Origin of the sequence: Proteiniphilum sp. UBA5384, from assembly GCF_002410825.1 — a bacterium.
Lineage (GTDB): Bacteria > Bacteroidota > Bacteroidia > Bacteroidales > Dysgonomonadaceae > Proteiniphilum.
Genome location: NZ_DHOS01000052.1, coordinates 179,840 through 237,510, shown reverse-complemented (window position 1 = coordinate 237,510; position 57,671 = coordinate 179,840). Strand labels below are relative to the sequence as shown.

Here is a 57,671-nt window from a genome sequence, read left to right as displayed (position 1 = left end):
CGCCCCAGCAAGCGGCGACAAACCCGACTTCTTCCGGATCAAAGAGGTGGAAAGTGTACTTTCGCTCAAAGCCGAGACTCATAACTTTCCCACTACCGTAGAACCATTCAATGGAGCGTCTACCGGTACGGGTGGCGAAATTCGTGACCGGTTAGCCGGGGGGAAAGGTTCGCTTCCGGTGGCAGGAACAGCCATTTATATGACCTCCTACCCACGACTCGAAGAGGGTCGCGCATGGGAACAAACGATGTCTCCACGCCCATGGCTCTACCAGACGCCTGAGCAGATACTTATCAAAGCTTCCAACGGAGCATCCGACTTCGGGAATAAATTCGGACAGCCGTTAATCTGCGGATCGGTACTCACCCTGGAGCATGCCGAAAACGACAAGAAGTTCGGTTACGATAAGGTGATCATGCTTGCCGGCGGTGTCGGTTATGCCAATAAGCGCGATGCAAAAAAAGGCGAACCGGAAAGCGGTGAAAAGGTGATAGTACTCGGCGGTGATAATTATCGCATCGGCATGGGTGGTGGTGCCGTTTCGTCGGTCAATACAGGCGAATATTCCGCCGGCATTGAACTCAATGCCGTGCAACGAGCCAATCCCGAGATGCAAAAACGTGTGGCCAACGTGATCCGCTCACTGGCTGAATCCGATGAAAACCCCATTGTCTCCATCCATGACCATGGTGCGGGCGGCCATTTGAATTGCCTGTCAGAACTGGTGGAACAGACAGGAGGTGTTATCGAAATGGACAAACTGCCTGTGGGAGATGAAACGCTCTCCGCTAGGGAAATTATAGGAAATGAAAGCCAGGAACGGATGGGTTTGCTGGTAGAACAAAAAGATATAGACCGCATAGAGCGTATCGCCTCCCGTGAACGGTCACCCATGTATGTGGTAGGTGAAACCACAGGGGATATGAAATTCACCTTCCGCCGAACGGACGGCTCCTGCCCCATTGACATGGAATTGGAGGATTTCTTCGGAAAGCCACCCGTCACCATCATGGAAGACAGCACCATCACCGAAGCATACAGTGCGCCCGAATACGACCAAGAATCACTCAACACCTATATAGAAAATGTACTCAAATTAGAAAGCGTCGCCTGCAAGGATTGGCTTACCAACAAAGTAGACCGCTCCGTGACCGGAAAAATCGCCCGCCAACAATGTCAGGGAGAGATACAACTACCGCTGAGCGACTGTGGTGCCATCGCACTCGACTATAATGGTTATGCTGGTATGGCAACCTCATTGGGGCATGCACCCCAAGTAGCCATGATAGACCCTGCCGCCGGTTCTGTAATGGCAGTGGCCGAAGCACTTACCAATATTGTTTTCGCACCGCTCTCCGACGGATTACCCTCCGTCTCGCTCAGTGCCAACTGGATGTGGCCATGCCGTAATTCCGGAGAGGATGCCCGGCTCTATAAAGCCGTGGAAGCCTGTTCCGACTTCGCATGTGATCTGGGTATCAACATCCCTACCGGAAAAGACTCGCTCTCGATGACACAAAAGTATGGCGACGATAAAGTATATTCTCCGGGAACGGTCATTATCTCCGCTGCTGCCGAAGTAAAAAATATCCGCAAAATTGTATCTCCTGTCCTGGCATATATAAGAGGTACTTACGTTTACTATATTGATTTTTCATTCGACACTTTCAAGTTGGGAGGATCGGCATTTGCACAGACGATGAGTAAAATAGGAAACGAAGCGCCAACCGTGACCGATGCCGAGTATTTCAAAAACGCATTCGCCGCTGTACAGGAGTTAGTGAATCGCGGATTGATTCTTGCCGGTCATGATATCTCGGCGGGGGGGATGATCACCGCCATGCTCGAGATGTGTTTTGCCAATCCGCAAGGGGGACTGGAAGCACGCTTCGACAAGATCCGTCATGCAGATCTTATAAAAATACTCTTCTCCGAGAATCCGGGAGTAATCATACAGGTGAAACACCACCATCTGGTAGAAAAAATCCTGCAGGATTACGGCGTAGGAGCGGCAATCATAGCCCGCCCGATAGAAGAGCGAAAATTGATAATCATCAAAGACTCTTTCCACAAAGAATTCGATATCAATCACCTGCGGGATATCTGGTACAAGACCTCCTACCTGCTCGACCGTAAGCAGAGCGGGGAAACCTGTGCTACACAACGTTTCGAAAATTATAAAAACCAGCCCCTCCACTTTGGGTTCCACCCTTCCTTTACAGGAAAAATGGAAGACTTGGGATTGATCCCCCGGCGACAAGAAAGATCAGGTCTTACCGCTGCCATTATCCGGGAGAAAGGCACCAATGGAGAACGGGAGATGGCCTATACGCTTTGGCTGGCCGGCTTCGAAGTAAAAGATGTTCATATGACCGACCTTACCTCCGGTCGTGAGACATTGGAAGATGTACAGTTTGCCGTCTTCTGTGGAGGCTTTTCCAACTCCGATGTGTTGGGTTCCGCCAAGGGATGGGCCGGAGGTTTCCGATATAACGAAAAAGCAAAAACGGCACTGAATAATTTTTTCGCCCGCGAAGACACACTGAGCCTTGGCATTTGTAACGGGTGCCAGCTGCTGATGGAGTTAGGATTGATCTATCCCGAGATGGGCGATAACCACCCCAAGATGCAACACAATCTGTCTCAAAAATTTGAATCCACTTTTGTAAGTTTAGAGATCCCCGGAAACAATTCGGTAATGCTCAAGTCGCTCGAAGGCACAAAACTCGGCGTTTGGGTAGCCCATGGGGAAGGCCGTTTCCGGTTGCCCGAACCCGAATCAGCTTATCACATCGCAGCGAAATACCTCTACGACGAATACCCCGGTAACCCCAACGGTTCCGACTATGCCACGGCAGCCGTCTGCTCCCGTGATGGACGCCATCTGGCGATGATGCCGCACCCCGAACGATCCATCTTCCCCTGGCAAAACGCATGGTATCCTCACGCTTACCGCAAGCATGAGGTAACCCCGTGGATGGAAGCGTTCGCCAATGCAAGGGAGTGGATAAAAGAAAATGTTCAAAAGAAATAAAACGGATACATAGAATCAGGAAAGGAGACGAAAAATCAATGGATCCAATTTTCACCTATAAGATGAAGGTGCGTGACTATGAGTGTGACACGCAGGGACATGTAAACAATGCTAATTATCAGCATTATTTCGAGGTAACACGACATGAGTTCCTGGAAAAAGTAGGACTCAATTTTCATGAATTGCATTTGCAGGGGATTGATGCGGTAGTCTCACAGGTGGAGATTCGGTATAAAGTCCCTTTGATTGGCATGGATGAGTTCAATTGTACGGTACATCGTATCGAAAGAGTAGGCGTGAAATATATTTTCCATCAGAAGATCATTCGCCTATCAGACAATACAGTGTGCGCCAAGGCAAAGATCGAGGTGGTGAATCTGGTGAACGGCAAATTGTCGCAACCTGAAATATTTGATGAAGCGTTCGCGGAATATATTTAAAGGGACTGGGAGACTAAGTGTTTTTTGTTTTAGTTAGTAATTGGTAATTTCAGAGCCATGCGCACGAATAAAGACCTATACCGGATAGCGCTCACACAGATCAAAGGCGTGGGAGTGATGCACGCCCGCACTTTGATGCAGGTGATAGGCGACGAGGAGGCGATCTTCAAAGAGGATGTCCGCAAGCTGGAAGCCATTCCCCGCATCTCAAGACGGTTGATCAATGAGATTCGTGATCCGGAAGTACTGAAAAAAGCAGAAAAAGAGTTGGCATTCGTGGAGAACAATAAACTAAGGCTCTTCTTCTTTACCGACGACGATTATCCCCAACGGCTTACCCAGTGTATTGACGCACCCCTGTTGCTCTATGCCAGAGGCAATGCCGATTTCAACCACCAAAAGACCATCAGTGTGGTGGGCACACGCAACTCCACCCGATATGGTGAAGATTTTTGTAAGGAGTTCATCGAAGAGCTATCACGCAGGATCCCCGACGTACAGGTCATCAGCGGACTGGCGTATGGTATCGACATCTGTGCCCACCGGGCAGCATTGAAGCACCACCTCTCCACTGTGGCCGTACTGGCACACGGTCTGGACCGCATCTATCCCCAGATACACCGGCAGACAGCTGTGGAGATGTTGCAACAAGGAGCGCTACTTACCGAATTTTCCAGCGGGACCAATCCTGACAAGCACAATTTCGTGAAGCGCAACCGTATCGTCGCCGGCATGGCGGATGCGGTCGTAGTGATTGAATCGGCTGAGAAGGGAGGATCACTTACTACCGCCGACATTGCCAACTCTTACTACAGGGAGGTTTTCGCTATACCGGGCCGTATCCGCGATAAAATGTCGACCGGTTGCAACAGGTTGATATCGGACAACAAAGCCATTCTCTTTCAAAGCATCAACGGTTTTATTTCTCACATGGGATGGGAACCCGATAAGAAGCAATCTATCCCGATACAGCAAGACCTCTTCCCCGAACTATCGGAAGAAGAGTCGATACTATTCGAAAAACTCAATGAAAAGGGAGCCATGCATGTGAACACCTTGGCCATCGAACTCAATATTCCGGTATCGGAATTGTTTATGACATTGCTGGAATTGGAAGTAAGAAATATTGTCACATCACTTCCCGGTGGAATGTATCAATTAGTGTGATTTTTTTTATATCTTTGGTTTTGGGTATTTAAGATTCAAAGGTGATATGGGGTGATACGTGTCTCCGGGAAATAGCCTGTCCAACCACACAAATGTGATGTCAATAAGAAAAGGGGTGATACGAAAACCACGCCGAGCAGATATTGGAGTATGGGAACGGCCGGGGTTAATAAACCGGCAATATAATCAAGCACAAAACATTAAATATAGCTAAAAACATGGCAGAAGAAAAAGATAACAAGAACAGTGAAAAATTAAAAGCGCTGCGTGCAGCGATGGACAAGATTGAAAAGACCTACGGCAAAGGCTCTATCATGAAGATGGGTGATGAGAAAGTGGAAGAGGTCCCCGTTATTTCCTCCGGCTCCATCGCACTCAACGTGGCCCTGGGTGTGGGTGGTTATCCGCGTGGACGTGTCATTGAGATTTACGGTCCCGAGTCATCGGGAAAGACCACTCTCGCTATTCATGCCATTGCTGAAGCACAGAAAGCAGGAGGGGTCGCAGCCTTCATAGACGCCGAACATGCATTCGATCGTTTTTATGCCGAGAAGTTGGGTGTGAATACTGACGAATTGCTTATTTCACAACCGAGCAGCGGTGAAGAAGCGCTGGAGATCGCTGAGCAGCTGATCCGCTCTTCTGCGGTAGACATTATTGTTGTAGACTCGGTAGCCGCCCTTACGCCCAAAAAAGAAATCGAAGGAGAGATGGGAGACTCTAACGTGGGGTTACAGGCACGATTAATGTCGCAGGCACTCAGGAAGCTCACCTCCGCCATCAGCAAGACCAATACCACCTGTATTTTCATCAACCAGTTACGTGAAAAAATCGGGGTGATGTTCGGCAATCCGGAAACCACTACGGGAGGAAATGCTCTGAAATTCTATGCCTCAGTAAGATTAGACATCCGCGGCAATGGCACTCCTATCAAGGATGGGGAAGAACAGATCGGGAAACCTACCCGCGTGAGAGTTGTCAAAAACAAGCTAGCCCCTCCATTCCGCAAAGCGGAATTCGATATCATGTATGGGGAAGGAATCTCCCGGACAGGCGAGATTATCGACTTGGGATCCGATCTGGGCATCATCAAGAAGAGTGGTTCATGGTATAGCTATAACGATACCAAACTGGGGCAGGGACGCGATGCGGCCAAAGCCGCCATTAAAGACAATCCCGAATTGGCGGAAGAACTCGAAAAACTCATTTTCGACGCATTAAAGGGAACTAATTGACAGATTTAAAGAGGTATTTCACAGAGTGATTTCACCCTCTTTTTTTGTTTTGATTACCAATGACTAATTATCCATTTACTTTGAATCATTAGTCACCACTTGTCCCGATTCATCGGGAGTGGTATTACCTGTCCCGATTTATCGGGATTATTCACATTGAATCATGCAAGTTTTCAGAAACTTAAAACAGTCCGAAATCGATCTATTGGAGAAGAACGGATGCAGTAGCACAGATTGGGGATTGGTCACTGTAAAAGAAGGCTTCGATCCTCGTTATGTAAATGAAAGCCAATTCTCCGGCAAAGTGGAGCTGGGGATATTTGAAAAGACATTTTTCCTGTCCGGTGGATTGGAAAAGCATACCGGCATTAATCGCGTTGTCATTCATAACTGCACCATCGGCGATAATGTAGTGATCGAGAACGTACAAAATTATATCGCTAATTACACCATTGGCGATAATTGCTTTATTCAAAATGTAGATGTAATCCTGGTGGATGGCATGACTTCATTCGGGAATGGAGTGGAAGTCAACGTACTGAATGAAACCGGCGGACGGGAAGTACATATTAATGATAAACTCTCGGCCCATTTCGCTTATATCTATTCCCTCTATCGACATCGACCGAAACTGATCGGGCAAATGAAAGCAATCATCGACTACTATTGCGAGAAACATGCTTCCGACAGGGGAATTATCGAACATAATTGCAAGATTGTGAATGTTGGTTATATCAAAAACGTGCGAATAGGCTCCTTCTGTAAGATTACCGGTGCAATGAAACTTAAAAACGGGAGTATCAACAGCAATGAATATGATCCGATTTATATCGGACGTAACGTGATTGCCGAAGATTTTATTGTCTGTTCGGGTTCAAAGATCGACGGTGGATCCATTATCTCCCGCTGTTTTATCGGTCAGGCCTGTCATATCGACCACGGTTATTCCGCTTCCGACTCGCTCTTTTTCAGCAATTGCCAGGGCGAGAATGGAGAAGCCTGCGCACTCTTTGCCGGTCCCTATACCGTTACCCATCACAAATCGACATTGCTCATAGCCGGTATGTTTTCCTTTATGAATGCCGGATCGGGATCCAACCAGAGCAATCACATGTATAAACTGGGACCTATCCACCAGGGGATCATTGAACGGGGGGCCAAGACTACCAGCAACTCTTACGTGTTATGGCCTGCGAAAGTAGGACCTTTCTCCCTGATTTTGGGACGCCACTATAAACATGCCGATACCTCCAACCTCCCTTTCTCCTATCTGGTAGAAAAAGACAACGGAACCCATATTGCACCGGGCGTCAATCTGCGTAGCGTGGGCACCATCCGCGATGCCAAGAAATGGCCGGAGAGAGACCGCCGCAAGGATCCTGACCGGCTCGATTGCATCAATTTTAATCTGCTCAGCCCCTACACCATACAAAAAGTATTTGCCGGTATTGAAATCCTCAAGGATCTCCGGGCCGTAGCCGGAGAGACATCTGAATTCTACACCTTCCAAAGCTGCGTCATCTCCAATTCATCACTCCGGAGAGGATTAAAACTCTATGAAATTATCATCCATAAATTTCTGGGGAATTCCATTATCAAACGGTTAGAAAACATCCGATTTAAAAATAACGAAGAGATCCGACAACGGCTCCAACCCAAAGGAGCACCCGGATTAGGCGAATGGGTAGACGTCTCCGGATTGATCGCCCCCAAATCAGAAATCGACGAGTTACTCTGCAAAATAGAAGCGGGGGAGATCACAAAATTGAAAGAGATAAACCATGTATTCCGGAAACTGCACGAAGAGTATTACGAGAACGAATGGACATGGGCATGGGACAAAATCCAGTCGTTTTACGGCATCAAAAGCAATGAAATCACGGCTGTCGATATAATTGCCATCGTAGAAAAATGGAAAGAAGCCGTGATTGGGCTGGACGAGATGATCTACAGCGATGCAAAAAAAGAATTCTCACTCTCCTTCAAAACCGGTTTTGGTGCCGACGGTAATATTCAGGACCGGGCCATAGATTTCGAATACGTACGTGGGGCTTTCGACAAGAACCCTTTTGTGGTTGCCACATTACAGCATATCGAAGAAAAAAAGGCTCTGGGTAACGAATTAATAGAAAGAATAAGAGATATACAATAAAACAGAGAGTTATGACAGACAAGATGGAAAAACTCATCCAACAGTTCAACCCCCAATCCATAAGTATTCCCATTAACAAATGCGAATTGGAGGAAGTCATTGAAGCGCTTATCTCGTTGATGTTTCCTATCTGCGATTGTCCGGAGCCGGTGGATGTTCATGAAGGATTGCGGATAACAACAGGAAAGCTGTACACCAATATCAGTGCACTTACCGGTGAGCAGAAGGCCAATAAGATCATCGAATCTTTTTTAGGGCAACTCCCTTCGCTCCACGAAAGGCTCTATAAAGACGCGAACTGTTACCTTAAATCCGACCCTGCTGCCAAAAGCATAGAAGAGGTAATCCTTACTTATCCCGGGTTTTATGCCTTATGTGTTCATCGCATAGCCCATGAAATGCACCGACTGGGAGTCCCCTTAATCGCCCGTCTCTTTTCAGAATACGCCCACTCCAGGGTAGGCATCGATATCCATCCTGCTGCCCGGATAGGCAAGAACCTGTTTATGGACCACGGAACGGGGATCGTTATCGGTGAGACCACCCTAATAGGCAACAATGTAAAAATATATCAAGGTGTGACGCTCGGCGCTTTATATGTAGAGAAGAAGCTGTCGGATGTGAAACGGCATCCTACAGTGGAAGACAACGTGGTGATATATGCCAATGCCACTATTCTGGGAGGGAAAACGATCGTCGGTCACGATTCTGTGATCGGAGGCGGTGCGTGGCTTACACGAAGCGTAGTCCCCTACTCCCTGGTATCCAATTCGATCGATGTAAAGATCCGTATGGTACGGGATTTTTCCAGTCCGTATGATTTTGTAATTTGATTCACCGCTTCAGGAGATTACCGTGGCTTTATACCGAATCATTACACCTGTATCGGTTCTCCTTTGGTAATCTCTTCCAGTAAAACTACTGCCATTTCCACAGTCTCCACACCGCTGATCACTACCGACCGTTTCTGACCTTTCTCCTGCAGGCGGCAGCGGCGCGCTTGTTTCTGCACAAAATCCAATAACCGGTCGAATACCGGTGAGCTGTAATAAGGTGATTCCGGATCAGAAATCAGGAAAAGGATCATCTGCCCGTTTTTCAGCATCACTTTTTCTATTCCTAACGACTTGGCAATACGGCGAAGCCGTACAATACGGATAAGTTCCCTACCCTGCGTGGGAATTTTACCGAAGCGATCTTCCAGCCGTTTCATGAAATCCATGATTTCCGTCTCCGACTCCATATTGTCCATTTCACGGTAAATTCCTACACGTTCCGCATCATTCGGGATGTAAGTTATCGGGAACATTAGTTCCAGGTCGCTTTCCACCAACACATCATCTACAAAATTGTATGCCTGTGCCTTTTCAGCCTGTTGAGCTTTATGTAATTCAGAGAATTCATCTTTCCTCAACTCCTGTACTGCTTCGGTCAATATCTTCTGATAAGTTTCATATCCCAGGTCGGCAATGAAACCACTTTGTTCAGCTCCCAGCAGATTTCCAGCCCCGCGGATATCCAAATCCTGCATGGCAATATGAAGGCCGCTTCCCAATTCGGCGAAATTCTCTATCGCCTGAAGACGCCTCCGGGAGTCAGTACTCAACGTATAAAAAGGAGGTGCCAGCAAGTAACAGAATGCCTTCCGGTTACTTCGTCCCACCCTGCCCCGCAACTGGTGCAGGTCGCTCAATCCGAAATTCTGGGCATCCATCACAATAATGGTATTTACATTGGGCATATCGATACCCGACTCAATAATAGTAGTAGCAATCAGCACATCCTGTTCATGATTGATAAAATCCTCAATCACACCTTCCAGTTTTTTCGGATCCATCTGTCCATGTCCCACCGCTACACGCACCCCCGGTATTTCCCGCTTGATCAGGGCTTCCAGTTCATAAATATTCTTGATGCGGTTGTTCACGATGAACAATTGCCCGTTCCGGTTCAATTCAAAATTGATGGCATCGCGAATAAGGTCTATATCAAACGTATGCACCTCTGTTTGTATGGGATAACGGTTGGGCGGAGGTGTCCCGATGGTGGAAAGGTCGCGCGATCCCATCAGCGAGAACTGCAATGTGCGGGGGATAGGAGTAGCTGTCATGGTAAGCGTATCCACATTCACTTTCAGCTGCTTGAGCTTTTCTTTGACAGATACACCGAATTTCTGCTCTTCGTCGATGATCAGCAGCCCTAGGTCCTTAAACTCCACATCTTTGCCCACCAGACGGTGCGTACCGATCAGGATATCTATTTTTCCCTCTTTCAATCGGTGCAATATCTCTTTTTGCTCTTTAGCCGAACGTGCACGACTCAAGTAATCGACTTTTACAGGGAAATCAGCCAGCCTGTCGCTGAAAGTATGGTAATGCTGGGTAGCCAGTACAGTAGTGGGAACTAATACTGCCGTTTGTTTCCCGTCGGTCGCCGCTTTGAAGGCAGCCCGGATAGCCACCTCGGTCTTTCCGAAGCCCACATCACCACAGACCAGCCTGTCCATCGGGCGCTCGCTCTGCATATCGTTTTTCACGTCGCGTGTCGCCTTCACCTGGTCCGGCGTATCTTCATACATAAATGACGCTTCCAATTCCGTCTGCAGATAGGTATCTTTCGAGAAAGCGAATCCTTTCTCCTGTTGACGTTGGGCATAAAGTTTTATCAGGTCGCGGGCTATATCCTTAATTTTCTTCTTGGTCCGTTCCTTTACCTTCTCCCACGCTCCTGATCCCAGTTTATTCAACTGTGGTTCTTCACCTTCCTTTCCTTTGTATTTTGATATCTTATGCAATGAATGGATAGAAACAAACACCGCATCGTTATTCTTATAAAGAAGCTTGATCACCTCCTGTACCTTGTCGCCGATACGCAGCCGTACCAATCCGGCAAACCGGCCGATACCATGGTCCATATGCACCACATAGTCACCTTGCTGAAGCTGGTTGATCTCTTTCAAGGTGAGCGCGATTTTGCCCGACCGCGCCTGGTCGGACTTCAGGCTGTACTTATGAAAACGGTCAAATATCTGGTGATCAGTAAAGCAACATATTTTTAGCGTCTCGTCCGAAAAACCCTCGTGCAATGTTTTATTGACCGGTATAAAGGAGATAGAGTCTTCGCGATCTTCAAATATATGGAAAAGCCTTTTCTGTTGCTTTTCGCTGTCACTTAATATATAAATGGTATACCCCTCGTCTGTAAAACGATGCAACGATTCACTCAGCAAATCGAAATTCTTGTGATAAAGAGGCTGCATCGATGTATTGAAAGAAATGACAGCATCAGGAGTATTCAGCATCTTATTGTCAAAACGAATCTGCCGGAACGAGTGGATGCTCTCCATGAAATCTATTTTCGAGAGTAGATCGGCTTTCACAAACTCCTCATCTTTCGGATCGATATGCAGTTCATCTTCGTTGATTGACTCCACCCGGCTGGCAATCCAACGCATATCTTCCGTGCCTATCACCGAGCCGGCAGGAAGAAGGCCGAATAACGAAGCATTTTTAGCGCTATTCCGGCCGAATTCGGGAACAATCCGGATTTCATTGAATTTCTCTTTAGACAATTGCGATTCCAGGTCGAAATTACGAATAGTCTCCACCTCATCCCCGAAAAAATCGATACGATAAGGATATTCACTCGAGAAAGAGAAAACATCGAGGATACTCCCCCGCACCGCATATTGCCCCGGTTCGTACACATAATCCGAAAGCAGGAACCCCTGACTGTCGAGCATTTCGCTTACAAACGCACTGTCGATACGGTCTCCCACAGACACCTTCAATGTATTCACCGCCAGCTGATCACGGGAAACCGTCTTCTCTGTCAATGCATCGGGATAACTCACAATAACCGATGGCTCACTCACACCCTGGAGGCGGCTTAAGACCCCGGCCCTCAACACCTCGTTGGCACGGTCTATCTGGCCGTATTTGGCGGCTCTTTTATAGGCCGACGGAAAAAAGAGTATATCGGTAGATCCCATCATCTGGGTGAGGTCATGGTAAAAATAACCTGCCGTCTCGGCATCATTGAGTATATAAAGGTAGGTCCGAGGTTGTCTGTAGAATAATTCCCCGGCAAACAAAGCACGCGAAGACCCATGCAATCCCGTTACAGATAAGACCTGCATTTCTTTCAGTAACGAGTCTGCCGCCGACAGGTTGGGATGTTTCCCTATCAATTGCCGTAATTGGTCAATGTCTATTGTTTCAACCATTCAGAAGAAAGTTACAAAGATAAGCCATTTTTTTTACTATCTTTGCTTCCTGTAGACAAGAAAATAATCATATATGGAGATAGATGCCAGGCATACACCTGATTACCTCTTTGAGACCAGTTGGGAAGTATGCAACAAAGTAGGCGGTATTTATACCGTCTTATCCACACGGGCCAATATTCTACAGAAAATTTACACAAACCGCATATTTTTCATTGGCCCCGATGTGTGGGGTACACAGGAAAACCCTTGGTTTAAGGAGGATAAGACCCTCTTTTCATCATGGAGTGAATTCGCATCGCACAATCAACATCTTCCTGTCCGTATCGGACGATGGAAAGTACCCGGTGAGCCGATCGTCTTTCTGGTAAAATTCGACGCTTTCTTTGAGAAGCAGAATGATATCTATGCTGAAATGTGGATGGATTGGGGGGTAGATTCGATTGCCGCTTATGGCGACTATCATGAATCGACGATGTTCGCCTACGCTACAGGAATGGTAATAGAAAGTTTTTACCGTTTCCACCACCTGGAAGCAGAAAATGTGATCGTCCATTGCAACGAATGGATGACAGGAGCCACGGCCCTCTACCTGAGAAAGCATGTGCCCAGTATCGCTACCCTCTTTACTACCCATGCCACTTCCATCGGACGATCTATCGCAGGCAATAACCTCCCCTTATACGATCACCTGCAAGAATATAACGGTGACCAGATGGCCCGTCAGCTGAATATGACAGCCAAACACTCCATTGAGAAAAAAGCCGCACAATATGTCGACTGTTTCACTACCGTCAGTGATATCACCGCCGTTGAATGTACACAACTACTGCAGCGGCAACCCGACATAGTAACCCCAAACGGCTTTGAAAAAGATTTTATTCCCCAAGGAGCGGATCATACACACGCACGCAAAAGAGCGAGAAAGGTATTATTTAATGTGGCCGAGAAAATAGTCGGCCATACTATTCACCCTGACGCTTTATTGATTGCTACCAGCGGCAGGTATGAATATAAAAATAAAGGTATCGATATATTTATCGATGCCATGAATCTGCTCCGTAAAATGCCGGAACTGACAAAAGATGTCATCGCATTTATCATGGTACCCGGATGGGTAAAAGGGCCTCGGAAAGATTTCTCCCGGGGATGTCCTTTTATTACTCATGAGCTGGTTGATCCGCAGCATGACATGGTGATGAACCATATCCAACGTTTGGGATTTTGTAACTCCACGGAAGAGCGGGTAAAAATTATTTTTGTTCCTTCCTACCTGAATGGGGACGATGGCATATTCAATCTTCCTTATTATGATCTGCTGATCGGCCTTGATATGACGGTCTTTCCCTCCTATTATGAACCATGGGGTTATACTCCCCATGAGAGCATCGCCTTTTCCGTCCCTACCATCACTACCACATTGGCTGGATTCGGCGTCTGGGCAAAGAAGGAGGGCGACAAAAAAGAAGGAATCAGCGATGGCATTGAAGTAATCTATCGCGACGATAAAAATCATTCCGACGTAACAGGGGAGATAGCTTCTCTTATCTATGAGTTGACATTGCAAAGTAATGAACAAGTAAAGTTATCGAAACAAAGTGCTTCTGCGCTTGCCCACATGGCCGATTGGGCACACTTCATCCATTATTATCAGGAAGCTTATTGCAAAGCATTGCATAACTCATTTATCAGATTATCGCACCCTTATAAACTTAAAACGGAATAAAAGCGTTATACTTGCCATATAAGATGTAGGATTTAAAATATAAGAATATAAAAGTCACAAAATATGATAATTCAGTCAAGTCATTCAAATACCCCTATCTGGAAAGATATTCATGTACATGCAGAATTACCTGACCGGTTACGTCCGCTGGAAGAAATAGCCCACAATCTATGGTGGGTATGGAATGAAGAAGCCAAAGCCATCTTCGAAAAAATGGATCCCCGGGAATGGGAAAACAGCGAAAAGAATCCGGTGGTTATGTTACAAAACCTCCGCTCGGAAGTCACCGAAAACATATTGAAAGATGAGGCACTTATGGCTCATATCGATCACACCTATGATCATTTCAAAAGCTATATGAGTGCTCCCCATAACAACAAACGCCCCAGCATAGCTTACTTCAGCATGGAATATGGCTTATCACATGTATTGAAGATCTATTCGGGGGGGTTGGGTATCCTTGCCGGCGACTACCTGAAAGAGGCGAGCGACAGTAATGTGGATATGACTGCAGTAGGATTTCTTTACCGTTATGGCTATTTCACCCAAACTCTCTCCATCGACGGCCAGCAGATCGCCAATTACGAAGCACAGAATTTCGGAAGCCTTCCCATTACCCAGATAATGAATGAAGACGGTTCTCCCATGATCCTGGAAGTACCGTTTCATGATCGTCCCATCTATTCCAATGTATGGAAAGTAGCAGTAGGACGTATCAATCTCTATCTGATGGATACCGATCTGGAAGAAAATAGCGAGTACGACCGCCCTATCACCCACCAGTTGTATGGCGGTGACTGGGAAAACCGCATGAAACAGGAATATTTGTTGGGAGTCGGAGGTATATTGCTTCTCAAGAAATTGGGTATCTGCAAAGAAGTGTATCACATGAATGAAGGGCATGCTGCTTTCATCAATATCCAACGCCTACACGATTACATAAAAGAAGAAGGCCTTTCATTCCAGCAAGCACTTGAAGTGGTACGCGCATCGTCCCTTTATACAGTGCATACACCGGTACCTGCGGGGCATGATTATTTCGATGAACCACTGATTTCCAAATACATGGCTCCTATGATACAAAGCATCGGAATTCCATGGCAACAGTTTATGGATATGGGACGTGCTAATCCCGGCACCCACGAAAAGTTCTCGATGAGCGTATTCGCTTTGAATACAGCCCAGGAAGCCAACGGTGTAAGTAAGTTACATGGAACAGTTTCACAAAAAATGTTCCAACCCGTATGGAAAGGATATTTCCCTGAAGAACTGCATGTGGGTTATGTGACCAATGGCGTACATCTTCCCAGTTGGGCGACCTCATCGGTAAAAGCACTTTATGAAAAACATTTCGGAGACATGTTTTATGAGGACCAGTCGAATCCCGAAATCTGGAAAAATATTTATAAAGTAAGCGACGATGAGTTATGGAAACTTCGCACCCACCTGAAGAAAAAACTGGTCGACTATATCCGAATAGAGTTTAAAGAAGGATGGCTCAAAAATCAAGCTGACCCTTCGCGGATTATGGGTATGTTGGAAGAAGTAAATCCCAATGCATTATTGATCGGTTTCTCTCGTCGTTTCGCCACCTATAAACGGGCACACCTGTTGTTCACCGATCTCGACCGTCTATCGAAAATCGTGAACAATCCAAAATATCCGGTACAGTTTATCTTTGCAGGGAAAGCGCATCCCGCCGACGGAGGTGGACAGGGACTGATCAAACAAATTGTTGAGATCTCACGCCGACCCGAATTCCTCGGTAAGATTATTTTCCTGGAGAACTACGATATGCGGTTGGCAAAACGACTGGTCTCCGGTGTAGATATATGGTTAAATACCCCTACCCGTGCTCAGGAAGCATCAGGTACCTCCGGAGAGAAAGCCGAAATGAACGGTGTACTCAATCTTTCGGTGCTCGATGGATGGTGGTATGAGGGATACCGGGAAGGTGCCGGTTGGGCGTTGACCGACAAGAGGACCTACGACAATCAGGCTTACCAGGATGAACTGGATGCCACTACGATTTATTCTTTACTCGAAAATGAGATTATACCCCTCTATTACGCCTACAACAGCAATGGTTATTCTCAGGGATGGATACAGTATATCAAGAAATCGATGGCCGAAATTGCCCCCCATTTCACCACCAAACGGATGATGGACGACTATTTCGACCGTTTCTACAATAAACTGGCACAACGTTCCCGCCTGCTTCAGGAGAATCACTACGCAAAAGCCAAAGAGATTGCGAAATGGAAAGAGGATACTGCCTCCCGGTGGGATAGTTTCGAGGTAGTCAGGTTAGAGTTCAATCCCAACCAAAAAGTGGACTTCAACAGTGGTCACAACGAAATTTACGGACAGATTGTGATTGACCGGAAAGATTTGACTTGCGATCTGGGGGTTGAATGTATAGTAGTAGATCATGATACGATGAATAAAGAACCCCAATTCCTGGAGTCTTATGAGTTCGATCTGGTCAAAACTGAAGGCTCCCTGCTCTATTTTGAGTCGCGTAAGGCGTTGAACGATCCCGGCACCCATCAGTATGGGCTGCGGGTATATCCGAAAAACGCCGACCTTCCCCACAGGATGGACTTTGCTTATATGCGGTGGATATAAATATAAGGGAAAAAGCGTCCTCCTCACGAGAGACGCTTTTTCAGTTTCACCGACACACAAAGAAATAGTAATCGAAAAAATGATGAAGATTGTGTCGTCCTTATTATCAAAGGGTAGAGTCAGATAGCATTCGATAATCTGCTTTTATGCGGTGAAATACCAAACCTTTTTGTATAAGCGTTTACCAGATGGGATGCGCTCTTGAAGTCAAACATCCTGGAAATCTCGGTAATGCTGATATCTGAATTAAGCACCAGAGATTGTATCTCTTCCATCTTACGATCTAACATCCACTGATAGGGAGTTTGTCCGAAACATCTCTTGAAATGGCGGGTAAATGTCCTTAAACAGTCATATTTGCAAAGGCTCGCCAACTCATTCATATTTTTCGCCTGTGAGTAATTTCTCAACACACTATCCTCAAACTGTTTTGATTTTGATGTCCGTGGAATCAATTTCACAAGTACGATCTCACTGTCGGGTGAAGGGATGACCCTGCTTTTTAGTCCGTCAGAGAAAGTAAATGTGCATGAAGCCACATCCGTCAACAGAAATTTTTTTACATTATCTCTGGTTATCCTTGCATTAGCGTCCATAAGTTGCTATTTTGAGTGTACCTGTATATACTGCTGAGCCGAGAGTAATACGTATGGTATAATTTCCTGCGCGAAGACCGGAAAGATCAACCATATCAAATCCCATATCATATACTTCAATAAAACTTTGTCTTACTTCTCTCGGTCCGATAATTTCCACCAATGCGCTTCCACGATAGTTTTGTACCGATATTGAAACCGCATTTTGTAAATTGTATGCTTCCACAACCGGTTCCATTGCCGGATTGTCATAGGATTGAGTACTCTCAGATGCGCCACGGGTCGTACCACCTAGACGGCTTAAGTTAATCCTATCAGATAGCTCGCTGGAAAACAATAATGTACTACATACAGCCATTATAAAATACGCCCACATTGTCTTTTTCATATCATTATTTACTTTATTTAATTATTAAATACGCATTGAATTCATGAAAGCCATTGCTTTCCTTAAAAAAAATACTTGCAAAAAATCATTCCTAGGATTGATGATTTTTATTTGAAAATCAGTTATGAATTACAGACACAAAATAACAGAGGAAAGACAAAAAAAACAAGACCTTACCGGTATTTTAACGGCACAATAACCTGTAATCATTTAATTATAAGCGAATTTCTCAAATTACATTTAACGGTCTTCTTACTCATAAAAAAGGGATGTGTCCATATTTTTTATCTGCATTTTTCTCTTGAGCTGCGATTTTCTCACCCGGATACTTTCGAGGTTTGTATTCATAAAAGTGGCAAGTTGCCGGTTGTCGGCATCACAGGCAAGCAGTATTAATAACATTCTTTCCGTTGGATTAAATATCCCCTCCTCATCGTTCAACCGGGTATAAGCATAAAAAGTTTCATTATCGGTAGCAAGCATTTTGGTAATATCTTTTAAATCGGTATCAGTATTTTTTAATATTTGTTCCATATCATGATACACTTTCGGATGGGAAGAAATATACCGCTGTGTCAATGTCTCAAATTCTCCTTGAAGGAAAGACAATCTTCCCGATATATGGCTATAAAGTTGAAGTAACCATTTACGTTTAGCGGCTTCTTCCCTAAGAATTTTAGCCTGTAAATCCTGTTGTTCCATCTTATGTTCAGCCTGTATCAACTTCAATTTAGTGGCTCTCCGGACTTTCAAGGCATACATAGCGATAAAGATCAGCACAATAGCTAATATCAACGCACCAATTACAATCCGCAGGTTCTGCTGTCGTGCCCTGAGGACTTCGTTTTCTGTTTCCGATAAGTCATATTTTTTTTCCAGCTCCACAATATGGGTATCCAATCGGGTACTAATCGACTGTTTGTATAGATCGAAAGCATTTCGCAGGTATTCATTCGACAAGACAAAATTATTTTGCTTCTCTGCAATATTGGCTACATTCTGATAATAAAGATAATTCTGTCTATTCGTTGTATCTTGAATAAATTCTATCGCCTTCTGGGCATATACCATAGCACTATCTAATTGTTCCAGCGCCACAAATCTGTAGGATATACTATAATATACCCTCGATAATTCAATATTCTCTTTTTGCTTAAAGGTAATGCGAAGTAACTCTTTTTCTCTTTCCAAAGCTTTTTCCAATTCACCTGTCACATCATAATAAATAGATTGGGCGTTTAAGATAAAGTAATCTTTTCCGGACAGTCGGTTATAAAAGTTAGAAAGAGTATCCAAATATAATTTACCTTTATCAAATTTCTCTTGCTCCATCTCATTCCAATAAAGAGCCAAGTAGGTATCAAATAAATGGATGGAGTCTTTTTCCTGATGGGCATAATCAAGTGTACGGCGGAAATATTCATCCGCCGAGGTATAGCTACGATTGTTATAATGGATATTTCCTAAAAAATAATTAATCAGGTATCCCAGTGAGGTATCCGGATTATCCATCTCGGATAACAATCTGCCGGCTTCCCTCAAAGGTTCATATACTGTACTATCTTTTATCCCTATCCGGGTACGTATTATACCCTGATACGCCAATGCCCGGATATAGAGATTACTTTTAGGATCATGTATCCGATAATAATCAGTAATGGAGTTAATCAGGGAATCATTGGTAAAATTGACAAAAGTCTTGTCATCAGAGATTACTTTTAATAAACCATAATATGCTCTACCGGATCGATCAAGTTCTTCAGTATCTATCTGCAGAAGACTGTCCACCACCAGCTGAGGCACACTATCAACCATATTATCCCATCGGACTAACCGTTGATATATATATTCGTCTGCCTTGTGATTACAGGAATTATATCCTACAAGACAAAAAACAGACAATGTCAAAATGAAAATTTTCCACATTTATTGTAACTTTCAATATAAAAGGGGTGAGCAAAGATAACAATTTTTTTCTGTAGTGTCCATATTTTACAATACGGGTGGTATTTTCGACCCTTTCGTCCTATTTATGACAAGAGGAAAAAAACACGATTAACCAATATTTTTATCCCAAATTCTTTCAATCGGTAAACAGTTACTATTTTTGTGCCACATCATCGCGACATCTTTTAATATGGCGATCAGTCTCTACAAAATGAACAATAATTGGAAAAAAACCTTTGCGATCATTTGGAGTGGTCAATTCTTCTCCATACTGACGAGCAGCCTTGTCAATTTTGCAGTTATCATCTGGTTCAGCCTTGAAACAGGCTCTGCCGAGATGTTGGCATGGGCGGCTATTGCCGGAATATTACCACAGTCGCTTATCGGTCCTTTTACCGGTGCATTGATTGACCGGTGGAACCGTAAACGGATTATGATGCTTGCCGATTCCTTTATTGCGTTATGCACTTTGACACTGGCAATTCTCTTCTGGCTCGATATGGCAGAGATATGGCATATATTCGGTTTATTGGCATTACGCTCCGTAGGTTCATCATTCCACATGCCGGCAATGCAGGCATCCGTTCCGCTGCTTGCCCCGTCAGACCAATTAACCCGTATTGCAGGGGTAAACCAAATCATTGCCTCAGTCAGCCAAATTGCCGGCCCCGCCCTCGGAGCTATGTTAATAACAGTATGGGACATAGAGTATGTGTTACTGTTCGACGTAGCCGGCGCACTGATCGCCGTTACTTCACTTTTTTTCGTATATATTCCCAATCCCGAAAAGGAAGATGGCGTAGAAAGGAATATTTTGAAGGAAATGAAAGAAGGCGCCATGATTATACTAAGAAACAGAGGGTTAAGCTGGATATTCCTCTATTCGATATTGGTAACCTTTTTTTTGGTACCTATCAGCGTATTATTTCCCTTGATGACTCTGGAATATTTCAATGGCACCGAATTCCAAGCTGGCATTATCGAGGCGATATGGAGTGTAGGCGCCCTCGTGGGGGGTGCAATTATGGGAGCAAAAGTCTATAAAATCAATCGGGTTGCATTGATAAACTGGATGTATCTTGTCTGCGGTCTCACCTTTTTGTTCTCCGGTCTTCTATCGCCCGATGGATTTGTATGGTTTGCCGTACTCACTACCGTCGGAGGTGTCTCCGGTGCAGTATATAATGCTGCATTTACCGGCTTGTTACAAACCAAGATAGATCCCGGTGCACTTGGGAGGGTGTTCTCCATGTTTTTCACCTTCAGCCTTATACCGGCGATGTTGGGATTAGTGGGAATCGGTTTTCTGGCAGACGGATTGGGTCTCACCACATCTTTTGTTCTCTCCGGAGCCTTGATTATCGTAATAGGGATTGCCGCATTCCTTACTCCTCCGGCCATGCGTCTCGACCAGCCAAGAGTTTCCTGAGATATGGGAAGTTGTGTACAATACTCCAAATCTTTCATACTTTTTTTCATCGGACGACATCTTTCATGCAGTAAGTACAATATCCGCTTCTCCGTCTCTATTAGCGGATAATTGTCGATCGTCAATCCTTCAATATAAGGCAATTCCGTATTTTCTTCTTCTTTGTCGCAACTCACACATATAAATAGTACCAATAAGGCTAAAACTGATACTATGAAGAATTTACTCATTCCGTTAATTATTTATTTTTTAACTACACAAAGGTGATCTATATTTTGAAAATGAAATTATAACTTTAAAATCTTTCGAATAATCATATCAGACTATTCCTAACAATGTTCAACACATCAACATACGAAAAAAGGTTGACCCCTCACGTTGAGTCAACCTTTTTTCAATAACCTTATGGTATTCTCTATTTATTGTTTACCCATGTTTTTTGGGTATAGATATAGAATCCATCTCCATAGGCCTCTTTCACATTTGGGTTACCTATTACCCCACTATTGCCGTAAGGCAAACGTTCAGGATAACGGTTCACACCGCTTTGGGTATTCCACGGATTGGTCAATTTTACATACTCTTCTCCCATTGCTTTTAAACGACGCAAATCATTGTATGTTTCCACTTGCTCATCATACGATTGCGCGAGGTATTTCTGTTCAAAAAGCTTTTGAAGCGTGGGAGCACCCAAGGATTCCGCATAGTCGCTTGCACTTGTATTATCTTTGAACAATTCCAATATCTCACTGACAGATGTCCCAACAGCTGTTTGAAATGCGTCAGTCGCATCCTTACCCAAACGTAATTGGACTTCAGCCAAAATAAAATAGAGTTCCGATTTACTGAAGACATGGATTGGTTGTGCACCCAAATCATACCATGCAGGAAAAGCCAAACTACCGTCTGCAACCTTGGCTATATCCTCATCTCCAGGTTCATAAGCTTCTCCAGGGATAACATTTCCCTCTTGATCTTCGTCCTCATAGACATAATAGGGATAGCGCGGGTCACCTGTAGCTTCCATTAAGTTTGCCACGGTCAGCGAAGACGCAGTATAGGCACGACTCCAGATAAAGGCACTCCACGGGTTATCTGTAGTTACACCATTAAATTCATTAATGAGAAAACCTTTAAAACCTAATTTCACCGCCTCCTCTGCATTTTTTTCCACATCTTCCAAGACATCGGGATTCACCGCCAATTGGTGCAACAAATAGCGTGCTTTCAGCGCATAAGCCGTAGCCTTCCATTGATTGATATCCCCACCAAAAGCAATATCCTGCTTTCCTGCATTTTTCAAAGTTCTTCCTTTTTCAAGATTGGATAGAGCTGCGTCAAGAGTCGAAAGAATTCCGGCGTATATATCCTTTTGGGCATCCAACTTAGGCTGGAGATTGGCTTTACCCTGCAATGCCTCGCTATAGGGAATGTCTCCGTGCAAATCTGTCAATATTCCGAAATTGATGGCCTCCAATACCTGTGCCATCCCCAAGATATCGAACTGGCCAATATTGCCAGGCACCTCATCTTCTACTTTTCGAATTATCTCCCTTATATTCAACAAATTGGCATAAGTGCCATTCCATACATTATTAAATGTGGTAGAAGATGCCCATTCACCCGAATTACGCAATTCAGCCCGCATTAATTGGTTGTTACCAATTCCAACCGATTGTTCATTAAGTGATGAAAGATAAAAGGCATAGTCGCCCGAAACGGTAGTGAATCCCGTTGACATGATAGCATCGGTCAATTGAAGATATGCAGGCACCACCTCCGTAGAAGGATGCTGCTTATCCTTATTGAGCCTATCGAATACATCTTCGGTACAAGCCGTTAAACCAAAGAGAGCTATCGACAGTATTAGTAGAATATTTTTCCTCATAATTAAAATCTTTTTTATTGAATTATTTAGAATGTAAAAGTAAGTCCACCACCATAACTGGAAGTATTCGGAATAGAGAAACGCTCGAAATAGCCGCTCATGTTGTTATTTCCTTGCGAAGATTCCGGATCAAAATTCGGCAACTTGGTCCAAAGAAGAATGTTCCGGGCAAAACCATGTACTGAGATATCAAAGGTCCCTATTTTGGGCAACTGATAAGTGAGCGTCAAATCACGCAACTTGAGAAAACTGGTATCATAAATACCGGATTCGGTAACATCATAATATGCCATATAATATGCCTGTTTACTCACTTCAACGTTATTGGGCTTTCCGGTCGTTTCATCAATTCCTTCCGCAACCATCGTTCCTTCGTGATATGGCAGTGATTCTTTGGTAACACCAAAGTAATTCATAGTCATATTCGTACCATGGTACATTTTCCCACCTTTTTGCCAACTCCAAGTAGTGGACAAAGAAAGTCGTTTGAAACGACCACCGAAGGTAAAGCCGGTGATGAAATCAGGCGAGGCTGCACCTAAGTTCTGGCTATCACCGGTTGCCTGAGGTAAACCTTTCAACAAAAGCATATTGCCGGCTTCATCACGTTTAAAGCCATTTCCGTAAATATTCGGATAAGTGAGCCCGGCCTGTGCGCGTATCTGGGGTTCTACAAAACCTCCCAAGAAAATGGACTCAACACCCGGTGCCAATTCAACCACTTCGTTCTTAATTTTGGTAAAATTGATCCCCAAATTCAAATCATAATCTCTTGCTCTCAAAATAGCCACATTGAGAGAAAGCTCATGCGCACGAGTTTTCATTTCACCGGCATTCGTCAACATTTCCTGATAGCCAGTAGCACCATCCACAGGAACAGAAAAAATTTGATCTGTTACATCCTGATAACTGTAGGTATACTCCAATTTGATACGACTATCAAAAAAATGCAGATCGGTACCCAACTCATAGTTTGTCGTATTTTGTGGTTTCAGACTTTCATCATATACTCTATAGAAAGGTGTAAAAGTGGAAACCCCACTCGAGAGGGGATAAGTAACCGGATAATAACCATAGAAACCACTACCATAAGCTGGAGTATAATAATAGTTATTATAATAATTTCCAGCCTGCCCGACCTGTGCGAAAGATGTACGCAACTTACCATAATTCAGCACACTATTGTTCTGCAATGCAGGTAGCTGGGTAAAATCCCATGCCAGCGATACCGATGGATAGAAAAAGCTACGGCTACCTCGCGGCATGGTAGATACATAGTCATTACGCCCCGTTACAGTCAGATATAACTGATTATTCCACGACAAGGAAGCACTTCCAAAGAATCCCACAGTACGTTCCTGACGAGTGTATTCACTGGAAGTATAAGAAGTTGCATTTCCTATATTTTTAAAACCGGGAAAATTGAAATTACTCCCGTAATAATCCCAAACACGCCTTCCTTCATGATTAATTTCATTCCCAACTACAACGTTTAATCCCCACTCTTCATTTTCACCAAATTTCCCGTCGAGATTGGCAGTAAGCAAGTTGTTAAATACATTGTACTGTCTTCCGTAATTTTCGATATCTCCTCCTCCTAATGAATTTGTGGTTCCCATCTCCCTTACATCGGAATAGTCAGAAGTCCAGATATCCAAACCGGCCTGTTCGCGAAAACTCAACGCAAAATTGTCCCAATTCAAATTGGGCTGAAATTCTACATACGCATTCCCGAATGCACGATTGGTATGTTGTGAATATTCATTATGCTCGGCCCACCAATATGGATTTACAAAAGATGTAGAACGAAATAATACCTGATCGGTAATATCCCCCGGAACATGGGTAGGAATCCCTTTCAAGTCATACTCGGCCGGAGCGGAGTAAATCACATTCATAATACCGTCATTCGCTCCCGGTGCTCCGGTGATCTTGCTGGAAGAATAATTCATAGAGAATCCTGTAGTCCATTGGGGATCGATTTTCCAATCCACCAAACCACGTGCGCCCCAACGGTTCATCCCTGTGGATGGGATTATACCTTCCTGATAAGAATTATTGATACCAAAAGAATAATTAATCCCATTGATACTTTGAGATATATTTACATTTGTATTTTCAGTGAACCCGGTACCCAAAAAATCACCCACATTATCATAAGTCTGAGGGGTAGTCCAGCCATCCAGACCAGCTTTAGCACGCGAAGTGTTATAATAATGACCTTCATGTTTACCATATAAATAGGCAGAATTATATAACCTATTACTTTCCTCATCCGGTTTGTTTGAATCTTTTAATCTATACCCCGGCTCAGCATTACCTCCATATTGCCAATCATTAGGTAAGTCTGATATTTTAGGCCCCCAAGACATGGATGCAGATGGGGTATAAGCCGAAATAGCATTCCCCTGTGCATACACGGTTTGCCGTTCGAACTTACGAGAAACTCTCTGGGCGCTCAAGTTCGTGGAGACAGTAACCTGTGGCTTACGCATATTTCCCGATCCTCGTTTGGTAGTAATCACAATTACACCATTGGATGCCCGGATACCATAAAGCGCAGAGGCTGCCTGCCCTTTCAGTACGTTAATCGTTTCAATGTCTTCCGGATTAATATCAATACTACGGTCCGCATAATTCGCACCAGTTACTGATTGCTCGGTATCGAAATCAGCTTTTGTATTGATGGGCATACCATCAACCACATATAAAGGTTGGTTGTTACCATCGAAAGAACGGGCACCGCGAATTACAATTTGCGCAGAAGCTCCCGGTGCACCGGAGGATTGACGCACATCCACACCGGTAAGTTTTCCTTGTATGGCATTCGCCAAAGAAGTTGTCCCGGCTTTACTCAGTTGGTCAGATTTCAAATCCTGGGCAGCATAACCTAATGCCTTACGTTCGCGCCTGATACCCATTGCCGTCACAACAATTTCATCAAGGATCTCGGTATCATCTCTTAAAACAACCCTTACATTTTCCTTTACCTGCACTTCCTGTGTTTGATATCCTACATAGGAAACTACGAGGATGCCGTTGGCAGGAGCAGACAGGTTGAAATTACCATCCCCGTCAGAAACGGTTCCCTGCGATGTACCTTTGATTTGGATGGTAGCCCCAATCACCGGTTCGCCCGTTTCATCCACCACGGTACCACGCACCTGGGTTTGAGCTACAGCAAGCCCTATCCCAATAAAAAATAGGGCTAAAAACATAGTTAGCTTTCTTTTCATAAACTCTACTTTTAAATTAAACACTATATTTATAATATATCTTATATGCCGATAGTCTGAAAGGGGTTTTAACTAATAATAAAAGATTGATTATCAATATAAATACATAAAATAGCCCTTTCTTCCTTACGATTTTTACAACTCTACATCATACATAAATTAACAGTATTATGACTATCCATATGTTTCGCAAATATAAACCATTTATTTCAATTATATAGTTTTTTGCACTTTTTTTTTAAAAAAAATGTCATACTGAAATTGAAACCTCCATTCTAAATACATTTCATTAAGATTACTCTGGAAATCCAACAATACAAAACGCCTTATAATTTAACAATTATAAGCGGAATAACCTTACAATCTATAATGGTGCAAATATACGCCTTCAGAAAACATTATGCAAGAAAAAATAGAGAAAATCTTTATTTTTTATCATTTATCAAGTTTATCAATATAAAAAAGACAAAATAATCAATCTTCCAAGAAAACATAAAAAAAGGTGACCAAAAAATGGCCACCTCAATTGTACTATAATAAAAGAATTTATTTTTCTATTCCCAGTAACTCTACATCGAAGATAAGATTTGAGAAGGGTTTGATAGTACCTCGATCCTGAGCACCATAAGCCAGATTGTAGGGAACATATAATCTCCATTTAGAGCCCACAGGCATCAGTTTAAGAGCTTCCGTCCACCCGGCAATTACCTGAGTCACACCAAATGTAGCAGGTTCACCCCTGTTTACACTACTATCGAAGACCGTACCATTAATCAGTGTGCCATGATAATGCACTTTTACCCGATCGGTATCAGCAGGAACAGCACCGGTGCCTTCACGCAGGATTTCGTACTGTAAGCCGCTGGGAAGCGTCACAACACCCTCCCTCTTGGCATTCTCAGCCATATAAGCTTCTCCGGCAGCAATACTATCAGCATACTGCACTTTGAGGTTTTCTTCCTGACGTACTTGTTCGGCCTCTTGGGCTTCTTCAATTTTTTTCTGAACCAACGCATTAGCATCCGTTGTACTGATAGCCAACTGCTGATTTTTCAGCGTCGAAATCAAACCGGCTAATACCTGATCATTACTTATTTTTTGTGTTGAATCGGTTCCGAAAAGCATCGAATTGAATTGAGGAAGCATCTGTTGAGAAAATTGCACACCAATACTCAAACCATAAGCATACGGCGACTTTTCGTCCAGATTCATTGCCTCCTTTACCCCTTTGAGAAATTCATTGAGACGTGGACCATTTACTTTTTTCATTGAATCGAGTTTTGCAGTCATCTCTTTTTGCAATACTTCTTTCTGAGTAGAATCGGCAGCAGCAATCTTCATCTGATAATCATACTCAATATTGGAGGTACTTTGCAGCACGCCGGTCTGCTCAAGGAATTGGACCAATCCCTGTTCAGCCATACTCACACCATAAGCATAAGAAACACTGTCTACTGAATTCTTCAGGGATGTCTTTGGAGTAGACGCCCCACCACAGGATGCCATCAAGACCGACAAAACAGTCATTACACAAAATGTGCCTAAAATTGTTTTTTTCATTTTTCTCTATGTTAAATTTATTTGTTTAGATCTCATCTTAATTACTCTATCCCCAGCAGTTCTACATCAAAGATAAGTGTAGAGTTGGGCTCTATGGAATTTCCCGCTCCCTGTTCACCATAAGCGAGCTCTGAAGGTATATATAATTTCCATTTGGAGCCGACCGACATCAATTGAAGCGCCTCTACCCACCCCTTGATCACCTGACTCACACCAAAAACGGCCGGCTGGCCCCTCTGCACTGAACTGTCGAAGACCTGACCATTCAATAATGTGCCATGATAGTGGCATCGCACCTTGTCCGTAGCTTTCGGTCTGGCTCCGTTCCCTTCTTGGAGTACCTCATATTGTAATCCGCTGGGAAGCGTAACAACCCCTTCTTTTTTACGGTTCTCTTCCAGAAATGCCATACCTTTTTTCAGATTATTCTCCAGCATCTTATCCTGCATCTGGCTGAAATAACTCTGAATAATCTGATTTGCCTCCTGGGGGCTTATCGAAGGAGCGGTATTGTTCATGATCTCAGTAAAGGCTTTCACAAACGATTCTACATCTATCTGGTCCAATCCCGAATTCATAAGATTTGAAGCCATACTCATTCCCAACGCGTAACTTAGTTTGTCCATCTAACTTTTTTCTTTTTGATTTTAATTCGCAAAAATACGATTTTAATATGAAATAACGTTGATTTTAAGTAGAAAAAAGCTATATTTGAAAGAAAAAGAGATGCATATGAGAAAGAAATTGGCAGTGTTGACTGGAGCAGGAATGAGTGCCGAGAGCGGAATTGCTACTTTTCGCGATTCGGGAGGATTATGGGAACAATATCCGGTGGAACAGGTGGCTACACCCGAAGGGTTTACAGCAAATCCTGAATTAGTATTGAATTTCTACAATATGCGCCGGAGGGAATTAATGAATGCCAAACCCAACGCAGGACATTATGGACTGGCTGCAATGGAAAAAGATTTCGATGTGCACATTATCACCCAAAACATTGATAACCTGCATGAACAGGCCGGCAGCACAAATGTGCTCCACCTTCACGGCGAACTGATGAAAGTGCGTTCCACAGGGGATGATTCACTTGTGTATGATATCGACCCGGCGCATATCGATATACATCCGGGCGATACCTGTGAAAAGGGATTCCAATTACGCCCCCATATCGTGTGGTTTGGCGAAGCGGTACCTATGATTTATGAAGCCGAAAGAATCTGCGCGCAGGCAGATATATTTGTTATCATCGGCACTTCCATGAATGTATACCCGGCCGCCGGACTACTCAATGACATAAGAAAAAATGTGCCGGTATATTTAATCGACCCGAAGGACGTACATACCAACCGCTATAATATTCACCATATCAGGAAAGGAGCTTCTGAAGGAGTGAAAGAATTGAAAGAACTACTGCGCTAACAAATCAATTTAATTTTTCGATAGTCATGCTTTTTTTGTAATTTCGCTTTTGAAATTTCAAATTCAACATTCAAAGATTTAATCTCCAGTGATAATTAATCATTGTGGTTGGTAATTAGTCATTAGTAATTGTAAATAAAAATTCGTGGGAAAAAAGATAGCAGAAACACCAATGATGAAGCAGTATATCGAGATAAAGGCAAAACATCCCGATGCTATTTTATTGTTTCGTGTAGGTGATTTTTATGAGACCTTTTCGGATGACGCCATCGTGGCGGCTGAAATACTGGGAATTACACTCACGCGAAGAGCTAACGGCTCGGCGCAATTTGTGGAGCTCGCCGGGTTTCCACACCATGCGCTGGATACTTACCTGCCGAAACTGGTCCGTGCAGGCAAACGTGTAGCTATATGCGATCAACTGGAAGACCCCAAGACGACCAAGAAACTGGTAAAACGCGGCATTACTGAACTAGTTACTCCCGGCGTATCTATCAATGACAACATACTGAACCATAAAGAAAACAACTTCCTCTGTGCGATGTATATTGAAAAAGGCAACTTGTTCGGCATTTCCTTTCTCGACATCTCAACCGGTGAATTTCTTACGGCTGAAGGGATAAGTGACGATATAGACAAACTTCTCTCCAACTTCTCACCCAAAGAAATACTCATTGAGCGGGGCAACAAAAAAAAATTTGAAGAGATATTCGGTTCTCAATGGTTTATTTTTGAACTCGACGACTGGATTTTCACTGAAACCAGTGCCCGCGACAGGCTCCTCTCCCATTTTCAGACAAAAAACCTGAAAGGATTCGGCGTAGACCAGCTTACACGGGGTATTATCGCCTCAGGAGCTATACTCCATTACCTGGATATCACCCAGCATAAACATATTGCTCATATAACTTCACTATTACGGATCGAGGAAGAGCGTTATGTACGTCTCGACAGATTTACTATCCGCAACTTGGAACTGATTAACCCTCTTAACGAAGGAGGAAAAAGTCTGCTCAATGTACTCGACAAAACCATCTCCCCAATGGGTTCTCGTCTGTTGCGCCGATGGACGGTTTTTCCACTGAGAGAGGCGCAACCGATAGAAGCACGACTCAACGTGGTGGAACATTTCTTCAGGGAGCCCGAATTGAAAACGTTGCTCGAACAACAGCTTTCCCTTATAGGCGACCTGGAACGAATCATTTCCAAGGCAGCCACAGGAAGGATCACCCCCCGGGAAGTAGCCCAACTCAAAATCGCACTCACTGCTGTTGAACCAATCAGAGACGCTTTTCTCCTATGCGACAATCCAAGTATTGCCGAGATGGGCAAACAACTCGATCCATGCCTCGCCATTCGCAATCGTATCGGGAAAGAGATCATAGCCGATCCTCCTGCCCTACAAAATAAAGGTGGATATATCAGGAAAGGGGTGAATGAAGAATTGGACAACTTGCGACAGATTGCTTACTCAGGGAAGGATTACCTGATGCAAATCCAGCAACGCGAAAGTGAAAGAACCGGTATCCCCTCCCTTAAAGTAGCATTTAATAATGTGTTCGGTTATTATATAGAGGTACGCAATGCCCATAAGGACAAGGTACCGGCAGACTGGATACGCAAGCAGACATTAGTCAGTGCCGAAAGATATATCACTGCCGAATTAAAGGAGTACGAAGAGAAAATATTAGGGGCGGAAGAGAAAATAATTGCACTGGAAACCAGCATTTACAATTCCCTGGTGGAGAATCTTCTTGAATTCATCCCTGCCATCCAGACCAATGCCAATATCATTGCACGGATAGATTGCCTTCTCTCTTTCGCTAACGTAGCACGGGAAAATAAATATATCCGACCGGAAATCAATGATTCCGAAGTGATCGACATAAAAAACGGGCGGCATCCGGTAATTGAAAAACAACTTCCTCCCGGCGAACCGTTTATTGCCAACGATATTTATCTGGACAGTGACACCCAACAAATCATCATCATCACCGGTCCCAATATGGCAGGTAAATCGGCCCTCCTCCGACAAATCGCGCTTATCACCCTGATGGCACAGATTGGAAGCTTCGTACCGGCCGACTCGGCGAAAATCGGGCTGGTCGATAAAATCTTCACCAGGGTGGGTGCCTCTGACAATATCTCTCTGGGCGAATCCACGTTTATGGTAGAGATGAACGAAGCAGCCAACATCCTTAATAACTTATCGGGGCGCAGCCTTGTCCTTTTCGATGAATTAGGACGCGGCACAAGTACATACGATGGTATTTCAATTGCATGGGCAATCGTAGAATATATCCACGAAAATCCCAAAGCTCGCGCCAAAACATTGTTTGCAACACATTATCATGAACTGAACGAAATGGAGAAATCGTTCAAACGTATCAGGAATTATAATGTAGCGGTAAAGGAAATCGATAACAAAGTAATTTTCTTGCGTAAATTGGTTCCCGGGGGAAGTGAGCATAGCTTCGGTATTCATGTGGCGAAGATGGCCGGTATTCCCCAAAGCATCACCAATCGGGCGGATGCTATCCTCTCTCAGATGGAATCATCTAACCGGAAAGAGATGATCAAGAAACCTATCCAGGATTTTGTGGAGAAACGAGAAGGATATCAATTGAGCTTCTTTCAGTTGGATGACCCGATCCTCAGCCAGGTACGGGATGAGATTATCAACCTTGATGTAAATAACCTGACTCCTATCGAGGCACTAAACAAATTGAACGAAATCAAGAAAATTGTCAAAGGCAAATAAAACTCACTGCCCTTCCGGACAACAAACGAACCGGAAGTATCCGGAAAATTATCGAAAGAGAGAAATGTATAACGAAAACCAACTCAACGAAACAGCACGCACCGGTCGGATCGAAGTAATCTGTGGTTCGATGTTTTCCGGCAAGACAGAAGAACTGCTGCGCAGGTTACGCCGCGCACAGTTCGCACGCCAAACGGTAGAGATCTTCAAACCCGCTATCGACACCCGCTATTCGGAAGAAGAAGTGGTATCACACGATAAAAATACCATCCTGTCCACCCCGGTGGAACACTCAAGTAACATTTTGCTGCTCTCCTCCGGGGCGGAAGTGATAGGGATTGATGAAGCACAATTCTTCGATATGGGATTAGTGGATGTATGCCAGGGACTGGCCGACCAAGGAGTCAGGGTAATCGTCGCCGGACTCGATATGGATTTCAAACGTATAGCCTTCGGCCCCATGCCGGCATTATGTGCCATTGCCGATGATGTGATAAAAGTACATGCCATCTGCGTCCAGTGCGGTAATCTGGCCAACTACTCACATAGGTTGGTACAGAACGACAAACAGGTGATGCTGGGCGAAATGGAAGAATATCAACCGCTATGCAGGAAATGTTATTTGAAAAAAGGGGGAAGGCTGGAAGGATTACAAACAAAATAGAAGATTATTTGTTATTATTTTTATAAAACCGAATCATATGAAACTAAAAAAACTACTTTTCGCTGCTTTTCTGACGGCAGCATTTGCTTCTACATTGAACGCACAACAGTACAATTCCTCACTCGGCGTGAGATTGGGATACGACAACGGTGTGTCGTTGAAACACTTTTTCGTTCCGGCATCCGCAGGTGAATTTATTGTCGCATTCTCTCCCAATTACTTTCAAGCAACGGCATTGTATGAATACCAGCAACCGGTTCCCAATGCTCCCGGACTGGAATGGTATTTGGGTCTCGGTGGACACCTCGGGGGAATCCATAAACACAAGGATCGCTACGACGGCACCTTCCTGATTGGAGTCGACCTGATTGGCGGTATCGAGTATGCTTTTCCCCAGGCACCCTTTAATATCTCCCTGGACTGGAAGCCGTCGATCAACTTCACGAACGGTTATAACGACTATTGGTATAGCGGGTTTGCACTTAGCTTGCGCTATAAGTTCTGATATAAAAAAACTCCCCTACAACCGCTCTCAACCGAGGGCGGTTTTTTTATCCTGTTACACCAAAAATTCGTACTTTTGCAGTTATGCAAAAAGTAAGAAAAAATAGTGATTCGCCCCTACTCAGCCAGCTGAATGAAGCACAACGGGCAGCCGTAGAATTTTGCGATGGACCATCACTCGTGATCGCCGGTGCCGGTTCAGGAAAGACCAGAGTGCTTACTTATAAGATCGCCTACCTGCTGGAACAGGGGCTTCCCCCTTATTATATCCTCTCCCTCACCTTCACCAACAAAGCGGCCCGTGAGATGAAATCACGAATTGCCGATATTGTGGGTGAGAAAAGGGCACGGCGACTCTGGATGGGTACCTTCCACTCTATCTTTGCACGTATATTACGGAATGAAGCCGAAGCAATCGGCTTTCAGTCCAACTTTACTATTTTCGACTCGTCCGACTCGACCAATCTGGTCAGGCTCATCATCAAAGAGATGGAGCTGGATGACAAACTATACAGGCCGGGAGCGGTGCACGGACAAATATCGAGAGCCAAGAACAGCCTGATCACCCCTGCCATGTACGCTGCCAACGATGAAATCCAACAATACGACCGGATGGCGAGGCGTCCACAGCTCTTCGAAATATACCAACGCTACCAGAGCAGGCTCCGCTCAGCCAACAGCATGGATTTTGACGATCTCCTGATGTACACCAATATCTTGTTCCGTGATCACAAAGAAATACTGGAAAAATACCGGAACCAGTTCCAATATATCTTGGTGGATGAGTATCAGGATACCAACTTCGCACAGCACCTGATAGTAAGACAGCTGGCTGACGCACACCACCGCGTGTGTGTGGTAGGTGATGATGCGCAAAGCATCTATTCCTTCAGGGGTGCCAACATCGACAACATCCTGAAATTCAAATCGAATTTCCCAAATACCCGGATATTCAAATTAGAACAGAATTACCGCTCAACACAGAATATCGTAAATGCGGCCAACAGCCTGATCAAGAAAAATAGCGAACAGATATTCAAAGATGTGTTCTCCGAGAATGAAGAAGGAGATAAGATCGAGATCAAAAGCGCCTTTTCTGATTTTGAAGAGGGATTGATCGTCGCCAATAAAATTACACGGATACGGCTCGAGAACCATGTCAACTACAGTGACTTTGCCATACTTTACCGCACCAATGCACAATCGCGCACCTTTGAAGAAGCGTTGAGAAAAAATAATATCCCTTACAGGATATATGGAGGATTATCATTCTACCAACGTAAAGAGATCAAGGATATTATCAGTTACTTCCGCCTCATCGTCAACCCGAGTGACGAAGAAGCGTTCCGCCGTATTATCAACTATCCTGTCCGTGGAATCGGAAACGTAACACTCTCCAAAATCACTTCAGCTGCCCAACGATATAACGTAAGCTTGTGGCAGATAATAACCTCGCCACTGGAATACAATCTGGAAATCAATTCAGGTACGGTCAATCGGTTAGAAGGGTTCCACTCCCTGATGCAGGGATTTATCGGGCAAAACAAAAAGCTGAATGCCTTCGAACTCGCACAAGAGGTAATCAAAAACAGTGGTATTGCCCATGAAGCTTATGAGGACATGACACCCGAGGGGATGAGCCGTGCACAAAATATGCAGGAGTTGCTCAATGCCATCAACGAATTCGTGGAAACGAGGCAGGAAGAAGGAGAAGAGAATATCAGCCTGACCGATTTCCTGTCGGAAGTGTCTCTCCTCACCGACCAGGACACCGACAATGAAGCAGAAAGGGAAAAGGTGACGCTCATGACTGTGCATTCCGCCAAAGGATTGGAGTTCAATCATGTATTTGTGGTTGGAATGGAAGAAGATCTTTTCCCGTCGGCCATGGCCAAATCCGAAATGCGGGGTCTCGAGGAAGAACGTCGCCTTTTTTATGTAGCCATTACCCGTGCAAAGAAAAGTTGCACCATCACTTATGCAAAAAGCCGTTTCCGGAACGGGAAGACCAATGCTGCCTTGCCCAGCCAATTTCTGAGGGATATTGATCCTTCATTTATTGAAGGAGGAGGCGATGAAAATACCGAATGGCAATCTTCCACAGATGACTTTTGGGGTTCTATGCGTGAACAGCGGGAGCGACGGGAACAATCAACAATCGACAGCGGATACAGCAGAACCCCTCTCATTCCCAAACGGGCTGTACCCATCCAACGAGCCGGTTCATCTGCAGCCCCCTTATCAAAAGAAGCCCGGGAACTGCAAGAGGGAAACGTAATAGAACATGAACGGTTTGGACGGGGAATAGTCACATCCATCGAGATGAGCGGCAATGATCGCCGCGCTTTCGTAGAATTTGAGTCTGCCGGCAAAAAACAACTGCTGCTCAAATTCGCCAAATTCTCAATTGTGGAATAGGATCAAATTTCCAATAACGTTTTTTCACCGGTACTTCCCCCGAACAACAGATCGGTCGGTTTCTCCAATAACTGTTTTACCCTGACCAGGAAGCCAACCGACTCCTTGCCGTCGATCACCCGGTGGTCATACGACAACGCCACATACATCATAGGCCGGATCACCACCCCGCCATCTACTGCTACCGGACGCTCCAGGATATTATGCATCCCCAATATGGCAGACTGCGGCGGATTGATAAGCGGTGTGGACATCATGGATCCGAAGACACCGCCGTTGGTTACGGTAAAGGTGCCTCCACTCATTTCAGGAATAGAGAGCTTGCCACTCCGCGCCTTTCCCGCCAAATCCTCAAGTGCCCGCTCTATTTCAGCCAAGCCCAAACTCTCCACATTCCGGATCACCGGTACCATCAACCCTTTGGGAGTACTTACAGCAACCGATATGTCGGCATACTCATGGGTAACCATATTCTCACCGTCTAACTTGGCATTCACATTGGGAAATTCCTGAAGTGCCACAGCACAAGCCTTCAGGAAGAAAGACATAATCCCCAACTTGATACCATGCTCTTCCGTGAACCGGACCTGGTATTTTTTCCGTAGATCCATGATCGATTTCATATCCACCTCGTTAAAAGTGGTCAACATTGCTGTCTCGTTCTTCACCGACACCAATCGCTCACTTAACTTCCTCCGCAAAGAACTCATCCGTTCACTCTTCCATTCACGGCTGATCGGTTTTTTCAACCCATCGGCGGTGACTGCTCCCGATGCTCCCAGCACAGCTTCCACATCTTCACGCTTCAACCGCTTCAGGCCATTGACCACATCTTCTATCGACAGGTTGTGTTCCGTCATCACTTTCTTTGCCAGAGGTGTGATCTTTATCTTGTCATAACTTTCCCGGGATTCAGCAGCGTCAGGCGTCATTTTAGCTACAGGGACAGCCGTTGTGTCTATCTTTTCTTTTGTTTCTTTATCCGCCGGAGAATCTTGCGGAGAAGGCTTTTCTTCCATAGCAGGAGCCAACGGTTTTTCCTGCTCTTCCGCTTGCACCGAAGTATCTATCGTACAAGCAACAGCGCCCACGTCAACAGATTCACCTTCGGCCGCTTTAAGCGATATCTTACCACTCTCTTCGGCAATCAGCATCAACGTGGCTTTTTCCGATTCCAACTCTGCGATTTCACTATCTTTTCGTACTACCGCCCCCTCTTCTACTAACCATCGGGATAACTCCACTTGTGTGATGGATTCACCGGGACTCGGTATTTTTATTTCTATAATGGCCATATGCTTGATATAAATCAATTAAATGCTTTCTCAATAATAATTGCCTGGTTGACCTTATGTTGTGCCGAAAGACCCTCAGCCGTAACGCCACTGGCGGGACGACTGATAATGCGCAAGGTACAATCCCTTATCTGCTGCTTTACAAAAATAGCAGCCCCCATATTGAACGGTTCTTCCTGCACCCAGACAAGTTCAGCTTTTTCAGGATAACTTTTCAGCATCTCACTGATCTGCCCGGCCGGGAAAGGATAGAGCTGTTCCACACGCAGAATAACTATATCATTTATCTTCCTTTCCTTTCTTGCTGCATCCAATTCATAATAGATCTTACCGCTGCAAAGTAATATTCTCTTTACGTTTGAGGATTTTCCTACATACTTATCTTCTATCACCTCCCGGAATCCACCTTCCGTAAAATCGGCAAGTGAAGAGGTACATTCCGGATGACGCAAGAGGCTTTTGGGTGTAAATACAATCAACGGAAGACGGATATCACGATGTAATTGGCGACGGAGCACGTGAAAGAAATTAGCCGGCGTAGTACAATTCACCACCTGTAAGTTATAATTGGCGCAAAGGCTCAAAAAACGTTCCATCCGACCACTTGAATGCTCTGCCCCCTGGCCTTCGTAACCGTGCGGAAGCAACATCACCACACCTGACCGTATACCCCATTTTTCCTGGGCTGCCGAGATATACTGGTCGACGATCACTTGCCCCACATTATAAAAGTCACCAAATTGGGCTTCCCAAATAGTAAGCCCCCAGGGGTGTGACAGCGAGTAACCATACTCAAACCCGAGTATACCATATTCATTGAGGGGCGAATTATAGACCCTCACAGCTGCTTGTTCCTCACCCAGGGTTTTAAGGGGAAAATATTTCTCTTCACCATCCTCGGTAATCACTTCCGCATGACGATGCGAAAAGGTACCCCGCTCGGAATCCTGACCACTCAGCCTGACAGAATGGTTCTCGTTCGCCAGCGAGGCGTAAGCCATCAACTCTCCCATAGCCCAGTCGTATTTATCCTCTTCGATCATGGCTGCGCGCTGTGCGAAAAGACGTTGGGTCTTGTTAAAGAATTTTTTATCAGGAGGCAACGTCGTGATACGTTTTGCCAGGTCGATAAAGATTTCCTTTGAGATGGAAGTACCCGCACTCTTTTCAAAATCCGCAGCTTCCGGATAACGTATATTCTTATACCTGTGGGGAAAAAACGGTTGAATATTCAGTTTAGTAGAATGGAGTGACTCTTCGTATGATTCCTCCAAACGATGATGGAAAGCAGACACCCTGCCGTCGAATTCCTGACGAGTAATGACACCCTCGGCAATCAGCTTGTCAGCATAGATATCACGGGGATTCTTATGCCTGGCTATGATATCGTAAAGCTTTGGCTGTGTAAAGCGCGGCTCATCACCTTCGTTATGTCCATATTTCCGGTAAGAGAGTAGATCGATAAAAACATCGATATTAAACTTCTGGCGGAATTCCAATGCCAGCTTGGCAACATATACCATCGCTTCGATATCGTCACCATTCACATGAAAAACAGGAGAATGGGTCACTTTGGCCACATCGGTACAGTATGTGCTTGACCGGGCCTGCAGGTAACTGGTGGTGAATCCCACCTGGTTGTTAATGACGATATGGATAGTTCCTCCCGTTTTATATCCATCTAATTTTGAGAACTGGATAGTTTCGTACACTACACCCTGCCCGGCGATAGCAGCGTCACCATGGATAAGGATCGGCAACACCTGATCATAGTCGTAGTTATGCTCATTCTCCAGCATTGCCCGGACAATACCCTGTACTACAGGCCCTACAGTTTCGAGATGGGAAGGGTTAGGCGTAAGGCTGATGGCAATGGAACGTCCTTCGTGATCGATAGTACTGTTGTAGCCAAGATGATATTTCACATCCCCATATTTGATATCCTCTTCATAATTCTGGGCATTGAACTCACGGAATACCTGTGCATAAGGCTTTTTCATCAGGTTGGCCAGCACATTCAACCGCCCGCGGTGCGCCATTCCGATTACCATCTCGTTCACATTATATGCTCCTCCCCGCGACATGATGGCATCCAATGCCGGGATGATGGATTCTGACCCTTCCAGAGAAAACCGTTTCTGCCCCACAAATTTTTTGTGAAGGTAATCTTCAAAACCGGATGCTTCTATGAGCCGGTCGAGGATACGCAATCTTATCTCCCGGGGAAGTTGCTCCCGGTTCTCTGTGAGCTCCATCTTGTCCTGCAACCATTTCACGATCTCCGGTTTGGTCATATACCGGTATTCCACACCGATGGATTTACAATAAGTTTCTTCGAGACGGTTGACTATCGCTCTTAGCGTAACTTTTCCCAGTCCTACTTCATGGCCGGCTTCAAACTCCCTGTCGAGATCGCTTTCACTCAGATCGAAATTCTCGATGGCAAGCGTGGGGGTATAGCTACGACGGGTACGCACCGGATTGGTCTTGGTAAAAAGATGCCCCCTTCGCCTGTAACCTGTAATCAGATTCATTACAGCCAACTCTTTCCGGGAATTTTCTATAGTGCCGCTATCCTCTCCCGGTTTTTTCGGAAAACGAGTAATGGCTAAATCAAACCCTTGAAAGAAATAGCGAAAACTCTTATCCACACTCTCCGGATCTGTCTTATATTTTTTATATAAATCATCAATGGCCTCCAGATCCACAACATTCAACGCTTCCTCGGCATTCATCGGTCAATTTTAAAAATAAAAAAATCTCACCACATCATCACTCCTTGTCCCCGACTTGTCGGGATCACCGATTCATCACTACCTGTTCCGATTCATCAGAATCAGTAAATCAACATTTAGTATGAATGGTAAAGATACTAAAATTGTTTATCATTTCACGAAAAAATAGTACTTTTGAAGTCATCTTCGACAAATACAATTTATCATAAAAAAAATCGATCTAATGACAAAGAGTGCTTTACAAATTGCAAGGGCAACTTATGTGCCCAAGATGCCCGAAGGTTTGAAGGGCAATGTGACTATTCAGGAAGGAGCCGCCACTGAATCGGTTCTCGACCAAGAGGAGATACAGAAACTTTTCCCAAATACATACGGGATGCCCGTGGTACAATTCGTACGGGCAGACGGCCAACCCGGCGTATCAGCACCGGTCAACGTAGGAGTGATCCTCTCCGGCGGACAAGCTCCCGGCGGACACAATGTGATTGCGGGGATATTCGACGGCATCAAAAGGTTGCACCCCGACAGCAAACTGTATGGCTTTATCCTGGGCCCCGACGGACTCGTCAAACACACCTACAAGGAACTTACCGCCGACATCATCGATGAATACCGCAACACCGGCGGCTTCGATATCATCGGCTCGGGACGTACCAAGCTAGAGACCAAAGAGCAGTTCGACAAGGGACTTGAGATATTGAAAAAATTAGACATCAAAGCATTGGTTATCATTGGGGGTGATGATTCCAACACCAACGCATGTGTGTTAGGTGAGTACTATGCCTCCATTAATGCCGGCATACAGGTGATCGGTTGTCCCAAGACCATCGATGGCGACCTGAAAAATGGCCAGATCGAAACATCTTTTGGATTCGATACGGCCTGCAAAGTATATTCTGAATTGATTGGCAATATTCAGCGTGACTGTAATTCGGCACGTAAATACTGGCACTTTATCAAGGTAATGGGACGTTCGGCATCACATATTGCACTGGAATGTGCATTGCAGACACAACCCAACATCTGTCTTATTTCAGAGGAGGTAGCTGCCAAAGAACAATCGCTCGACGATATTATCGATTATATAGCTGGCGTGATCAAACAGCGGGCAGAAAAGGGATTGAATTTCGGAACAGTCATCATCCCCGAAGGATTGATCGAATTTATCCCTGCAATGAAGAAACTGATCCACGAGTTGAATGACTTCCTGGCGCACAATCAGGAAGAATTTAACCTGGTACGCCGTTCCGGACAACGCGATTATATCATCAGCAAGCTTTCACCTGAAAATGCCGATATTTACGCCAGCCTCCCCGAAACAGTGGCACGCCAACTCACGCTCGACCGTGACCCGCACGGCAACGTCCAGGTATCACTGATCGAAACTGAAAAATTACTGGCTGAGATGGTAAAGAAACGCCTTGACGCGTGGACGCAGGAAGGCAGGTATAAAGGAAAATTTGCCAGTATCACTCATTTCTTCGGTTATGAAGGGCGTTGCGCTACTCCGTCGAACTATGATGCCGACTATTGTTATTCACTTGGTTACACCGCTTCGATGCTGATCGCGGTGGGCAAGACCGGATATATGTCTTCTGTACGTAATACTACCGCCCCTGCCGCAGAATGGATCGCCGGTGGGGTCCCCATCACCATGATGATGAATATGGAACGCCGCCACGGAGAAATGAAACCGGTAATACAGAAAGCGTTGGTGGAATTGAATGGTGCTCCCTTCAAATATTTCGAGAGCCAGCGTGACCAGTGGGCTATTGAAACCGACTACGTATATCCCGGCCCGATCCAGTACTTCGGACCTACGGAAGTATGCGACCAGCCCAGCAAAACATTGCAACTGGAGCAGAACGGCATGATTAAATTCTAACAACAACTTTTTCAATATTCATATTGTAGGAGAAAACGGGCATCGTTTTCTCCTATTTTTTGATCTTTTCCGCGGAATCCACTTACAGATATCTGATATACCGGCTGATCTGTGGTGTGTCGCCGGAGCATGGTGGATGCACTCCATAACTGGATTTCACATACCCCCCTACTTAGTCCTGTGAAGGTCTCTTGTGTGGAAAGACCGGCTTCCGCAGGTCATTCATCCTCCAACTTCACCGTAACAATATCGGTAGCAGGATTGGGACTGAGTGCAAACGAAACATCTGGAGATATGAAACCCGCAGAAACCAAATCAGCATATTGAGTATTATATAAAAAATAGGCACCCTCATCATGAAGCCACCTATTTTTGTGAAACAAGCAAAGTTTTAATTATCCTTACTTGTTATTAATCTTGAGTAGTAAAATCAGAAGAACCTGAAACGGTTGTCCTCTACACCCAGTTTTTCTTTCAATACTTCTATCGACTGCATCTGCATACGATAGGCATTGTTATTCAACATCTGATTTTTCTGCTGCTCTGCATCATATTCTTCTTCCACACCTTCGGTGCGATTGGCTACAGAAGCTACATATACACCCATATTGCCTTTCAACGGACCTACCACCTGATTGACCGGAGCGAAAGCCGAAACAGCATTCAATACAGGCTCATACCCCAGACCCGTAATGTTCTGCGTATTGAAGTTCACAAAACGGACGGTATCGGCAGAACTGCCCATCGCTGAAGCATATCCTTCCACAGAAGTAAGATTCTGCGTCTTCAGGTCGCTGATGATTTTCTCGGCTTTCTTCTCATTCACCAACTGCGCACGGATACCGGAAGAAACTTCAGACAGGGGTGTGGTTCCTGCAGGAGTTACCTTTTCTACCCTTGCAATGACACGAAGGTTGGTAAGATCGAATTTCTTTACACTTCCCATTTTCTTTTCATTGGCTGCCCAAGTAATCACTTGCCGTGAACCGGGGATTTGTGCCAAAGTGAAATCATTAGCAGAAATCGTAATGCCGGGCATTACCATATATCCTTTTTCGGCTGCCAGATCGTTGAATTTCTGGCTCACATCAGGAGTGGAAATAAACTGATTCAACTCATTATCAATATTGTTCGATGTCTTATCACTGGCTACCACAGGCATATCGATAACTGCCAACTTGTATTTATTGACAGGACGGGTACGTTCTTCCACCTGAAGGATTAGTTGCTGCCCGGGAATGGTAAGTTTGACCGGCTGCCCCACAGGAGCATTAAAGGCGGCCTTTACCAGGTCGGTACTAAACCCAACCAAATCGATTTCCCTTGCCCATCCCATTTCACCACCGTTAGAGGTGGGGTTAAGGCTGTTGGCTACCTCTGCAAAAGAGGTGCCGGCGGCTATCGCTCCATAAATACTATCCACAAAATGAGTGATAACGGAATCCTGTCCCACCACGGAAGCATCGGGGACCGCCATCATCCTCAGATGTACCGAGTCGGGAGCGACAGTCTTGTCAATCAGTTTATATATATAAAAGGAATCATCTTCGCGCACAGGACCAAACATCTCGTTAGCAGACGCTGAACGTACAAATTCGATCTGTGTAGGGGTGAGCATCTGTTCACTCATATAAACATCCCGATAAGGTGTCTGCGAATAGTCGGCCACGACCGAGGCAGGGTAAACAGCGGCGCTCAATTCATCAAAGGCTTTATGAGATTCGGCTTCCACCTCGGCATAATCCTCTTCACTGGGAATGATGCTCTTGGTAAAATAAGAGAGTTTCACCAGAGGAGCTTCCATACGGAAGGATTTTTTGTGCTTGTCGTAAAATGCTTTTACTTCATTATCTGTAACGGTGACGGCTGAATCAGGGACCGTGAAAAAACTTTTGAGCGCATATTCAATATCCGCATTTTTCTGTGACAGCTCAAACGTGTTTTTTGCTTCCGCATCATTCACAACCACAGCATTCGACAGAAGTGAGATATATTTTTCTTCTAACCGTTGTGTTCTCACCATCTCCTCGATAAACAACCACAAGCTTCTATATTGATTTACCAATGCTTGCTCCTGTGGATTGGAGCTTGGCATGTTGACGGTATTGATAAAGTCGACCAGCGCTGAACGGTCGAACATGCCTGTTTGAGGATTTACGAAGAAAGGAAGCTGCTGCAATACAGGTGAAATGAATTGACCGTGCACCAAGTCATTTAACTCTTCTTTGGCAACTGTGATTCCCAGTTTTTTCGTCTGGTGACTGAGCAAACGTTCCCGCACCATCTGCTGGTATACCGCCTCACGTATCTGTGAAGAGATGTTTTCATCGAGGGACGACTGTCCACTTACCATCTTCTGAAACTCTTCGAATTCAGTAATTTTATCGGCATACTGCTGGGTCGAAATCACATCGCCGTTTATTACAAACGCTTTATCCTGCGCTTTTCCAAATAATGTTCTTCCCGAGGTAAGCAAATCTCCCAATACAAAGGCAAGCAACGCCAGACCGATTATGATGACGAGAAGCGTACCTTTATCTCTAATCTTCTGTAAAGTAGCCATTTAACTATCTTTTTATTATACTTAGAATGTGATAAATGATTATAATTCAAACAAGGGCACGAAGTTAGCAAAAATAACGGAGACGGCGTTATTTTTTTCAGGAAAAGTGCATGTTTATCATTTAATAGATTCAGTACAATATCTCCTCAGCTGTTTCGCCTGCCAGAATAAGCCGTACAACCTCGATTTTACGTGCCGTTACTTTGAGTATTTTAAAGGTATATTTCCCGATAACCACGGTTTCATAGGTTTTTGGGAAGCGCTGCATATGGTATAGCAGGTAACCGGCTATAGTGGAATATTCATCCGATTCGGGGATATCCAGATGATAAACATCGTTGAGATGGTCGATCTCCACACGTCCCGACATTACGAATTCATTATTACCCTCCCTTTTGACAAATTTCGATTCCACATCATATTCATCTTCAATATCACCGAAAATCTCTTCCACCAGATCTTCCATGGTGACAATTCCCGAAGTACCGCCGAACTCATCTACCACTACAGCAATACTTTTACGATGTTGCATCAGGTCACTCATCAACTGGTTGGCCAGCATACTCTCCGGCACAAATGAAATGGTTGCTATATTACTGGTCCAGTCCTGCGGATTATTAAAAATCTCCCACATGTGGATGTATCCCACAATATCGTCAAGATTTTCCCTGTAGACCAATATTCTTGAAATACCTGTCTCTATAAAGAGTTCTTTCAGTTTATCAGGAGCTGTATCGAGGGTAACGGCCACGATATCGGCCCGGGGAACCATGCAATCCCGCACTTTCATGGAAGAAAAGTCGAGAGCATTCCGAAAAATCTTGACCTCAGAATCGACTTCCATCTCTTTTGCCCTGTCGCCGGCATTCTTCCCTGTCAGCATATCGAAATTTACCCTGTAAAAGACCTCATCCTCTTCCGGCTCTGATAAATTCATGCCTGCTAAGCGAAGTATTACCTGAGAGAAGCCAATAAAAAGTGTGGTTATGGGGTATAGGATCACATAGAACAAAAAAGCGGGTAAGAGAAACAATTTCACCCAGGAATCGGGATCCCTCCCAAAGAAAATCCGCGGCAGAAACTCATTTGTCAACAACAGAAAAAATGAGGCTACGGCAATTATCAGCAATATTTTTATCAGATCGTTCTGTAGCGTGTTACCCAGATGATCATAGACAATCAGGCCGGTAAAAGACACAAAGAGCACTATCAGGATAACCCTTCCCAGCATCAACGTAGCCTGAAACTGCCGGAAGTGACGATAGATAACATCCATCATATAACTGTATGGTCGGGAGGAATCGTTATTGACAATATATTGCAACTTTCCTGCGGTAATATAAGCCACCTCTATTCCCGAGAAAAGAAGAGAGAGAAACAGGAATCCAATCCACCACCCTATTTCAACATGAAATCCCATTGTTTAGTTGCACATTTTCAATTACTAATTGTCGATTGTCAGAATAGAATCTCCCGGTGCAGGAGCGTCGGAAAATGGCAATTTCCCCTCGTGTGGCCTGAAAATACGGTAATCAGACATTGCCGTATTCGACTCAAATCCGTAACCTTTCAATTCAGATACACCTCTTTTAATTTCTATATAAGCGTCCGAGAATACTTTCCCGTTTTTCTGGTCCCAGAACAACTCTTCGCTGTCGAATTGTTCCCCCTCTCTATTTTCAACATGGACTTTCTTTTTTAACTTCCACATCTCTTGGTTATTGTAATACCATGCCGTATCGGCAACAACAGTTGCTTCAATCTCAAAGTCAGGGGCAAATTGCTCAAAATAGATTCCCTGTGGGAAATACCAGTAGGGCTCTTTCGCCTGATCGTAGATCATCCATACATCCGCAACAATCCTATAGCGTGTAATACCGGAATCAGAAATGAGGGTTGAAACATTATGGGTGATCATGGTTGCTACCGAGTCGGGATCATAGGCAAGCGGCACAAGGTTCTCGCTCTTGTCCCTACAAGACAAAAGCGACATAACAACCACTAAAACAGTGATTGTTATGCGTAATAAGAATTGTATGTTACGATGGTTTCCCAACATTTATCTAATCACTAACTCTTGTCTCGATTTATCTCAACCGGACGGTGGTGGTTTCACCGATCCAACCGGGGATAGTTACCGTTTCTCCTGCTTTGATACCCATCATAAATGCAGTCTCGGTATCCATAAATGCAGCAGAATAACGGTTGATAAGATTATTTGCCTTGCTTGCTACACCAGGATCAACCGATCTGGCTTTTTGTAACTTATCCACTGCGACCAGATATACCAGTCCTGCTTTTTCCGGTTCGGGGAAAATATTGGCTGCCGAGCTGGCATACAGTTGTGCGATCAGGATATATGCTTCACCATTGTTCGGGTTGTATTCCAATGCATCATAAGCGGCTTGCCTTGCCTTTGCAAAATTACGCTGGTTAGAGAATATACCCGCAAGTTGCATCATGTAGTCGGATGCTTTATTCTTGTCGGTTTCCATTTTAGCAGCAGCACTATAATACTTCAATGCCGTTTCATAATCTTTATCTCTCAGGCTCTTGTTGGCCAATCCGATAGCGGCACCGGCCGAAGGTTCAAGATGATAGAGATATTCGGAAGCAGTAAAGTAAAGATCGGTATCTGAACACCCCACCGAACCCAATGCGTCCAACACTTCATTCAAGAATTCCTTATTAGCCTTGTTCGGCTCTACCTTGTCGGCATAATATTCAGCAAGTGTCTTGCAATCTCCGGCTCCACTATTGACAAACCCTTTTACGATTCCATCTTTCACCATGGCAAGATAATCAGCACTGGTTTCATCATTAGCGCCATGAGCATTGGCAATAGCTTGGTCCACATACGCAATAGTCTGGAAATAATCGCTTATATATTGATCTTTTTTAGCACTATCACTCAGGTACTGGCTCAACGAGGCAACCATAAAATAAGAATAGGCATCCAGCGGATTCATCTTGTCTTTCAACTCCCCGATCGCCTCATTTAACATATTATATACCACCGACTGGTCAGCATTCTCTCCCATCAACTCCATATAATCATAGGCTTTATAAGCAAGGATGGTACCCTTGGCATCATCATCGCCAAAGTACTTAAGGCGCGTATCATATATCTCCATCACCTTATCGAGGTATTCCTTTTTCTTGGCCGCGTCGGTTGCTTCACCGTGGAGCGCCTTAAAAATACGGGGACCGTAAATATAAATATTCTTGCTGGAGGCGGGACAATTCTCATAGGTAGAGAGCCATGGTTTAAGCGCTCCCTGATAATCTTCCGCCTTCGCCGAAGTCTGCATGAGACTTAAGTTCAGACGGCAATTCACACTGTCTTCACCGTGTCCGTAAGGAGCTTTCACAGGATCATACCCTGGTTTTTGTGCAGTGGCGGCAGCTACTACAAACATAGCTACCAGACCCGATAATAATAACTTTCTCATATTCCTTGATGTTTAAATTTGTTTTGTCCACTAATGTGAAAAGACTCATTAATATTAGCTTAACGAAAACGTTCACTAAAATTAATCAGTCTGGGAATTGGACAAAATGTTAAAGAAAAAGTTTAAACCTATTGTCCAATTTTGATTTTATTTTTGACTTCTTTCAATTTATAAATTCGTCAGTTAAACTGCCGTTTAAGGAACCATAATTCGTTAATGTTCATACTCACAGTAATCTTGAACATATCTTGCCGGATCATATAATCGGTATCGGGTTGCTGCCTTGAATAGCCAAATCCGATATTGATCATGGAAGTATAGCCCGACATATAGTCTCTGAAAGGTAATCCCAATCCCACGTTAATTCCATACTCATTGTAGCTGCCAAGCTTGCTTACCGTACCGCTTTGCAAATTATTCGGATCATTCACGTTGAAATTGTTATAGGAATTGCTATATGAAAGTCCGCCCCTTAAACGTACCCGGCGAAAGAAGTTCTGGCTAAAAGGATCGCTTACGTACTCCACGCCGGCATTCACCCGGAAAGTATTATTGAAGCGGTCGCTCTTTGAGAGGTTATCCAACACATCGGGATACGCAAGGTTTTTCCATATCTGGTAGGTACCATCCAGACCGACCAGGAAATTTTTGGTACTATAACTAATACCAGCACCAAATGTATGGGGCAATTGAAAAGAAGCATTCTTCAATGTATCTGTCTTTAATACCTGCGCCGGCAATGTCCAGGGATTCTCATACGGGTCATTGACATATAACATCTCGGTGGGATTTACATCGGCCCCGGCATTCAATTTGGGTGAATAAACGGCACCCACCGTCACTGAACGACCCCGGCTCAACGGATAAGTATACTGCACACCGATATCATACTTCAATTCCTTGAAAGAATAGCTGTACTTCGACTCCTCCAACAGGGCTGAGGCGTGGTTGGGCGTAACCAGACTGCTCCGGGAATAGTCTCCGAACAAATAAGAGATATTGACCCCTATAGAAATATTCTTCATAAACTCCCATGCAATACCGGCATATACTTGGCTCAGCCCTCCCGATCCCCTGTATGTTTCATAATACTGGGTGCTTGATGTAGAACGTGGACCACCGAAATTATATCCCATCTTGGAATAGGGAAGAAGACCTATACTGGCACCCACATTGCGAAACAGCGGAAACTGCATGGCCACGTAATCGAAGTTGCCGTTATAGTAGTCACGCGCTTCATTCACGTCGTCATTCATTCGGGCAAGATGACCCGAAACACCCATATCAAATATAAAAGTAAGCGTATCGATTCTGGAATAGGATGCAGGATTGATCCAATTCACCTGTTGACTTCTCCGCAACCCATATCCAATTCCTCCCATAGCTTCAGAACCGCTTGGGGTAGGATTCGACAGAAGTCCATATCCATATCGGCTATAGGGAGAATTTAACCCTACCTGCTGCGCGAGAATAACTGTGGTAATCGTAAGAAAAGCGATCAATAAAGAGAAACGTTTTTTCCTAATATTCATCTGTTTCGGGTATATAACCAGCTCTTGGCCGCTTTGTTTCATTATTATTTTTAGCGTGTACAAAGATGACATAATTTTGCGATGTGTCCAAAAATAGTAAAGAACATCGTGTTAAAAAGATTAAAGTTTAATGTTTATTATTCCTTCCGCCACTCTTATAGCAATTATAGGAGACAATCTCTTCCAAGGGTTTACGCTTCTTCATCCTTAACGGCTGTATACTATAACCGATCGCAATATCAAGCCAGACTCTTTTTGAGTCAGGGATCGACAAGACCTCCCGCATCCTGGGTTCATTGAACCAGCCGAGGATACAAGAACCCAATCCCTCGGCATGGGTCGCCAATGCAATATGCGCAGCAATTACCCCAAGATCCATCTGGGCATAGTCTTTCTGCTTTACCCATCCTCCCACCCCGGAAGTGAGGTTTACTTTCTCTTCCACCAATACAATATGTACCGGTGCTTGTTTGGTGAAGTGATTCATCCCCAATGCACGGGCAGAAGTAGCATCGGCAACCTTGTTTTTCAACCCGGGATCATCCACCACGATAAGATGCCAAGGCTGCGCATTGCAAGCCGAAGGAGCCAATCGTGCCGCTTCCACAATACGTTCTATTTTTTCTTTCTCCACCGGACGTTCCGGGTCAAAAGCGCGGTCGCTTTGACGGGTAGAGACAAACTCCAGGAAATCCATAGGGGGCATTTATAAAGCGTTTAAGGTAGCTATACGGCTGATATATTTGCCGATAATATCAAATTCCAGATTCACTACCATTCCTTTTTCTATCTGATGGAAATTAGTATGCGCATAGGTATAGGGAATGATAGCCACTTTAAAACTATGGTCTGTGGGTTCCACCACGGTCAGACTTACACCATTCACAGTAACAGAACCTTTATCCACTGTCATATATCCTTTCTTAGCCTTCTCCTTATCGAATGCATACTCAAATGTGTAATACCAACTGCCATCGGCTTCTTTCACATTCATGCAGACAGCAGTCTGGTCTACGTGTCCTTGCACAATATGTCCGTCGAGACGACCGTTCATCAACATGCTGCGTTCGATATTCACCTTACTGCCTATCTCCAGCAGACCAAGGTTTGACCGGTTGAGGGTTTCCTGGATGGCCGTTACCGTATAGGTATTTCCTTCGATAGAGACTACAGTAAGACACACTCCGTTGTGCGACACACTTTGATCGATCTTTAATTCTCCGGTAAAAGAACACTCCAGCGTGATATGGAGGTTTCCCTTATCCCAATTGAGCGCCATTACCGTTGCGGCCTCCTCTATAATTCCTGAAAACATTTTTATGATTTATTGATGTGATTATTTACTGATTCCAATGAATTGGTAATTACCAAATAGATGCACGCTTCTCAACCGGCAGATAGATCGGGTCGGAAGGCCGGATATCGAATGCGTCATACCATGCACCGATATGGGGCAATGCTCCATCCACACGCCATTTACCAAGAGAATGCGGATCTATTTTCGTAAGCCGGAGGATTTCCGCATCCCTCACATTCCCGGCCCAGAGAGCGGCATAGCTCAAGAAGAAACGCTGTGCCGGGGTGAATCCGTCCATCGCTTCACCATCTTTTGCCTGCTGCGTCTTCAGGAATGCATGATAAGAGACCTGCAAACCGCCATGGTCGGCAATATTCTCTCCGAGTGTGTAACGGCCGTTGGCATGTACGGTATCGATCACCACGATATTGTCGAAATAATCGACCAATACATTGGCTCTCTCTTCAAACCGTCGGGCATCTTCGGCAGTCCACCATTCAGCCAGATTTCCCTCCTTGTCGTATTTACGTCCCTGGTCATCGAAACCATGGGTCATCTCGTGGCCGATCACCACGCCAATACCTCCATAATTGGTCGCATCATCACCATCCATATAGAAGAAGGGAGGCTGGAGAATCCCTGCAGGGAAACAAATTTCATTGGAAGAGGGGTTGTAATAGGCATTGACCGTGTGGGGCGACATAAACCATTTGGTTTTGTCGACCGGCTTACCCAAGTCGTCCATCATCTCCGCATAAGCAAATTCGGATGCACGCACCATATTCTGCCAGTAAGAATCATCCTTGATCTCAAGCGAAGAGTAATCTTTCCACTTGTCGGGGTATCCTATCTTTACAATAAAAGTACTCAGTTTTTCCTGTGCTTTGGATTTCGTGGCATCACTCATCCATTCAAGCCCGGCAATCCGCTCACCCAAAGAAGTTTTCAGGTTGCCCACCAGTTCAAGCATCCTCTCCTTGGCTTCGGGTGGAAAATACTTCTGCACATAAAGCTGTCCTACCGCTTCACCCATCGCCCCACTCACAGCATCGATACTCCTTCTCCAACGCGGACGAAGTTCTTTACTGCCACTCAGCGTTTTTCCATAGAATTCAAAATTGGCATTCACAAAATCATCACTGAGATATTCTGCCGCAGAATTAATCACCTTCCAGCTCAGGTAGTCACGCAGCACCCCCTCCGGCTCCTTGCCGATGATGGCAATGGCAGCCTTCACCGGCTCAATCTGTGAAATATTGATGCTATCGATACTTGCCGCACCCACTTCCTCTAAATAATATGTCCATTCAAACGGGCCGATCTGTTTTCCGAGCTCTGCTACCGGCAATTTATGATAATTGAGTTCCGGTTGGCGCTGCATTTCCCTAGTGAAATGTGCTTCAGCCAACGTTGTTTCTATTTTCAATACATTCACGACCGCTTTTTCCGCATCGGGTTCATCATAACCGGCATTCATAAACTGTGTTTTTATCAGCTTCTTATATTCCTCCCGCACCATTTTCGTATGTTCATCTTGTAACAGGTAATAATCCCTGTCGCCCATGCTTATACCCGACTGGTAAAGATGCGCAATATTCATGGCACTATTCATGTCGTCAGGACCTACATAAAATCCGAAAAACGGATTCGCTGCAAAACGACTTATCCGGGCGGCCAGTCGGATCACATCTTTCTTGCCGGATATCGCCGCAATTTCCTCCAATTGCGCACGTATCGGTCCGGCACCATCGGCATTCAGCTTCACACTATCGATACCCATACTATAAAGGTTGCCGACCTTCTGTGCATTTGAACCCATAGGGTTTTCCTGCTTTCCTAACTCTTCTATCAGGGATTGAATCTGCGTTTGATTATTTTCACGTAATTGATCGAACGACCCGTACCGTGCATATTGGTCAGGGATAGGATTGGCCTTTTGCCATCCTCCGGTAGCATATTGGTAAAAACTCACCCCCGGCGCTGCCGTAGTGTCGAGGTAAGAAAGATCGAGCCGCTCCCCGGGCTGCCCTGCTTTCTGCTGTGTGAAACTTGTGGTGATCATAACAGCTAAAACAATAATGGGATATATAATCCATCTCATAAAATTAAATCTTAAACCCTTATCTTTCGATTTATATTCTTACATATAACAAGATACAAAAGTACAAAAATATTCTATCCTTGGCATATAAAATAAAATGTATCTGCAAACCAGCGACAAAGAATAAAAAAATAGACAGGGCGGGGAATCACTCCTGGCCCTGTCCGATCCTTTCATTAGTGTTTAATTTAATGTAGAGTTTATGTAAATTGAACTGAAAGGTTTTGCTCATAAGAATAACAAATACCCATACACTTGAAAATATATTTGTAATTATTCTTATTAAAAGATCATATCTTAATATCTATTTAATTGTCAGCAACATCCCACCAAAGCCGGGTGTCAAAATTATCCGCTCCTTGTGCTGAAATAGCTTGCCGGTAATTATCCATATTTGTCTCATAATCGATCAGGTAATACTGTCTTCTATAAGGAACATGAGTAATTGTACTTGGTGCTGCCTGTCCGGGAGTCAATGTGGGTACATTCAATCTTCTCCAGTCAGACCAAGCCTCAAGTCCATCTTCCATAAATCCATTAAGCCAGCGCTGCATGGCAATTTTTTCAATCTTCTCGACATTTGATCCGGTCAATGCAACTTCCGGTTGTGCCAAATAATCATCTACCGTTAATATAAAACCATAGTCGGTTTCCCAACTTTCCCATAAATCCGGATCGTTTGCCTTATAACCCTCAACATCGCTTTCAAAATCTTTTTCTTCAAAAGACATCGTTATTCCATCTTTATATAGCGTTGCGGCATCCGCACTGATCCAGCCCCTGACTGCCGCCTCAGCCGCCACAAGCAACATCCTCGATGCAGAAATAATAGTAATTGGGGCATTCATCGCATATAATTTGGGATTAAACATTACTATTTTGCCGGTATAATTTGATATCTCATTCCGAGGTACTCCAAAGGGTACAGCGTCAAAGTTATTTTGGGGAGACGGCACTCCATAACTTAATACGCGAGGATCCTTGTATGATAATAAGACATCCACAATCGTCTTTGAAGGAGCAAAATCCTGCCTCTTTGAAATAGACATATTTTCATGCAACGGATTCATGTTGGCCGTTTCATTAAGATATTTATAGCGCAAGTTATCCTCATTGGTTTGTAGACCTCCCTCCTGATAAGCCTTGGAAAAGCGAGCCTTTCCTACTTCCGGTGCGACATCCGACAATTTAATAGCCATAAGCATTCTCAACGAAGCATTTAATTTTTTCCATTTTGAAATATTACCATTATAAAGAATATCATACTGTGAATTCAAACGGTCACTTTCGTCGAATAAACCATACGCTTCATTGAGTTTTTCTTCCAAAGCAGTATATATTGCCTCCTGAGTATCAAATTTGGGAGTAAAATTACCCTCATCTCCCAATAATGCTTCCGAGTAATAGATACTCCCCAGCACATCCGTCATATGCATATAATAAAATGCCTCCAACGTTTTGGCTACAGCAATTTGATTGTCATTGCTCCCCATTGCCCCCACAAATTCCGTGGATTTCTGATCTTCATCTTGGTTCATCGCTATGATGAGCTTTAAGTTGCGAAGGAAAGTGTTGTAATAAACGCCTAACGAGAAATCCACAATCTGAAACTGTGAATACTGAATATTAAGCGCTTCGGCAAAGTACTGTGGATAGAGTTGGCTAAACGGATCATAAAGGCTGACGCTGGGTGCCGGGGCACTACTGAATACACTAAAAGTCGTGCCTTGCATTGCCCGCACAAATAAAAAACGGGTGTCTGCCTGCGACGGGTTGTTGGGATCTAAATTGATATCATCAAAATCCCCACAACTGCCTAACGACAATATTGCTATTAAGGAAAATATATATAAAATTTTATTTTTCATAATGTCTTATTTTTTATGCTGTTATTTAAAAAGTAAGATTGATCGTCACACCATAAGAGCGGGTAGAGATTGACTGGCCCCCTTCCACATAGTCATAGTCAGCCCCACTTGTCTCTGACGGGTCAATATTGGGTGTTCCCGAATAAATTAACCATGGGTTCTGGGCGACAAACGAAATACTTGCGGCATTCAGTCCAAGTTTTGTCTTATTCAGAAATGTTTTTGGCAATTCGTATCCTATCGAGATCTCTCTTAGTTTCACATAAGATGCATCATACACGGAAGGAGCCCAAACCTGGGGATAAATATCCTGATAGTAAACCTGAGCATCAATATACCCATCTAATGGTTTACCGTCGGCATCAACACCTGTCAAATGCACACCTCCACCTTCAGAAACCGGATCACGTAATGGTTTTCCCCGATCATTCAAACCTGCCGTTTTTTTCAAAATACCGGAACTATTTCCCCAGAGATTTGTCCATGATACAATTTCACCACCAAAGGAGAAATCGAGTGCCGCGGACAGCATAAATCCTTTATAATTGAGTGAAGTAGAAAAACCTCCGGTAAAATCGGGTTGAGCAACACCCAAGTCCTTGGTTTGATTTTCACTGTCCACAATAGGATAGACATCTCCATCCGGATCACCTGCATCCAATTTTTCTAAAATTAAATTACCGTTTTTATCACGCAACCAATCATTTCCCTGTATAAGACCGATTGGCTGCCCTTCACGTGCATTGATAGAAATCGGATAATAGAATTTAGTCCACCATACCTGATAGGAATCATCGTCCTTATCATTATCAATAAGTTCTACCAGAGTATTATTATTTTTCGAATAATTGAAGTTTACAGTCCATTGCAAATCCCTGGTCTTTACAGGCATACCTCCCAATGTAAGTTCAATACCTCTATTGCGGATCAGACCGGCATTGATCTTCATCGTACTATAGCCGCTGGCCGGGGTCACATTCTGATCGATGATCTGATTCTTGGAATCTCTATTATAAAAGTTGAAATCTCCCCAAAATCGATTTTCGAATACCCGGAATTCTGTACCGACCTCATAGGAAGTAGAAATGGTAGGTTTGATATTGGGATCTCTGAGATTTGTATTCTGACGCATTACGGTTAGACCACCATACTTTTTTGTGTTTAACCCGTCATTTGTGACATACACCGGATATACCAAATAGGGATCCATGGTGGAACCCACCTGAGCTGCCGAAGCCCTCAATTTCCAAAAGTTCAGCCAATCAGTTTTCACCAGATTACTCATTATCACGGAAGCACTCAATCCTCCATAAAGATAGCTATTGTGATCAGGATGTAGTGTGGAAGTCCAATCATTCCTCATATTGGCATCCAAATAATAGGTATCGTCAAGACCTACTGTTGCCGTGGCAAAAATACTCTGAGTTTTATGGTGGGTAATTTTTGAGGAACCTCCTGGTAAACCGGTAGATGCCGAGACATTCCAAAATTTATTCAGAAAAAGCCCGTCGCGCGTAAATGCATCATTTTCTTTATAAGAATAATCTCTTTCTTCCACAAACGCCGTAGCATCCAAACTTAAACGATCATCCACAAAACGATCGCTGAAACTGACATAACCTTGGGTTTGCATATCTATCAATGAATTCTGATTTTGAGAATATTTAGAAACTTCATTGAAATTCATTGGGATTTTAGTCTCTTCCACTACATTGCGGAGGTTACCATTCACATTCACTCCTGCTTTCAGATTTTTCAGAATAGTATATTCTACGTTTCCACTGAAAACATTCCATTGATATAAGCTCGTCCAGTTTACTTCATTCATCAATGCATATGGATTCTCATGGAATGCAGGCGCCAGATTTGTCGGGCTTTTAATGTTCCATGTTCTGAAAGTCCCGTCAGGACGGGTATAATTATTTTTCAAATCCTTTAAATTGACGTTGGTATTTCCCCATTGCAAATAGGAGGAAAGGAAGTTTCCAAATTCACCATAACCTTCCACAGCCGCATTATGGTTTTTACGGTATGTATACTTATAGTCCAGACTCACTTTTAATCTTTCAGTAACATTAAAAGAGGATTTAACAGTCAGGAACCTTCTTACGGCATCACTATTGTAAAGCACACCATTCCTGTCTACATTGGTAAATGAAATTCTGGTATTATAATCTTTTCCTGCTTTGGCAAATGAAATATTAGTTGTATTGGTCACTCCTGTACGATAAAGATCCTTGATATCCATCTGATAATCCCATGGAGCCTGTTGTCCGAAACGAGGGTCTGTCGGATCCCATGCATACCAGGGCATATAAGGCTCACCGGTATATTTAGGTCCCCAACTCGAATCATCGGCATAGTCGTAAATTTTCCGTCCGTCAAATTGTTTCAGATATTCTGGCATTGTCGCAGTCCATTTGAATGTAGGCAGCTCTGTACTAGCGCCAAGATATCCTCCACCGTACTCCTTCTGTACATCCACATGGGAATACGCTTTTTCCCAAGCCAATGTATGACTGAAATTTACTTCCGATCTGCCTTCAGCAATACTTTTGGTGGTAATAATGATAGCACCATTTCCTCCACGTGACCCATACAAAGAAGTAGCAGCAGGTCCCTTCAAAACATTGATACTCTCCACATCATCCATGTTGATGGAATTCTGATTGGTAATTACCCCGTCCACCACATAAATGGGTTCATTACCGGTGGCACTTGTCAAGGAGGTTGTTCCTCTCAGATAGATTTTCCCGGCATCAAACTTAGAACCTGAGCCACCTACAAAACGAAGTCCCGAGACTTTTCCGACCAATGCATTATTCAAATCGGTTTGGCGTGCCTTGATCAATTCATCGGCTTTCACCTCTTGCGAAGCATATCCAATAGATTTCTTCTGTCTTGTAAGCCCCATTGCCGTCACCACCAATTCGTCCAATACTTCTGCATCTGACTCTAACGTCACATTTATATTTGCACGTACCGGCACTTCCAATGTTTGCATTCCAACATAAGAAATAACCAGTGTTCCTCCGGTTGGAGCAGACAGGCTGAAACTTCCGTCCATATCTGTTACAGTTCCCTGCGTAGTACCCTTAATTTGGATAGTAGCGCCAATCACCGGATCTCCAGCTTCATCCACCACGGTACCCCGTACCTGCGTCTGGGCCATTAAAATCCCTATTCCTACAAAGAACAGGGTAAAAAACAATGCTAGTTTTCTTTTCATACTCTACTTTTTTTAATTAATGAATCATTCGAAATAAAATTCGGGTTTATTACAAAAGGTGGAGACATACACAGTTCGTCAAATCGGCGATACCGCATATTACCTAGTACTGTATTGTGAAGGTGGGCACAAAGAGTTTTACCGGACTCACCCGAGACCGGTAAAAAAGAATATCCCATGCCGAAAATTGATTTCGACATGAAAAATAAAAAATAAATAAAAAGGGATAAAAACGCTTTAAGTAGGGATTGAGATAAATTTAGTGGGTTACAAGAGGATTTGCCCCCCCCCCCCCGG

The 57,671-nt window shown here is 44.2% G+C and carries 35 protein-coding genes (1 of these 35 cut by a window edge); 15 read left to right on the top strand and 20 right to left on the bottom strand.

Going from position 1 to position 57,671, the window contains the following annotated elements; translation table 11 throughout:
- From purL to epsC, 6 genes are all read left to right on the top strand, one after another.
- Window positions 1–3,034, top strand: the 3' portion of a protein-coding gene (purL, locus tag B4G81_RS10695; RefSeq protein ID WP_294082341.1) for a phosphoribosylformylglycinamidine synthase. 668 nt of this gene lie to the left of the window's left edge; only the last 3,034 of its 3,702 coding nucleotides appear in the window; its start codon lies beyond the left edge, outside the window; the stop codon is at window positions 3,032–3,034.
- Between the two features lie 38 nt (window positions 3,035–3,072).
- Window positions 3,073–3,474, top strand: coding sequence for an acyl-CoA thioesterase (locus tag B4G81_RS10690; protein WP_294082339.1), 402 nt, complete (start codon window positions 3,073–3,075; stop codon window positions 3,472–3,474).
- A gap of 57 nt (window positions 3,475–3,531) precedes the next feature.
- On the top strand, window positions 3,532–4,641 hold the full coding sequence (dprA, locus tag B4G81_RS10685) for a DNA-processing protein DprA (protein ID WP_294082338.1): 1,110 nt from the start codon (window positions 3,532–3,534) through the stop codon (window positions 4,639–4,641).
- A 218-nt stretch (window positions 4,642–4,859) separates the two neighbouring features.
- Window positions 4,860–5,876, top strand: a complete 1,017-nt coding sequence (recA, locus tag B4G81_RS10680) for a recombinase RecA (protein WP_294082337.1) — start codon at window positions 4,860–4,862, stop codon at window positions 5,874–5,876.
- A gap of 163 nt (window positions 5,877–6,039) precedes the next feature.
- Window positions 6,040–8,028: a DUF4954 family protein gene (locus B4G81_RS10675; RefSeq protein WP_294082331.1), complete on the top strand. Its 1,989-nt coding sequence runs from the start codon at window positions 6,040–6,042 to the stop codon at window positions 8,026–8,028.
- A gap of 11 nt (window positions 8,029–8,039) precedes the next feature.
- Window positions 8,040–8,861, top strand: a complete 822-nt coding sequence (gene epsC / locus B4G81_RS10670; protein WP_294082329.1) for a serine O-acetyltransferase EpsC — start codon at window positions 8,040–8,042, stop codon at window positions 8,859–8,861.
- A gap of 41 nt (window positions 8,862–8,902) precedes the next feature.
- On the opposite strand, the gene mfd is transcribed toward epsC, so the two are convergent.
- Entirely contained in the window at window positions 8,903–12,253 is a 3,351-nt protein-coding gene (mfd, locus tag B4G81_RS10665) for a transcription-repair coupling factor (protein WP_294082327.1), read from the bottom strand.
- Between the two features lie 73 nt (window positions 12,254–12,326).
- Between mfd and B4G81_RS10660 the strand changes: the two genes are divergently transcribed.
- Together B4G81_RS10660 and glgP are read left to right on the top strand one after the other, a co-directional pair.
- Window positions 12,327–13,979 carry a glycogen/starch synthase gene (locus tag B4G81_RS10660; protein WP_294082325.1) on the top strand — a complete coding sequence of 551 codons (1,653 nt, stop codon included), beginning with the start codon at window positions 12,327–12,329 and terminating at the stop codon, window positions 13,977–13,979.
- Window positions 13,980–14,042: 63 nt separating this feature from the next.
- Complete coding sequence (glgP, locus tag B4G81_RS10655; protein ID WP_294082324.1) at window positions 14,043–16,607, top strand: alpha-glucan family phosphorylase; 2,565 nt, start codon at window positions 14,043–14,045, stop codon at window positions 16,605–16,607.
- Between the two features lie 119 nt (window positions 16,608–16,726).
- Here the strand turns inward: glgP and B4G81_RS10650 are convergent, their stop codons facing one another.
- From B4G81_RS10650 to B4G81_RS10640, 3 genes are all read right to left on the bottom strand, one after another.
- Window positions 16,727–17,203, bottom strand: coding sequence for a helix-turn-helix domain-containing protein (locus B4G81_RS10650; protein WP_294082323.1), 477 nt, complete (start codon window positions 17,201–17,203; stop codon window positions 16,727–16,729).
- A complete protein-coding gene (locus tag B4G81_RS10645; protein WP_294082322.1) occupies window positions 17,193–17,579 on the bottom strand; it encodes a hypothetical protein in 387 nt (128 codons plus the stop codon). Before B4G81_RS10645 ends, B4G81_RS10650 begins: the two co-directional genes overlap by 11 nt.
- A gap of 264 nt (window positions 17,580–17,843) precedes the next feature.
- On the bottom strand, window positions 17,844–19,517 hold the full coding sequence (locus B4G81_RS10640) for a hypothetical protein (protein WP_294082321.1): 1,674 nt from the start codon (window positions 19,515–19,517) through the stop codon (window positions 17,844–17,846).
- 232 nt (window positions 19,518–19,749) lie between these two features.
- On the opposite strand from B4G81_RS10640, the gene B4G81_RS10635 reads away from it, so the two are divergent.
- The gene (locus B4G81_RS10635) at window positions 19,750–20,967 is read left to right on the top strand and encodes an MFS transporter (protein ID WP_294082320.1); all 1,218 of its coding nucleotides are present in this window, start codon (window positions 19,750–19,752) and stop codon (window positions 20,965–20,967) included.
- A 415-nt stretch (window positions 20,968–21,382) separates the two neighbouring features.
- Here the strand turns inward: B4G81_RS10635 and B4G81_RS10630 are convergent, their stop codons facing one another.
- The 4 genes from B4G81_RS10630 to B4G81_RS10615 all read right to left on the bottom strand — a co-directional run bounded on the left by B4G81_RS10630 (window position 21,383) and on the right by B4G81_RS10615 (window position 28,277).
- The gene (locus B4G81_RS10630) at window positions 21,383–22,855 is read right to left on the bottom strand and encodes a SusD/RagB family nutrient-binding outer membrane lipoprotein (protein WP_294082319.1); all 1,473 of its coding nucleotides are present in this window, start codon (window positions 22,853–22,855) and stop codon (window positions 21,383–21,385) included.
- A 26-nt stretch (window positions 22,856–22,881) separates the two neighbouring features.
- Window positions 22,882–26,091, bottom strand: coding sequence for a SusC/RagA family TonB-linked outer membrane protein (locus B4G81_RS10625; RefSeq protein WP_294082318.1), 3,210 nt, complete (start codon window positions 26,089–26,091; stop codon window positions 22,882–22,884).
- A gap of 546 nt (window positions 26,092–26,637) precedes the next feature.
- Window positions 26,638–27,651: an FKBP-type peptidyl-prolyl cis-trans isomerase gene (locus B4G81_RS10620; protein WP_294082317.1), complete on the bottom strand. Its 1,014-nt coding sequence runs from the start codon at window positions 27,649–27,651 to the stop codon at window positions 26,638–26,640.
- Between the two features lie 41 nt (window positions 27,652–27,692).
- Complete coding sequence (locus B4G81_RS10615) at window positions 27,693–28,277, bottom strand: FKBP-type peptidyl-prolyl cis-trans isomerase (protein ID WP_294082316.1); 585 nt, start codon at window positions 28,275–28,277, stop codon at window positions 27,693–27,695.
- A gap of 106 nt (window positions 28,278–28,383) precedes the next feature.
- On the opposite strand from B4G81_RS10615, the gene B4G81_RS10610 reads away from it, so the two are divergent.
- The 5 genes from B4G81_RS10610 to B4G81_RS10590 all read left to right on the top strand — a co-directional run bounded on the left by B4G81_RS10610 (window position 28,384) and on the right by B4G81_RS10590 (window position 35,417).
- A complete protein-coding gene (locus tag B4G81_RS10610; RefSeq protein ID WP_294082315.1) occupies window positions 28,384–29,070 on the top strand; it encodes an SIR2 family NAD-dependent protein deacylase in 687 nt (228 codons plus the stop codon).
- Window positions 29,071–29,242: 172 nt separating this feature from the next.
- Window positions 29,243–31,831 carry a DNA mismatch repair protein MutS gene (gene mutS / locus B4G81_RS10605; protein WP_294082368.1) on the top strand — a complete coding sequence of 863 codons (2,589 nt, stop codon included), beginning with the start codon at window positions 29,243–29,245 and terminating at the stop codon, window positions 31,829–31,831.
- A 64-nt stretch (window positions 31,832–31,895) separates the two neighbouring features.
- A complete protein-coding gene (locus tag B4G81_RS10600; protein ID WP_294082314.1) occupies window positions 31,896–32,495 on the top strand; it encodes a thymidine kinase in 600 nt (199 codons plus the stop codon).
- Window positions 32,496–32,532: 37 nt separating this feature from the next.
- Complete coding sequence (locus B4G81_RS10595; RefSeq protein WP_294082312.1) at window positions 32,533–33,000, top strand: hypothetical protein; 468 nt, start codon at window positions 32,533–32,535, stop codon at window positions 32,998–33,000.
- A gap of 83 nt (window positions 33,001–33,083) precedes the next feature.
- Window positions 33,084–35,417 carry an ATP-dependent helicase gene (locus B4G81_RS10590; protein WP_294082310.1) on the top strand — a complete coding sequence of 778 codons (2,334 nt, stop codon included), beginning with the start codon at window positions 33,084–33,086 and terminating at the stop codon, window positions 35,415–35,417.
- A gap of 2 nt (window positions 35,418–35,419) precedes the next feature.
- Here the strand turns inward: B4G81_RS10590 and odhB are convergent, their stop codons facing one another.
- On the bottom strand, window positions 35,420–36,712 hold the full coding sequence (gene odhB, locus B4G81_RS10585; protein WP_294082308.1) for a 2-oxoglutarate dehydrogenase complex dihydrolipoyllysine-residue succinyltransferase: 1,293 nt from the start codon (window positions 36,710–36,712) through the stop codon (window positions 35,420–35,422).
- Between the two features lie 14 nt (window positions 36,713–36,726).
- Window positions 36,727–39,447, bottom strand: coding sequence for a 2-oxoglutarate dehydrogenase E1 component (locus B4G81_RS10580; RefSeq protein WP_294082306.1), 2,721 nt, complete (start codon window positions 39,445–39,447; stop codon window positions 36,727–36,729).
- 223 nt (window positions 39,448–39,670) lie between these two features.
- Here B4G81_RS10580 and B4G81_RS10575 point away from each other — a divergent pair, with 223 nt between their 5' ends.
- Window positions 39,671–41,332: a diphosphate--fructose-6-phosphate 1-phosphotransferase gene (locus tag B4G81_RS10575; protein WP_294082303.1), complete on the top strand. Its 1,662-nt coding sequence runs from the start codon at window positions 39,671–39,673 to the stop codon at window positions 41,330–41,332.
- Window positions 41,333–41,762: 430 nt separating this feature from the next.
- Here the strand turns inward: B4G81_RS10575 and B4G81_RS10570 are convergent, their stop codons facing one another.
- The 10 genes from B4G81_RS10570 to B4G81_RS10525 form a co-directional block, all read right to left on the bottom strand.
- Complete coding sequence (locus B4G81_RS10570; RefSeq protein ID WP_294082300.1) at window positions 41,763–43,895, bottom strand: peptidylprolyl isomerase; 2,133 nt, start codon at window positions 43,893–43,895, stop codon at window positions 41,763–41,765.
- Window positions 43,896–44,025: 130 nt separating this feature from the next.
- On the bottom strand, window positions 44,026–45,315 hold the full coding sequence (locus B4G81_RS10565) for a hemolysin family protein (protein WP_294082296.1): 1,290 nt from the start codon (window positions 45,313–45,315) through the stop codon (window positions 44,026–44,028).
- A 24-nt stretch (window positions 45,316–45,339) separates the two neighbouring features.
- Window positions 45,340–45,954 carry an LPS export ABC transporter periplasmic protein LptC gene (gene lptC, locus B4G81_RS10560; RefSeq protein WP_294082293.1) on the bottom strand — a complete coding sequence of 205 codons (615 nt, stop codon included), beginning with the start codon at window positions 45,952–45,954 and terminating at the stop codon, window positions 45,340–45,342.
- Between the two features lie 28 nt (window positions 45,955–45,982).
- Complete coding sequence (locus B4G81_RS10555) at window positions 45,983–47,347, bottom strand: tetratricopeptide repeat protein (RefSeq protein ID WP_294082290.1); 1,365 nt, start codon at window positions 47,345–47,347, stop codon at window positions 45,983–45,985.
- 179 nt (window positions 47,348–47,526) lie between these two features.
- Window positions 47,527–48,879 carry a hypothetical protein gene (locus B4G81_RS10550; RefSeq protein ID WP_294082288.1) on the bottom strand — a complete coding sequence of 451 codons (1,353 nt, stop codon included), beginning with the start codon at window positions 48,877–48,879 and terminating at the stop codon, window positions 47,527–47,529.
- A gap of 127 nt (window positions 48,880–49,006) precedes the next feature.
- Window positions 49,007–49,576, bottom strand: a complete 570-nt coding sequence (locus tag B4G81_RS10545) for a nitroreductase family protein (protein ID WP_294082286.1) — start codon at window positions 49,574–49,576, stop codon at window positions 49,007–49,009.
- A gap of 9 nt (window positions 49,577–49,585) precedes the next feature.
- Window positions 49,586–50,194, bottom strand: a complete 609-nt coding sequence (locus tag B4G81_RS10540) for a riboflavin synthase (protein ID WP_294082284.1) — start codon at window positions 50,192–50,194, stop codon at window positions 49,586–49,588.
- A gap of 49 nt (window positions 50,195–50,243) precedes the next feature.
- Window positions 50,244–52,277, bottom strand: a complete 2,034-nt coding sequence (locus tag B4G81_RS10535) for a M13 family metallopeptidase (protein WP_294082281.1) — start codon at window positions 52,275–52,277, stop codon at window positions 50,244–50,246.
- Window positions 52,278–52,585: 308 nt separating this feature from the next.
- On the bottom strand, window positions 52,586–54,145 hold the full coding sequence (locus B4G81_RS10530; protein ID WP_294082279.1) for a SusD/RagB family nutrient-binding outer membrane lipoprotein: 1,560 nt from the start codon (window positions 54,143–54,145) through the stop codon (window positions 52,586–52,588).
- A 25-nt stretch (window positions 54,146–54,170) separates the two neighbouring features.
- The gene (locus tag B4G81_RS10525) at window positions 54,171–57,374 is read right to left on the bottom strand and encodes a SusC/RagA family TonB-linked outer membrane protein (protein WP_294082277.1); all 3,204 of its coding nucleotides are present in this window, start codon (window positions 57,372–57,374) and stop codon (window positions 54,171–54,173) included.
- Between the last annotated feature and the right edge of the window lie 297 nt (window positions 57,375–57,671).

Bases quoted from the DNA above. Each gene is read 5' to 3' on its own strand.
- mutS (WP_294082368.1), top strand. From the start codon at position 29,243: ATGATGAAGCAGTATATCGAGATAAAGGCAAAACATCCCGATGCTATT.
- B4G81_RS10610 (WP_294082315.1), top strand. From the start codon at position 28,384: ATGAGAAAGAAATTGGCAGTGTTGACTGGAGCAGGAATGAGTGCCGAG.
- B4G81_RS10535 (WP_294082281.1), bottom strand. From the start codon at position 52,277: ATGAGATGGATTATATATCCCATTATTGTTTTAGCTGTTATGATCACC.
- B4G81_RS10570 (WP_294082300.1), bottom strand. From the start codon at position 43,895: ATGGCTACTTTACAGAAGATTAGAGATAAAGGTACGCTTCTCGTCATC.
- B4G81_RS10600 (WP_294082314.1), top strand. From the start codon at position 31,896: ATGTATAACGAAAACCAACTCAACGAAACAGCACGCACCGGTCGGATC.
- B4G81_RS10675 (WP_294082331.1), top strand. From the start codon at position 6,040: ATGCAAGTTTTCAGAAACTTAAAACAGTCCGAAATCGATCTATTGGAG.
- B4G81_RS10660 (WP_294082325.1), top strand. From the start codon at position 12,327: ATGGAGATAGATGCCAGGCATACACCTGATTACCTCTTTGAGACCAGT.
- B4G81_RS10640 (WP_294082321.1), bottom strand. From the start codon at position 19,517: ATGTGGAAAATTTTCATTTTGACATTGTCTGTTTTTTGTCTTGTAGGA.
- recA (WP_294082337.1), top strand. From the start codon at position 4,860: ATGGCAGAAGAAAAAGATAACAAGAACAGTGAAAAATTAAAAGCGCTG.
- B4G81_RS10540 (WP_294082284.1), bottom strand. From the start codon at position 50,194: ATGTTTTCAGGAATTATAGAGGAGGCCGCAACGGTAATGGCGCTCAAT.
- B4G81_RS10635 (WP_294082320.1), top strand. From the start codon at position 19,750: ATGAACAATAATTGGAAAAAAACCTTTGCGATCATTTGGAGTGGTCAA.
- dprA (WP_294082338.1), top strand. From the start codon at position 3,532: ATGCGCACGAATAAAGACCTATACCGGATAGCGCTCACACAGATCAAA.
- B4G81_RS10545 (WP_294082286.1), bottom strand. From the start codon at position 49,576: ATGGATTTCCTGGAGTTTGTCTCTACCCGTCAAAGCGACCGCGCTTTT.
- B4G81_RS10580 (WP_294082306.1), bottom strand. From the start codon at position 39,447: ATGAATGCCGAGGAAGCGTTGAATGTTGTGGATCTGGAGGCCATTGAT.
- B4G81_RS10625 (WP_294082318.1), bottom strand. From the start codon at position 26,091: ATGAAAAGAAAGCTAACTATGTTTTTAGCCCTATTTTTTATTGGGATA.
- B4G81_RS10650 (WP_294082323.1), bottom strand. From the start codon at position 17,203: ATGGACGCTAATGCAAGGATAACCAGAGATAATGTAAAAAAATTTCTG.
- mfd (WP_294082327.1), bottom strand. From the start codon at position 12,253: ATGGTTGAAACAATAGACATTGACCAATTACGGCAATTGATAGGGAAA.
- B4G81_RS10575 (WP_294082303.1), top strand. From the start codon at position 39,671: ATGACAAAGAGTGCTTTACAAATTGCAAGGGCAACTTATGTGCCCAAG.
- B4G81_RS10555 (WP_294082290.1), bottom strand. From the start codon at position 47,347: ATGAGAAAGTTATTATTATCGGGTCTGGTAGCTATGTTTGTAGTAGCT.
- B4G81_RS10615 (WP_294082316.1), bottom strand. From the start codon at position 28,277: ATGGACAAACTAAGTTACGCGTTGGGAATGAGTATGGCTTCAAATCTT.
- B4G81_RS10590 (WP_294082310.1), top strand. From the start codon at position 33,084: ATGCAAAAAGTAAGAAAAAATAGTGATTCGCCCCTACTCAGCCAGCTG.
- B4G81_RS10530 (WP_294082279.1), bottom strand. From the start codon at position 54,145: ATGAAAAATAAAATTTTATATATATTTTCCTTAATAGCAATATTGTCG.
- B4G81_RS10620 (WP_294082317.1), bottom strand. From the start codon at position 27,651: ATGAAAAAAACAATTTTAGGCACATTTTGTGTAATGACTGTTTTGTCG.
- odhB (WP_294082308.1), bottom strand. From the start codon at position 36,712: ATGGCCATTATAGAAATAAAAATACCGAGTCCCGGTGAATCCATCACA.
- B4G81_RS10550 (WP_294082288.1), bottom strand. From the start codon at position 48,879: ATGAATATTAGGAAAAAACGTTTCTCTTTATTGATCGCTTTTCTTACG.
- glgP (WP_294082324.1), top strand. From the start codon at position 14,043: ATGATAATTCAGTCAAGTCATTCAAATACCCCTATCTGGAAAGATATT.
- B4G81_RS10525 (WP_294082277.1), bottom strand. From the start codon at position 57,374: ATGAAAAGAAAACTAGCATTGTTTTTTACCCTGTTCTTTGTAGGAATA.
- B4G81_RS10690 (WP_294082339.1), top strand. From the start codon at position 3,073: ATGGATCCAATTTTCACCTATAAGATGAAGGTGCGTGACTATGAGTGT.
- B4G81_RS10565 (WP_294082296.1), bottom strand. From the start codon at position 45,315: ATGGGATTTCATGTTGAAATAGGGTGGTGGATTGGATTCCTGTTTCTC.
- epsC (WP_294082329.1), top strand. From the start codon at position 8,040: ATGACAGACAAGATGGAAAAACTCATCCAACAGTTCAACCCCCAATCC.
- lptC (WP_294082293.1), bottom strand. From the start codon at position 45,954: ATGTTGGGAAACCATCGTAACATACAATTCTTATTACGCATAACAATC.
- B4G81_RS10645 (WP_294082322.1), bottom strand. From the start codon at position 17,579: ATGTGGGCGTATTTTATAATGGCTGTATGTAGTACATTATTGTTTTCC.
- B4G81_RS10630 (WP_294082319.1), bottom strand. From the start codon at position 22,855: ATGAGGAAAAATATTCTACTAATACTGTCGATAGCTCTCTTTGGTTTA.
- B4G81_RS10595 (WP_294082312.1), top strand. From the start codon at position 32,533: ATGAAACTAAAAAAACTACTTTTCGCTGCTTTTCTGACGGCAGCATTT.